Genomic DNA, 57,671 nt, shown 5'->3' with positions numbered 1-57,671 from the left:
TGATTTGAAAAGTAAGACAGATAGAGCAATTGAAATTTTCTCGCAAACAGACAATACAGATGTTGTGTTAAGTCCATCATATGATAAACTGCTTCAAAACTTTAAAGATGCTTTAGCAAAAGTCTTTGATATTGCACCTGTTCCTGAAGCAGTAGATTTATTAGAAAAAGAATCTGATAAAGAAGCATTTGTGCTTGCATTCCGTGACTTATCAATGATTTTAATACGATTAAAGTCATTTGAAGAATTCAAGTTTACACCTGATGAAGCAGGAATAGGAGAACAAATGTATGAAGATTATAAAGGGAAATATTTGTATCTCTACGAGAAAGTTATGGCAGAGAAACGTGCCGAAAGAGAAGCAAATGCTGGAGATAAAGTATCTATATTAGAAGACATTGATTTCAAGATTGAAATCATGCGCAATGATATTATCAATGTTGAATATATCATGAATCTTATCAGTGAGATTAACCTTCAAGATGAAAAAGCACAACGAAATGATAGAGAAGAAATTCATAAGTTGCTGGATAAAGCTGATGATGAGCAACTACGTCTAAAATCTGATTTAATTCGAGAGTTCTTGGATGAGGTTGTGCCTAATTTAGAACGCGACTCAGATATTCGTGAAATATATTATCGTTTTGAAGAAGAGAAAAAAGAAGAAGAAATTGAAGAGTTCGCTTCTAAAAAAGAATTTCCAGAAAGTAATTTGAAGAAATTTATAGACGAATATGAATACAGTGGTCAAATCAATAAAGATGCCATTGATAAGCAAGTAAAAGGCAAATTATTAATACGCGATAAGAAAGTAGAACAAGTCAAAAACTTTATTATTCGTACGGTAAATAAGTTTTCGAATGTCGGTTAGCTAAAATTATATAATGATGAATGTGTGATAGAGCTGGATAGATTATTGACCAGCTCTATATTTTTAATAAAAATAGTTGCGCATATATTCTTTAGCAACTATATACGTTATAAGAATAATAATTCACTCTATTTAACGTTGTAGTTTCTCTTTACTACTTAAAAGAAATGGTGTATGTTTATTGTAGTATTAATAAAATACATATAAGTGAGGTGGCGAACATTAATTTTATCAAGAATTATAAGAGTGGTTCATTATTAAATAGACTAGAAACCGTAGATAAGCAAGAAGGCCAGCGTTATGAAGTTTATGATCAAACTTTGATGAATGAAGATATGGGCATGTATAACTCTGGAACTCACCAACCGACGACTTTGATTTTGAAAGATGATAATAACGCTACTTATATTTATCAAGGACAAATCGTTGTTAACATGATGAATGGGGAGTGTGTACGTATTACAGGTAAACATTCCGGTATGATTCTACCATATAACTATACTCAAATTGATTTAGATAACGAACGTATTGACCCGAATTATTTTGTTTACTGGTTCAATGAATCACCTGAATCATTAAAACAACTGAAATTGTTTAGACAAGGTGGAAGTCTTGTGAAGAAAATTACTGCAAAGCAGTTACAAGAGATGAAAATAACCTTGCCGCCATATGAAGAACAGAAAATAATTGGTGACATTGCAGAAAAAAGACGCAAGTTGAAATATTTAAAACAAGAACGTGAAGTATTAATGGATATATATTTAAAAGAAACTTTGCTCAGGGGGACGATTTAATGTCTACAACGGAAAAACAAAGACAACAAACGGCTGAATTACAAAAGAAATTATGGGATATTGCGAATGATTTACGTGGCAACATGGATGCGAGTGAGTTCAGAAACTATATTTTAGGATTAATCTTCTATCGTTTCTTATCCGAAAAGACAGAAGAAAAAGTTGCTGAATTGTTACGTGAAGATGATTTATCTTACCAAGAAGCATGGACTGACGCCGATTATAGAGCTGCCATTGAAAAAGCATTAATTGATCGCATTGGTTTTGTAGTAGAACCTAAGTACTTATTCAGTCACTTAATTGAGAAGATAAAAAATCAAACTTTTGAAATTGAAGATTTACATGAAGCGATTAACAATGTGGAAGCTTCAACACGTGGTGAGGAAAGTGAAGATGACTTTATTCATCTATTTGATGATATGGATTTAAACTCATCACGTTTAGGTAATTCTAACAAAGCACGAACAGACCTCATCTCAAAAGTTATGAATAATATTAACGCATTGCCTTTCGTACAAGATGATATCGAAATTGATATGTTAGGTGATGCCTATGAATATTTAATCGGTCAGTTCGCCGCTACAGCAGGTAAAAAAGCGGGTGAATTCTATACACCGCAACAAGTTTCTAAAATCTTGGCTAAGATTGTGACTACAGGAAAAAAAGATTTACGCAGTGTATATGACCCTACTTGCGGATCAGGTTCATTATTATTAAGAGTTGGTAATGAAGCGAAGGTACGGAATTATTATGGACAAGAATATAATAGTACGACATTCAACTTAGCACGAATGAATATGTTATTACATGATGTGAATTATACACGTTTCCAAATTGAAAACGGTGATACATTAGAAGATCCGGCAGTGAATGAAGACAAGTTTGAAGCGGTTGTTGCTAACCCGCCATATAGTGCGAAGTGGAGTGCAGACAAACGATTCATGGATGATGAACGTTTTAGCAATTATGGTAAATTAGCACCTAAATCAAAAGCTGACTTTGCTTTCATTCAACATATGATTTATCACTTAGATGATAATGGAACAATGGCAGTAGTCTTGCCGCATGGTGTCTTATTCCGTGGTGCAGCTGAGGGGACAATTCGTCGGTACTTGATTGAGGAGAAAAACTACTTAGATGCGATTATCGGATTACCAGCGAACTTATTCTTTGGTACAAGTATTCCTACATCCATCTTAGTATTCAAAAAATGCAGAAAAGACGATGACGATGTCTTATTCATCGATGCTTCTCAATCATTTGAAAAAGGTAAAAATCAAAACCACCTTTCAGACGAAGACGTAAACAAGATTGTCGACACTTACCGAAACAGAGAAGAAATTGAAAAATATAGCCATAAAGCATCCCTTAAAGAAATCGAAGAAAACGACTACAACCTTAACATCCCACGTTACGTCGACACATTCGAAGAAGAAGAACCTGTAGACCTTGATCAAGTTCAAAAAGACATCGCAGACATCGACAAAGAAATAGAACAACTCGAACAAGAAATCAATGGCTACCTCAAAGAATTGGGTGTGTATAAGCATGACTAATAACCAACACAAACCTAATGTACCTGAACTTCGCTTTCCTGAGTTTACAGGAGAGTGGGAAGAGAAGAAGTTAGGGGATTTAGGGGATTATTTAAAATCGTATCCACTTTCTAGAGCTAAAGAAGGATTGGGGATATATAAGCACATTCATTATGGTGATATTCATACAAAATTACCGAGCATTTTAAACGATACGGATAAATTATCTACCATTACCGAACAAAAAGATTTTGTAATTGTTGAAAAAGGAGACGTATTATTTGCTGATGCATCAGAAGACTATGCTGATCTTGGAAAGGCAACGATGGTAAATTTCAATGATAATAATGTAATTGCTGGTTTGCATACACACCTTTTTCGACCCAAAGAGGAGCTAATATCTAGTTTTTTAATTAATGTTACTAAAACAGAAAATTATAAAAGACATATCAAAAAAGAAGGAAACGGAATATCAGTATTAGGTATTTCTAAGGTGAATTTAGGAAAATTTAAGGTTTTTTTACCCTCAAAAATTGAACAACAAAAAATTGGCGACTTCTTTAGCAAGTTAGATCGACAAATTGAACTTGAGGAAAAGAAATTAGTATTGCTAGAAGAACAGAAGAAGGGGTATATGCAAAAGATTTTTTCTCAAGAATTACGGTTTAAAGATGAGAATGGAAATGATTATCCAGAGTGGGAAGAGAAAAAACTGGGAGAAGTTTCACTTTTTCAAAACGGAAAAGCACATGAAGATATTGTTGATAGCAACGGTTCTTATAAATTGATAAATTCTAAATTTATTTCATCTGAAGGTAAAATAATAAAAAGGGTTAAAAAACGATTAAGTCCAATGTACGTAAATGATATAGCTATAGTCATGAGTGATGTTCCAAACGGGAAAGCTCTAGCTAAATGCTATTTTGTGAATGAGAAGGATACTTTTACTTTAAATCAACGTATTGGTAGAATATATAATTTTTTAGGTAACCCATATTTTTTATACTTAATATTAAATAGAAATAAACAACTTTTGAAATATGATAGTGGTGTTGGACAAACTAATTTAAAAAAATCAGAAATAGCAAATGTTAGTCTAAAAATACCCGAAATCAATGAACAAAATTCAATAAGTATTTTGTTGGAAAAAATTGATGGATATATAATTACTATGAGACTTAAGGTTGAAAAATTAAAAGAGAGAAAAGAAGGAATTCTAAATCAAATGTTATTGTGATTATGGTGTTTGGAGGAATAGTAAGTGACAAAAGTAAATATAATGTTCGGAAAAAATAAAAATATATCTTATGATAGCAAAAATGTATATTTAAATAATGCTCCGTTAATAGATAAAGAAGAAAGAAAAAAAGAATGCCAAGATATTGACTTTAAAGAATTTGCTGAAAATGTGATGAGAGAAAAGTATAAGGCAATTTTATCAAAACAGTATGAGAATGTTGTAGTGTTGACTGGAGCTGGAAGTTCGATAGGATTTGGCGGAAAAAGTATGTACAATCTATGGGATGAAGTTGTTGACAAAGTAGGTTGTAAAGAATTTAAAGATTTTTGCAGTAATGTTCAATTTAAAGGTATAGATAGTAAAAACTTAGAAGACTTATTGTCAAATGCTGAGAGATATACGTCAATATTTAATGATAAGCAAGAAGTTATTGATACAATGAACGAAATAAAAGACATTATAAAAAGTGAATGTACTATAGAAAATGTTGGTGGAGAAGTACATTTGAGTTTTTTAAGAAAGTTATCTGCAAGAAAATTAAAATATAATAGGCCCAAAATATTTACTTTAAACTATGATACACTTTTTGAGCAGGCTGCTTCCCTAGGAGGATTTATTGTTATTGATGGTTTTTCATTTTCATCTCCAAGACAGTTTAACGGAATTTATTTTGATTATGACATAATTTCTAGAAATACCCATGCTATTTTGACTGATGAAAATTACGTTTCTCAAGTTGTACATATATACAAACCACATGGCTCTATAGACTGGGAAGAGACAGAAGAAAGAATAATAAAAAATGATGGAACAAGTAACCCATTGATGATTTATCCAAGTACTAATAAGTATGAAAATTCATATAAACAACCCTTTTTTGAAATGGTTTCTCGGTTCCAAGGAGAACTAAGAAAAAAGAATACATTATTAATGGTTATAGGATTTAGTTTTGGGGACAATCATATTGAAGCAATGATAGAAGAAGCTATGAATGTAAACGGGAGTCTTACCGTATTGATAGTAAGCCCAGGTGTAAAAAGCGATGAAAAAGATGAGAACAATGACAACTACCATAAATATAGAGAAAAGTCTAAAGTACTTGATTCTATTTATTTAGTCAGTGAAAAATTTGAAAGTTTTGTAAATAATTATCCAGATTCACAAATTTATAGTTACTATTATCAAGGAGAAAATACTACAAATGAGAGCATTTGATAACAATCTTTTTTTAGGATATGTGAACCAAGTGAATCCAGAATATATAAAAATACACTTTCCAACATCTACCCTATTAGATAAGACAATAATAGGTGAGGAAGAATTAAATGGAGGATTAGTTGGTAGCTATGTGACAATTGAAGGGGAAAACGTTGGGTTTATAGGTAGAATTATTGAGGTAGTTTTGCCTGAAAAAGAAAGACTTACTTTCAGCGATAGTAAATTTAGAAATACAGACTTTCATCCAACAGCACGTGTTGAAATTCTTATGGCATTTGACTATTTTGATACTAATAAAATATTGGTTTCTGCTTTTGCATTTCCTAATATTGGTGCCAAAGTATACATTTGTAGAAATGAGTTTTTTGGTAAATTTATTAAAAGGTTTGGTGGAGCTAATAAAGATGATTTAATGGTAAAAATAGGAACATTGATTTCGGATGATTTATCTGAGATAAATGTAAGTCAACAGGCTTTATTTAGTAGGCATTGTGCAATTGTAGGTACTACAGGAGGAGGTAAGAGTTGGACACTTGCAAGGTTGTTAGAAGAAATGAAAAAGAATAAGACAAAAGCAATAATTATTGATCCGACTGGAGAATATACTTCTTTTGAGAGTGATGAGTGTATTTCTGTTGCTATGGGACAAAATGCTTATTTTTCTTATAAAAATTTAACGATGGAGGATTTATATTATTTAGTTAAACCTTCAGAGGGAGTACAATCCCCTAAACTAAAAGAAGCAGTAACATCTTTGAAATTGCTTAAATATTATAATGAAATTAAAAATGATGGTGAAAAACAAAACAACTATCCTGGAAGTGTAATAAATAATGTAAAACAATATTTTGAACAGGAAGAAGGAGAAGGTTTAAAAACAGTAAAAAAAAGTGGTAACTGTATTAAAAATTACGAGTTATTTCATACGTATAGTGCGAAATATATTGAAAATAACCTTGATTTTGAATTTAACTTGCTTTCAAAACAAATTAGAGAAGAATGTATTTGGATTAATCAAACTAAATTTGGGGACCCTGACGAAAGGGCTTTGGGATTTTGTACTACATTACAGTCAAGGGTCTCAAACTTGGGTATGGACCCTAGTATTAATAATGTGTTTAACTTCAAAAATAACGATAACGGTAATAAAAGTGAAATAACTAACATAATAGATAATTTTTTAAAAAATGAATCTGAACAAATGTTATTAAGAATTGGATTTGAAAACATAAGTTATGAATTTGAAGTGAGAGAAATTTTAGCTAATGCAATTGGTAAGTACTTACTTAATAAATCAAGAAAAAAAGCGTTGGAAGATAATCCTATTGTACTTTTTGTTGATGAAGCACACCAATTCCTTAATAATAAAGTTAAAGATGATTATTTTGAAACTCAGAATTTATCAGCTTTTGATCAGATTGCAAAAGAAAGTAGAAAAAATGGCCTTTTCCTCTGTTTAGCAACACAAATGCCTAGAGATATACCAGTAGGAACACTGAGTCAAGTAGGAACATTTGTTGTGCATAGATTGATCAACTATAGTGACAAAGAGGCTATAAAACAAGCTTGTTCATCAGCAAGTATGTCAATTTTATCTTACCTACCCATTTTAGGAGAGGGCGAAGCTATTCTTACAGGAGTAGAATTTCCGATGCCACTCATTTTGAAAATAAATGCACCGAATACCAAACCTATTTCTGATACACCTAGATTTAAAAATAGTTATAATAAAAGAAAATTAAAATAATTGGATTTAGATCAAGTTCAAAAAGAGGTTACAGAGATGGATAAAAAATCGTCTGGAAGATACTATTAATAGTTATCATAAAGAATTAGGTGTATATAAAGGTAAGTAAGATGATAGAGGTTAAAAAAGAATTTTTAAATTTTCTATTGTGTTGCTTGCATGTATCTTGTTATGTTTAGTGTTAAGTATTGAAAAATAAATTTGAGGAAGTGATTCTATTGTCAGATATAATCATTTCGATAAAACAACTTATAGAGACTTTAAGAAAAGTAGTGAGAATACCACTTACTTATTTTGTTTTCGTTATTATACTGATAGATATTAGTAATAGTTCGTCATTTTTATCATCATTAAAAAATATTCTTCACGTGAACAATGGATTAGGGAAGTTTATTTGTTATGTAATAACAATAATATATTCCCATCCTATTTTTATAGCATGTATATCTCTGATTGTTATAGGAATGTTGATATATTTTACTGAGAAAATGCCATTTTTTAATGCTTTAAAAGAAAGTGAATATACAGATGGTTTTACACGTACTTGGTCAGCATGGTCCGCTATCAATAGAATATTGAGGATATTATGGAATTTAATTAGTTATTGGTGGGTATGGTCTTATATTTTGTATTATTTAATTACTGAAGATGCTCATTTGAAATGGCCCAGTTTGTATCAAATAGCTGATAGTTCATCCAATCAGACATTTTATTTCATAATGTTTTTAGGTTTCTATTTTAACTTATTAATTTTACTGTACTACATTCTAGATGCACTATTTTTGTTAGAATTTAAAAAAACAGTAACACATATAAAAAAAGAACACCTATACAGGTATATAGAGTTAAACTCAAAAAAATGTAATAAAGAAGTCAAGTTACTGAAATATAAGTGGATGGATGATGATACTTACTATGTTGTAATACTTGATGATGGGTTGCAAAATGATTTTAAAAAGAATATAGCGATGCATTATAAGGTCATTAATAAAACAAATAACTTTGATGAAGCTGTTTATATGTTTGAAAATATAAAATAAATTCAAGGGTGCTTAAATAGCACTCTTTTTTTGCTATGCAATTTTTCGGATTCTCTCATGCAAGAGATTGCACATCTATACAGTTAAGAAATCGCTTACAATATACATATAGGGAGGCTACAAACTTGTTGAGTCAAAGACAGATACAGATCTTGAATCTTTTGGATGAGAAACAAGGCTTTATGACAATAGCTGAATTAGCTAAGCAGTTTGATGTGTCGCAACGTACGATTCAATATGATTTAGAAGGTATTGAGGATGAAGCAGATCGCTTTGATTATAAGGTGTATCGAAATAAGTCCGAGGGTGTGAAGGTAGAAAACTCTGGAGCTCAATTGAGTGAAGGAAATGCTTCGACAGTTATACCAACTGTTCATTATACGAAAGATGAACGTGTACTAAGTATCATGTTGAAGTTGTTTGAATCAGATTTACCCATTTCTTCTAAAACTTTAGCAGAATTGATGAATGTATCTAGAAGAACAATTGTTGATGATTTGAAAGTTGTTCAAGAGTGGTTAAACTCGTATGATTTGGAATTAAACTATATTAAAAACAAAGGTTTTAATATCCAAGGTGACGAAGATAATTATCGTAAAGCCTATGCTAATAGGATTAAAGTCTATTTTAAAAATGCAGTGCCATTCGCTGAAGCGAATTTGTTTTCTGAAGATGATTTAAAACGTGTTAGACAAACAGTGATTCAAACGTTGTCAGAAGCACAGTATCATCTAGTGCAGTCTGCTGTAGATGGTTTGATTTACCATGTGTTAATTGCGTTACAACGATTAAAGGAAGATTTTTCATTCGATATTCCTCAAACTGAAATTAATAAACTTTCACACACGTCACAATATCAAATTGCTTTGAAAATGAAAGTTAATTTGGAAAAGGTATTTGAAATAGAATTCCCGCAATCAGAAGCTATCTTTATAACCTTGCATTTATTAGGCTCTAAAGTATCTGATGAAGATAACCCGGGAAATAACTCAGAACTTGAGCGGCTGGTTAATCAATTAATCGAACAAGTAAGTATTGTACTTTGTATTGATTTAACGAATGATAGAAAGCTGTTAAATAGTCTATTGATCCATATTAAGCCGGCATTACATCGTCTCAAGTTTGAAATGACTCAAAAGAACCCATTAAAAGATGAGATATATGAACGCTATTACAATTTGGTTGAAGCGATTGAAAGTCATATTGAATTGTTAGAACAACCATATAATGTTCAATTCTCAAGTGATGAACTTGCATTCATTGCGATTCACTTTGCATCTAGTATTGAACGTGTTTCAACACAAGAGAATAACAAAATCAAAGTGGTCTTATTGTGTGGTTCTGGAATAGGGACTTCTCAATTACTCAAAAGCAAGTTAGCCAACACATACCCTGAGTTAGATATTGCAGATGCTTACTCTGTATATCAAATCAATGAAAATCAGCTGCTCAACGAAAAAGTAGATTATATTATTTCAACAGTGCCATTTGAAATTAATAGTATCCCTGTTATTCAGGTGGATCCATTCTTAAACAAGACATCTCGCGATAAACTCAATCAAATGATTAATCAGTATAGAGAAAAAAGAATCGCTATGATGAATGAAATGGGAGATGATTTACTTACATTACTGCCAGCACACAGAATTAAGGTGTATCACAGTGCAGCAAGCAGAGATGCAGCGATAGATATTGCGGTAAAACCGTTGATTGATGATGGTGTTGTTCAATCAAGTTACGCAAATGAAATTAAAATGCAGTTTGAGAAGTTTGGTTCTTATATGGTAATCAGCCCTCACATTGCTTTAGTACATGCCAGTACTGAAAATGTTATACAAGGTGCAGGTTTTTCAGCAGCTTACTTTGAACAAGGAATTGAATTTGGTCACGAACAAAATGATCCGGTTCATGTTGTGATTACGTTAGCTACGAAGTCACCTAAAATTCATTTAAAAGCATTAGGGCAACTGAGCGAATTGCTAATGAATAAAACGACACAAGCCGCATTCTTATCAGGAGAAGTGGATTTAATTAATCAATATATAAAGGAAGTCAGTAAGAAAGGGGAGTAAGAAGTGTCACTCGAAATTTTAACGAAAGATAAAGTTCAAGTGCAAGATCATGTTGAAGATTGGTCTCAGGCAATTACTGAAGCATCACAGCCGCTATTAGAACAAGATTATATTGAAACAGGCTACGTTGACGCAATGATTAATAGCGTTAAAGAACTTGGGCCGTATATTGTAATAGCGCCCGACATTGCAATTGCGCATGCAAGACCGGACGATAATGTAAATAAGGTGGGTTTAAGCCTTTTAAAGTTAAATCACGCAATTAATTTTGCGGAAGACAGCCATTATGCATCACTTATCTTTGTACTAAGTGCAACAGACAGCACTTCTCATTTAGGTGTTTTACAAAGTTTAGCAGGTGTACTCGGCAATCAAGCAGTTGTTAAGCAATTATTAGATTCAAAAGATAGCGATGAAATTATCGAAATTATAAAGGAGAATGATTAAGATGAAAATTTTAGTAGTATGCGGACACGGTTTAGGAAGTAGTTTTATGGTAGAAATGAACGCTCAAGAAGCATTGAAAAATATTAATGCACCTTCAGATATTGAAGTAGAACACAGTGACATTATGACAGCAAGTCCTGATATGGCAGATTTATTTATCTGCGGTCGTGATTTAGAAGAAAACGCAGAGCGTTTAGGCAATGTTTTAGTATTAGATAACATCCTTGATAAAGATGAACTTCAAGAAAAGTTAGAAGCGAAATTAAAAGAAGATAACCTTATCTAATTAAAGGGGAGGGATAAGCCATGCAAGCAATATTAGATTTTATTGTTGATATACTCAGTCAACCTGCAATTCTTGTGGCGCTTATTGCACTGGTAGGTTTAATTGTACAAAAGAAATCTGCTTCGCAAATCACAACAGGTACAATTAAAACAATTTTAGGTTTCTTAATCTTAAGTGCTGGTGCAGACGTAGTTGTAAAATCACTAGAACCATTTGGTAAGATCTTCCAACATGCCTTTGGCGTGCAAGGGGTTGTACCAAATAACGAAGCAATCATCTCATTAGCATTAAAAGATTATGGTACAACAGCCGCATTAATCATGGTATGCGGTATGTTAGTGAATATCTTAATTGCACGTTTCACTAACTTGAAATACATTTTCTTAACAGGTCACCATACCTTCTACATGGCAGCATTCTTAGCTATTTTACTCACAGTAGGCCATATTAAAGGCTCATTAACAGTAATCATCGGAGCTATCATTTTAGGGTTGATTATGGCAGTCTTCCCAGCATTGCTACAACCGACAATGCGTAAGATTACCGGTAATGATCAAGTCGCATTAGGACACTTTGGTTCTATTAGTTACTGGGCAGCAGGTGCTGTTGGTAAATTATTCAGCGGAAAATCAAAATCAACAGAAGATATTAAATTCCCTAAAGGTTTAAGTTTCTTACGTGAGAGTACGATCAGTATTTCATTAACAATGATTGCCTTATACTTAATCGCTTGTCTGTTTGCAGGACCTGGTTATGTACAAGACAAAATCAGTGACGGTCAAAGCTTTATCGTATTCTCATTGATTCAAGGTGTGACATTTGCAGCAGGTGTATTCATTATCTTAACAGGTGTACGTTTAATCTTGGCTGAAATTGTACCAGCATTCAAAGGGATTTCAGAGAAATTGGTACCAAACTCTAAACCAGCTTTAGACTGCCCGATTGTCTTCCCTTATGCACAAAATGCAGTGTTAATCGGATTCTTCGTAAGTTTTATCACTGGTGTAATCGGTATGTTCATCATGTTCTTAATCGGTGGTGTAGTGATCTTGCCAGGCGTAGTACCTCACTTCTTCTTAGGTGCTACAGCAGGCGTATTCGGTAACGCACGCGGCGGTATTAAAGGCGCAGTTGCAGGGGCAGTAATCAATGGTTTATTAATCACATTCTTGCCGCTACTCTTCTTACCATTCTTAGGAGACCTAGGTGTAGCTGCAACAACTTTCTCAGATACAGACTTCTTAGTTGTGGGTATTGTATTTGGTAATATCGTTAAATTCTTAGGATTAATCGGTGCAATTATTGCGATTGTAGTCATTGGTGCTGCAGCATTTATCCTACAAGGCAAAGCGAATAAAAAAGCAGAAAGTAAATAATATTATTTTGATAACCAGCTATTCAAACCAGAGTAGCTGGTTTTTTTGATGCATCATATTTAATTAATTGATAAAAATACTGAATTTACTGTTCTTTTTTGGATTTAAATCCAAGGAATATAATTATAGTAACGATTAAAGGAAGTAGTAAGCCGTCAACTAAGTTTAAATTTCTGCCGAAGAGTAACATAATTGAATTGTAGATAATCAGGCTTAATATATAGAATAAAACGAAGCGAACAATATCCTACATAGAAATACCCTCCTAAAACTCTTGTTATTTAATAATCATAACAAACAATAACAATTCGTTTTAGTGATGATTTTAATGATGTATAAAATCATCGGATAACTCACTGTTTTTTACATCCTTTATAGTAAAATAATAAAGAAAACTATCAAGAGATACATAAGGGTGTGGCGTGAAGATGGCTGATATTAAATTATTTGATGTGAATGGTGAAAATGTAAGAGAGCTAACAGGACAGTCAGTGACGATTGAAAAAGAACTTCAAACTATGATTGAAAATCATTTGGAGACTTTTTTAGGTGTTAAGTTTCTCGCAAGTGAGTATACGACAGGAAGAAGGCATGGCGGACGCATAGACACTTTAGGGATAGATGAAAATCATGTGCCGGTGATTATTGAATATAAGCGTACAACCAATGAAAATGTAATTAATCAAGGTTTGTTTTATTTAGATTGGCTGCTAGATCATAAAGGCGAATTTCAAATGAATGTGTTGAAGCAATTAGGTAAAGATGTTGCTGATGAAATCGATTGGTCTAATCCACGATTAGTTTGTATTGCCGGGAACTTTACTAAATATGATGAGCATGCGGTACAGTTGATTGATCGAAACATTGAGCTATATCGCTATAGCTATTATGATAATCGCTATTTATTGTTAGAACTTGTTAATGTAAATACACCGCAAGTTAAGCAGCAAACAGCACTAATTTCCAGACAACACCAGAACGAAGAATCTAATAGCTTCTTTTTAAATAGCATAGAACTTGCTTCAGATGATTTAAAAGTACTATATGAAGAACTATATAATTACATCATGTCATTAGGTGACGATGTTCAGTATAAAGCGCAAAAGTTTTATGGTGCTTTTAAACGTATCAAAAATTTTGTGTGTGTAGAAATGCTTCCTAAGAAGAATCAGATTTTAATATACGTAAGAATAGATATTTCAGATGTTGAATGGGAAGATGGATTTAATAGAAATATGACAGGTACAGGGCACTATGGAACAGGTAATATGGCAGTCTATATTAAAACTAAAAAAGATTTAGAAAAAGCAAAGCAATATATAGATGCTAGCTATGAAAATAATTGAGCATTTTTAATTAATAATTACAAACAGAGGATGTTCTCATATTTTCATTCCAGTAATTCACATAATATTTACAAAATACCTAGTGACAAGCGCTTACATGTCAATTATAATAAAAGTGGTTATAACCAGAGGTGATGTAGATGAATAACTCTAAAGCGCCGTTATATTTTCAAGTTTATGAAGATATTAAAAATAAAATCAGTAACGGTGAATATGGAGAAGGAACGAAGTTGCCATCTGAAAGAAAACTATGTGATTTGTATGATGTGAGTCGAATTACGATTCGTGAATCATTGGATCGTTTAGAACAAGAACAAATGATTCGGCGTGAACATGGCAAAGGATCAATTGTATTAGGCAATCATTATACACAAGTGTTGAATAGTCTTTATAGTTTTAAAGATGAAATTGAGAAGAACGGCAATATTGCACGTACAAAAGTAATCAGTATGGACAGTATTGAAGCAACACCTTTTTTACAAGAAAAGATGAACTTAAAACCGTTTCATTCTGTTTATCGCTTAATACGTTTGCGATTAGCGAATGAACAACCTATGATTTATGAAATCACATATTTGCCTGTAAGGTTATGCGAGGGATTGGATAAATTTGATTTCAATCAGCATTCGCTTTATGAGACATTGAATAACTATTATGATATTCAAATTGATAGTGCTTATGAAAGTTTAAGTGCTATCAAACTAAAGAAGCAGATTGCGGATTTATTAAATGAAAGTGTAAATGCAAGTTGTATGTTCATTGAACGTGTCAGCTATGTTGATGGCGACATTATTGAATATACACAATCTTACGCAGGTGGGAACAATTACAAATACACAGTAAAACTTTTATAAGTACTGTGTGTTTAATACAACTGGTTATGACAACATAACAACATATTGGGAGGAAGAATCATTTTGAAAACAACAGATACTTACAGAGAAATACAACAACAGCCTTCTGTGTGGAAGAAAACGTTCGATATTGTGAAAGCTGTATCAGAAGACTTCAAGCAATTCGTCGCTGATATTGAACAAAATGAATCAACTCAAAAGTATAAAGTCATCTTTACAGGTGCAGGATCTAGTGCATATGTAGGCGACATTGCTCGTATGGCAGTGGATAACAAGAAATTCCCTAAATGGAGTTTTGAATCTGTACCGACAACGCATTTTGTGACAAATCCAGCCACTTATGTTGATGCGGATACAACATACTTAGTTGTTTCATTTGCACGTTCAGGCAACAGTCCTGAGACACAAGGTACAGTTGAATTGTTCAATCAACTCTCTCAACATGTGTATCACTTGTTCATTACGAATAACAAAGAAGGCTTCTTAGGACGCTATGCGGATGAAGATAATGCATTTAAAGTTATCCTTCCAGATGAAACGAATGATAAATCACTTGCGATGACTTCAAGCTTCTCAACAATGCTGTTGTCTGCTGCATTGCTGTTTGGTTCAGAAAAAGCAGATGAATCTTATTTCAAAAATGTAGAACAAAACTTTGACTGGATTGATGCGAAAGCAAGCGAAGTTGCTAAACAACAATTCAAAAAAATCTTTTATGCCGGAACAGGTATGCAAGGTGAGTTAACAAAAGAAGTAAGTTTGAAATTGAATGAATTAACTTCAGGTGCTATTGAGATTGCGAAAGAAACAACACTTGGATTCAGACATGGTCCTAAAGCAGGTTTGAATGACAATGCATTGTTCATCATGCTGCGCGGAGCAAATGACTACCAACGTCGTTATGAACAAGATGTCATTAATGAAATCAATATTCCAGATCGCAACTATCAAATTTTAATTCTTGATGGCAAAGATGAAGGGTCAGAGTTTACTATCACATTCCCAGATTCAGAAGGATACAGTGATTTAGAATTAACACTTGAATACTTGATTTTCGGTCAGTTATTAGCCTTTTACAAATCCGTGCAATTAGGATTAAATCCAGATAACCCTAGTCCGAACGGTTTTATCAACCGTGTCGTAAAAGGAGTAACGATTTATCCGTTTGAAGGATAAGCAAGGCAATATTAAGGAGGCGAAATCATTTGGGTCAATTCACAGTCGAGCAAGAATTTATGTTAGATGGTAAGCCTTTGAAAATTTTATCAGGTGCAATTCATTACTTCAGACTTTTACCAAAGGATTATGAACATTCTTTATATAACTTAAAAGCTTTAGGCTTTAATGCGGTAGAAACCTATATACCATGGAATTTTCATGAAACAGTTGAAGGTGTATTCGACTTTTCAGGTACGAAGGATTTGAAGCGTTTTATTCAAACTGCTGCAGATATAGGACTATATGTTATCGTTCGCCCCTCTCCATATATTTGTGCAGAGTGGGAGTTCGGAGGTTTGCCTGCATGGTTATTAAACAAGAATGTACGTGTCCGCTCAAGAGACCAGAACTTCTTAGATTATGTAGCACGTTACTATGACCGCTTATTTGAAATATTAGTTCCTCTTCAAATTGACCATCATGGCCCTATACTCATGATGCAAGTTGAAAATGAATACGGATCTTATGGCGAAGATAAAGCATACCTGCATGCTTTAGCACAGTTGATGCGCAACAGAGGTGTTACTGTACCGCTCTTCACTTCTGACGGCTCTTGGCAGCAATGTTTAGAAGCAGGCAGTCTTGCTGAAGAAGGCATATTGCCGACAGGTAATTTCGGTTCTAAATCAGTGAAACGCTTAAATAACCTGAAACAATTCCATAAACAGTTTCATCAGCAATGGCCGTTGATGAGTATGGAGTTTTGGGATGGTTGGTTTAATCGGTGGGGAGACCGCATGATCACACGCCAAAGCGATGAATTGATTAACGAAATAAAAGAGGCAATCCAACTAGGTTCAATCAATTTGTATATGTTTCATGGCGGTACAAACTTTGGATTTTGGAATGGATGTTCTGCACGTGGTCGTATCGATTTACCGCAAGTGACTTCGTATGATTATGATGCACCGCTGAATGAAGCGGGCAATCCTACTGAAAAGTACTTTAAAATCCAACGTTTGATTAAATCTCGTTTTCCAGAACTAGAACAATCTGAACCTAGGGTGAAACCATTGATGAAGATTGATGAGATTAAACTGAAAAGCAAAGTGAGTCTATTCAGTATCTTAAATGACATCAGTCATTATAGTCAGTCATTCTATCCAGAGGCGATGGAAAAAGCAGGAAGCGGTTATGGCTATATGGTATATCGTACAACCTTGAAAACAGCGACAAGACAAGAATATTTAAGAATTGTCGATGCAAGGGATCGTGTACAGCTTTTCTTGGATAACGAAAAAGTTTATACAGCATATCAAGAAGCCATCGGCGAAAAGTTTGAAGTCGCATTAAAACAACCAACAGTTCAAGCGGATATTCTTGTAGAGAATATGGGACGAGTGAACTATGGTTATAAATTAACAGCACCAACACAACGAAAAGGCATAGGACAAGGTTTGATGCAGGATTTGCACTTTGTCCAAAACTGGGAACAATTTGATATTGATTTTGACTTATTGACAAGTGAACACTTTGAACAAGAATGGCAAGCAGAACAACCGGGCTTTTACCGTTATGAATTTATTGTCGATATCCCGCAAAGTACATATATAGATGTTAGCGATTTTGGTAAAGGCATTGTTCTAGTGAACGGATTCAATATAGGACGATATTGGGATATTGGACCGACACTTTCGCTTTACATTCCTGGTGCATTGCTGAAACAGGGCATGAATACAATTGTTGTATTTGAAACTGAAGGAAAGTATGCAGATAAAATAAGCTTGTTACAAGCACCTAAATATATATCCTCATAAGAGTAAGGAGAGAACATCATGACAATTATAGCAAACAGAATCGACGGTCGATTAATTCATGGACAAGTCGCAAACTTATGGGCAACGAAATTAAACATCTCACGCTTTATGGTAATTGATGACGAAGTCGCACAAAGCACCATTGATAAGCAAGGTTTGAAACTCGCAACACCTGCAGGTGTTCGCTTAAGTGTATTACCTGTAGCTAAAGCAGCTGAGAATATCAAAGCAGGTAAATATGATTCACAAAGATTGATGGTTATCGCTAAAAAGCCAGACCGCTTCTTAGCATTAATCAACCACGGCGTGGACTTAGATGTACTGAACGTAGGTAATATGTCTCAATCAGACGAAACAAAATCTATTACACGTTCAATCAATGTAACAGACAAAGATATCAGCGACTTTAAAGAGATACAAGCAAAAGGCGTTAAGATAACTGCTCAAATGGTTCCTAATGACAAAGCAGAAGATTTTATGACATTAATTAAAGGATAGTCAGGAGTGAAGACAACATGGAAATACTTTGGTGGCAGATCTTATTATTAACCTTGTATGCAGGGTATCAGATTCTTGATGAATTACAGATCTATTCATCTTTAAGCCAACCTGTATTTGCAGGATTAATCGCCGGTTTGATTATGGGCGATGTAACAACAGGGTTGATTATCGGCGGCAGCATGCAATTAACGATTTTAGGTGTAGGTACATTCGGGGGTGCATCAAGAATTGATGCAAACTCAGGTACATTATTAGCGGTTGCGTTCTCAGTAGCACTTGGAATGAACCCGCAACAAGCCTTAGCAACATTAGCAGTACCCGTTGCGAGCTTAATGATTCAAACAGATATCTTAGCTCGTTTCGCAAACACATTCTTTGCGCACAGAATTGACAGCAAAATCGAAACTTTTGATTACAAAGCAATTGAAAGAAACTATTTATACGGTATGATTCCTTGGTCATTCTCAAGAATGATTCCTGTATTCTTAGCCTTAGCTTTTGGCGGCGGTGTAGTTAAAGCAGTAGTAAATTATTTGAACACAGATTTGAAATGGTTAGGCGACGGCTTAACTGTAGCCGGTGCAGTATTGCCAGCAGTTGGTTTCGCAATCTTATTACGTTACTTGCCTGTTAAAAAACATTTCCCATATTTTATCTTAGGTTTTGTATTAACAGCATTATTCGTAACAGTCTTTGATGGTATGACAGGTCTTGGTACATCTGTAGCTGGATTAGACAAACACTTCGGTATTAAATTTACAGGTTTGCCAATGTTAGCTATCGCATTGATCGGATTTGCGTTTGCGGCAATGGAATACAAACGTACTTCAGAAAATCGTGTAGCACCTCAATATGGCGGTTCAGCTAAGAATAATAACAGCGAAGGAGAGATTGAGGATGACGAACTCTAATAATCAAAACGGCACATCTTACAAATTAACTAAAAAAGATTTTAATCAAATCAATCGCCGTAGTTTATTCGCATATCAATTAGGGTGGAACTATGAACGTATGCAAGCCTCTGGATATTTGTATACAATCCTTCCGCAATTGAGAAAAATTTATGGCGACGGCACACCAGAACTTAAAGAAATGATGAAAACTCATACACAATTCTTTAACACAAGCAACTTCTTCAATACCATCATCATGGGTATTGATATTGCAATGGAAGAAAAAGAAAAAACAAAAGCAAAAGATTCAGTACAAGGTTTGAAAGTCGGTTTAATGGGACCGTTTGCGGCAATCGGTGACTCTATCTTTGCCTCTTTAATCCCTACAATCTTCGGTGCCTTAGCAGCGAACATGGCGATTAACGGCAACCCGATCGGTGCATTTATCTGGTTAGTAGCTCAAATCGCAGTAATGGTATTCAGATGGAAACAATTAGAATTTGCGTATAAAGAAGGGGTATCCCTTGTTACAACAATGCAGCACAAACTTGAAACTTTAACTAACGCAGCTACATTGCTCGGGGTCTTCATGGTCGGAGCACTTGTCGCCACAATGATTAAAGTTCAGTTCGCATGGATGCCTAAAATCGGTAAATTAACAATTGATGTACAAAACAACTTCAATATGATCTTGCCTAAATTATTACCGCTTGGTATCGTTTTAGCAATTTATTGGTTACTTGGACGCAATAAAATGAGCTCAACTAAAGCTATCTTTATCGTATTAGTTGTGTCTATTATCTTGTCAGCTTTAGGTATTATCGGCAAAGCATAATTAAAAGGTGGATAACTATAGATGAAAAAGTTAATTTTAATTAGTCACGGCGCATTTTGCGAAGGATTAAAAGAAAGTACAGAAATGATTTTAGGCGATCAGCCTGATATCGTTCCAGTTCCATTATTACCGCATGAAAGTGCTGAAGATTTTCAAAACAAGCTTTCAGCAGAACTTGCAGAATCAGAAGATGTAACAGTCTTTGCGGATTTGCTTGGCGGCACACCTGCGAACGCAGCAGCAAAATTATTGCTTCAAGGTCAGCAGTTTGATTTGTATGCAGGTATGAGCCTTCCAATGGTAATTACTTATGTAAATGGCCAACAGCTTGGCGAAGACACAGACATCATCAGCAAAACGAAAGAGTATATTGTAAAAGTGAATGATTTATTACTAGATAATGAATAAGAAGGTAATCAAATGTCAGAATATGTAATTGGCAATGCTAAGATTTATAGTGAAGATAGAGTGATTGAATCAGGTTATGTGCATATTAAAGACGGCAAAATCGCAGAAATCAGCGATGGCACATATACAGGTCCATTGACACAACATGATGCCGAAGGCAAAATCTTACTCCCAGGCTTTATCGATATTCATATCCACGGCGGATATGGCAATGATGCAATGGATGCATCAGTCGAAGGATTAGAACATTTAGCACAGAACTTATTATCTGAAGGCACAACATCGTTCCTAGCGACCACTATGACACAGTCAGAGGAAAATATCACTAAAGCATTAGAATCTATCGTAGAATATGCAGATCAGCAAAACGGCCATGATGCAGCGGAAATTGTAGGGATCCATTTAGAAGGACCATTTATTTCAGAACATAAAATCGGTGCACAAAATCCAGCCTACGTGCAACGACCTAGTGTTGAAAAACTTAAACATTTCCAAGATACTGCACATGGTAAAATCAAAGTCATCACTTTTGCTCCAGAAGTTGAAGGCGCTGATGTCATGTTAGAGGCATTTAAAGATGACATTATTTTCTCAATCGGCCATACTACTGCGGACTTCGATCAAGTGAATGATGCTGTATCAAAAGGCGCTAAACACATTACACATCTTTATAATGCGGGAACACCATTCTTGCACCGTGCCCCTGGTGATTTTGGTGCCGCATGGACGAATGATGATTTGAACACTGAACTTATTGTAGATGGCGTCCACTCTCATCCGGCATCTATTAAAATTGCCTACAAAATGAAAGGCAATGAACGCTTTTATGTCATCACTGATGCAATGCGTGCTAAAGGTATGCCTGAAGGAGAATACGATCTTGGCGGACAAACAGTTGTTGTAAAAGGAAAAGAAGCTAGATTGAAAACCGGTTCCCTTGCCGGAAGTATATTGAAAATGAACCTAGGGCTTAAAAACTTGTTGGCGTTCACAGGAGACAGCCTGGAAAACGCATGGAGAACAACAAGTTTGAACCAAGCGAAAGCCCTTAAAATTGATGATCAAAAAGGCAGTATTAAAGCAGGCAAAGATGCAGATATTATCATCGTAGACGAAGACATCAATGTCTTAACTGCCATTAAAAGAGGGAAAATCCATTCCTTCAGCTGATATATAACATATTATCCCAACCCCCTGTAATTATATATTAAGCAATAGCACCTGATTCCTAAGTAGTCATAGGAGTCGGGTGCTTTATTTTAGGTTCTCCACCATTTGTGGTGGGTAAATAATTTAAAGAAATAATTTGTAAATTGAATTCTTCGAATTCTATTTAATAAATCTGATTGATAGTGGTACTTCATAGTCTTCGCCTTGATTCGTTTTAACAATAGCGATGATGGAATAAACTGTTGAAGCAATAACAAGAATTGGAAGGATAAGGAATCCAATCAATATGAAACAAAGTAATGTGGCTACGATTCCGTAAATAAAATAACTGATAACGTAATTCCAATAGTTTTTACCTTGTTGATTGATGAAAGGAGATTCATCCTTTTTGATAAGCCAGATGATGAGCGGGCCGATTAATCCAGTGAAAATGTTTAAAAGCCATAGTAACATAGCCATCGTTCTTTGTTCTTGAGGAACAGGTTGAAATGCATTTTTTTGTGTTGAACTGTTAATTAGATCCATATTCTTCACCTACATTTTTGTATTTGAGATGTTGAAGTCAGGTTTCTATCTCAAAATAATAATCTCACAGTAAAAATAGGTTGTACAGTTAAAATTAGATGGATTTAATGAAGTTTTCGTAAGTTTCGATTGGAAATCAAATTGGATAGATATAGATGAGCATGGTATAGAGATACAAAAACATCGACCTTTTTACAGGCCGATGTTTTATTATGCCGCTTTCTTCTTGCGTTTCATGAACTTAAGTATCAATGGATAAGTGAGTGAAAGTATGGTCATGATTGTCAGTACGATACTAATCGGTGAACCAAAGAAGATATCGAATATGTTGTTGTTGCTGGTGATTAAACTTTTACGGAAGTTTTGTTCCATATCTGATCCGACAATGGCTGCGAGTATTAATGGTGCCATCGGGAAGTCTAACAGTTTTAAGCCTAAGCCGAGTAAACCGAAAACTAATAAGATATAGAAATCTACGACACTGTAGCCTAATGTATAAGTTCCTAAGTATGCGAGTACTAAAATAATCGGATACAAGACTTTAGGCGGTGTACGCAAGATTTTAAGTAATAAACCGATTAAAGCAATGTTGATGATGACTAAGAAGATGTTGCCGATGAACATACTGTTGATTAATGTCCAAATGGTTTCTGGTTCGTTCTCAAAGAGAAGCGGTCCTGGCTGGAGTCCTAACATAATGACTGCGCCTAAAATAACAGCGGTTGTACCTGAACCCGGCACGCCCATTGTCAGTAAGGGAATCAAAGCACCGACAGAAGCGGCGTTGTTGGATGCTTCTGGTGCGGCAACACCCTCAATAGCACCTTTACCGAAGTCTTTGCCGTTCTTGTTGACTTGGCGTTCTGTAGAATAACTTAGCATAGATGCTATAGAACCTCCGGCACCAGGTAAGACGCCGATCACAAAGCCTAAAGGACTTTGTCTTAACATAGTCCACCATGTACGCTTCCAATCTGTTTTAGTCAGTTTCATAGCGCCTAGTTTGGCATCAGGCGGCTTTAAAGCTTCTAGATGCATATAATTGTATAGAACTTCTGCGACTGCATAGACACCGATGATAACAACTAAGAAGTTGATACCTTCGCTCAGGTGAGGGATATCGAAAGTGAAGCGGTAAACACTTGTCTGTAAATCGACACCTACCGTACTGACCATTAAGCCGATGGCAGTCGCAATAAAACCTTTTACCATCTTACCAATTGAAAGTGACACAATGGTTGATAGTGTAAATAAGAATAAGACGAAGTATTCTCTTGGCCCGAATTGAAGCGAGAAGTCGGATAAGGGTTTGGCGAGAAAGATAAAGCCGATAACTGCGACAATCCCGCCAATTAATGATGCCACTGCAGAAATCGTTAATGCTTTACCCGCTTCTCCATTCTTCGTCATCGGATACCCATCAAATGTTGATGCGATTGCGGAACCATCACCTGGTGTATTTAACAAGATGGAACTGCGCGATCCCCCATACATCGCCCCATAATAAATCGCAATCATTAAAATCAAGGCACTTACCGGTTCCATGCCGAACGTGACAGGAATCAAGACCGCAACTGCAGTTGCAGGTCCTAACCCCGGCAGCATGCCTACTATTGTCCCTAAGAAACCGCCAATCAATACCCAAAGCAAATTCATGGGGTGAAAGGCAGTTGTGAGACCCTCTAAGAAAGTGTTGATATCTCCCATATTGCTCCCCCTTGTCTTATGGTAAACTCACATCTAATAATTGCGAGAAGGTATACCATGTAATTCCTGAAAATACGAGCGCAACAATAATATTTTGAAGCCAGTGTTTCACCCCATTAATTAAAAACAACACGCCTCCTAAGAAGAGGATAGTCGAAATTAAGAAACCTAAGCGTTCGAATATTAAAGCATAAATAATAATCATCACAATCGTTGCGCCTAAACGAATCAGTGTTTTCTTTTGAAGTAATAAATCGAGAATCTCAAAGTGCTCATGGCGACGTTTATATTCTTGGAAGAAATAAATCACACTCATCACAATGAGCAGCGTCGCAACGAGTAACGGAAAGTACATCGGACTGTTCGGGTCGCCGATACGAGACCGTTGTACATTAAGTGTCAGTACCAGATAAATAATCCCTAACAATGTAAGGAGAATCGGTGGTAAGAGCCGTGCCATACAATGTCCTCCTTAAAATCCAGCATCTTTAATGAGCTGATCATATTTTTTGCGTTGTTCTTTTAAGAACTTTTCAGATTCATAGCTGTCTTTATAGAAATTGTCCCAATCATTGTTTTTGCGTAAATCTTGCCATCCTTTAGAACGGACAACTTTGCGCATAGTCTTATCCCAATAAGCACGTTCTTCTTTGGTCATATCTTTTGTGCCCATGACACCGCGCCAGTGCGGGAAGACCATATCGACGCCTTGTTCTTGCCATGTAGGTACGTCTTTAATCCCTTTAATACGTTTCTTTGATGAAACTGCCAACATTTTGAGTTTATGTACTTGATGCTGCTCCTTTACTTCTGAAACTGCAGTAGAAGCTACATCGACATGTCCTCCTAGCAATGCTGTCTGTAAATCGCCACCGCTTTTATAGACGAGGAAGTCTAATTGATCGACATCCACACCGTATTGTTTAGCGGCTTGTACAAAAGCAAGATGGTCATTGTTGCCAAGGCCTGGTGCGACACCGATGGTTAAGGATTTCGGATCCTTCTTCAGCTTGTCCATGACTTCTTTACCAGAATTCAAATTGGACTTATTAGAAGCTGTTAAGCTGATCCATTCTGTTGCCAATATAGCAATCGGTGTGAAATCATCTTCACTTAAATCGCTGAGTCCTAGTTCTTTGTTTGAAAGCAATAAACTAGAGTTGATTGCGACAGTATTCGGCGAGCGAGATTTTAAATATTGCCAACCGACTTCACCGCCCCCGCCAGGTTTATTAATCACGGTGATGTTTTGCTTTGTCAGATTTTCATCTAACATGACTTTTTGAATCGCACGAGCTGTTGTATCCCAACCGCCGCCAGGCGATGCTGGCGCAACAATCTCTACTGTTTGATTCGGAAAGTCTTTAGAAGCAGACTGCTTTTCATCATCTTGCTTGCCGCAGCTTGCTAAAAGTACTGTCAAAATTAACACGAAGCACCCCAATCTTCGCATAAAAATCCCCCTTTGTTTAAAAATATTCAATTTTCTAATAATTTATCACAATTTTCAAAAATCAACAATAAATCATAGATATTTTAAATATATAAATCTTAAAGAGGATAATTATAAAAATAGATATAAACTGAGATGGGGAATAATAAGCGTTGCTACAATACTGATTAGTGTTAATAAGCAATGTGCTAATAACTCCTTTTAAACATTCATGTAATCAATTAAATAATAGTCAAAATATTTTTAATGACGAATTGTGATTATCTTCTGTTTGTGTTTTAATTAAACAAACGCTTGTTTGAGCAAGCGGGAAGGGGATTTATAATTCAACATGAAAACCAGGAAAGAAAAACATAGAAATATAGTTTATTTCACTTCGGTAGGTATTATCCTGCTAGCAACATTGGTTGCGGGAATTTTCCCAAAACTCTTCGGTAAATATGCACAAAGTACGTATGACGTGATTGCAGGGACATTCGGCTGGCTCTTCTTAGTCATTATCGTTGTACTGGATATCTTCTTAATTTCGTTAGCCGTATCACGTTTCGGACGTTTCAAACTTGGCGCAGATGATTCTGAACCGGAATTCTCATTTATGTCTTGGATCGGGATGTTATTCTCAGCAGGACTAGGTGTCGGTATTGTCTTCTGGGGTGTCGCAGAGCCTTTAACACACTTCTTGCATTCGCCATTCCCAGGAACAGTGAAAGATCAGTCAGAAGAATCGGCACGTTTAGCCATGGGCTATACATTCTTCCACTGGGGTATCTCTCAATGGTCGATTTTCGCTATGGCAGGTTTAGTAGTAGCTTATTTCCAATTCCGTAAAAAGCGTAACGGATTAATTTCAACAGCGATGGAACCGGTATTCGGTGAAGCGTATCCTAGACCTGTTCGTAATCTGATTGATATTTTAGCGATTATCGCAACAGTAATGGGGATTGCGACATCAATCGGTTTAGGTATTATGCAAATCAGCGGTGGTTTACATCATGTATTTAATGTACCGAATACAAACGTAACCAAAGTTGCGATTACAGTATTAATGGTATGTATCTTCCTAGGTTCAGCTTTAACCGGTCTAAACCGCGGTGTGAAATGGTTAAGTAATATTAATATCGGCCTTGGTGCTATTTTATTAATCTTTATCTTAATCTTCGGAGACTTAAAATTCGTATTAGAGTCTTATACATTAGCTATCGGTGATTACTTACGTCACTTTATTGAATACAGTTTACGTGTGAATCCATATTCAGGAGAGAACGGATGGGTTCAAAAATGGACAGTCTTCTATTGGGCATGGGTAATTGCGTGGTCGCCGTTTATCGGTGGTTTCGTTGCACGTGTATCAAGAGGACGTACTATTCGTGAATTCGTTATCGGCGTATTAATCATTCCGCCATTAATTTCATTTACATGGATTGCAGGTTTCGGCGGTACTGCACTTAAGATTGCATTAACGCAAAATACTGGAATTGAAAAGATTGTAGACAAAGATTACTCAGTCGCATTGTTCGAGTTGTTAAAACAATTCCCAATCTCAGATATTACAAGTATTTTAGCAATCGCACTTATCTTCATCTTTATCGTCACAAGTGCCGACTCTACGACACATATTGTCGCAAGTATGGCTACGGGCGGTGTAGATAATCCGAATATAAAAGACAAAGTTATTTGGGGTCTGCTTATCGGTGCTATCTCAGTCACAATGACCATTGCGGGCGGACTGACAAGTCTGCAGACTGCATCACTTGTGACAGGCTTGCCATTCTCGATTATTCTGATACTCATGATTGTGTCTATCATGCGTGCATTGCGCAGAGAACACACCAAACACTTCCAAATGTCTTATATCGATGACGATACAGACTACTCTATTCCATTAGAGAAACGTGAAAAAGAAATCGAGAAAGAAGAAGCAGCCAACGACACAAAAACTAATGATAAAGAACAATAAATTGTGAAATCATATAAATAGACTGAATGCCTCGTATCTCAAACGGTACGAGGCATTTTTATCATGTGTTTTAAGATTCATTTCGATAGCAATATACAATATAGCCAGTGATAATCAAGAGCAATGTAAAAGTAGAAGGTAATAGATGTATGGTTGCTTGTCCAAGACTTTCGTGCTCAATGAATATGCGATCCATTAACATAATTATGATAAATATAATGATTCCGATGACTACATAGTAAACGGGTTTCTGTTTAACAATACAATAGATTGTATATGCGAGAATCAGAACAATAAAGAAGATAGTTAATAAGGAAAAATACATGATGTCTTCAGCCTTTCTTAAAAAATGATAAATAGTAGTATATAATGATTTCTTTCATTATTTAAGTTAACATAAAAACGAAAGGAAAAGCATTAGATATAAAATAGATTAAACCTACTATGAATAGAGAGAAGGGGAATCATAATGAAAGTTTTGAGAATTATCCTTTTGATTCTTAGTACATATTTGATTATAGGCAGTGTGGTTCAATTTATAAATTCTGATTTTAAAATAGCATATATCAGCATAGGCAATATCAATGGCGTAGTTACTACGGTAGTCGTTGTACTGTTGGTAGTGATGAATGTCGTCCGAATATTAATATCTAAGGATGATAAAAATAACAAGTAAGATAAAGGGTGTTTTGTTAATTAAAAAGGCAATAATTAAGAGTGATCTTTATAAGCTGTATCACTCTTATAACTGTTACCTATTTCACAATCTTGTGACAATTTGAAAAATGTGGTTCAATTAAGAAAACGCTTTCACAAAGTTGACACATCTAGAATCGCATCTGAAAGAGAAATAAAAGGGGGATTGTGGAATGGTTACTTTTATTGTTTCAATCATTTTACTGATTGTAGGTTATTTCACTTATGGGAAGTATATTGATAAGATGTTCGGTCCTAAAGAGGCAAGACCGACACCTGCACATCATCAGCGTGATAATGTGGACTATTTACCGATGAAGACATCATCCAACTCCTTGATTCAATTACTGAATATTGCAGGGGTGGGACCTATTTTCGGTCCGATTATGGGGGCATTATACGGACCAGTCGCATTCTTATGGATTGTCTTAGGATGTATCTTTGCAGGAGCGGTACATGACTATTTAACGGGTATGATTTCTATTCGAAATAAAGGGGCACATTTACCGGAACTTGCGAGTAAATTCTTAGGCAAGGTGATGAAACACTTCGTCAATGTCTTCTCAATTTTATTATTACTACTTACAGGGACAGTTTTCGTTACAAGTCCAGCCTTATTATTACATAATTTAATGGATGGACGTATTGCGTTAGGCATCATTATCTTCGTGATCTTCGTATACTATATTCTATCTACGATTTTGCCGATTGATAAAATTATTGGTCGTATTTATCCGATTTTCGGCGCCTTATTATTAATCAGTGCCATCGGCATGGGCTTTCGTTTAATCCAAACAGGCGCGCATATTCCTGAATTAAGCTTGCAAAATATGCATCCGGATGGTGCACCGATATTCCCATTATTGTTCTTCACAATTACGTGCGGTGCGTTATCAGGCTTCCACGCGACACAAACACCGATTATTTCACGTACGACAAACAATGAAAAGAACGGTCGTTTTATCTTCTACGGCATGATGGTCGCAGAAGGTGTCATTGCGATGATTTGGGCAGCTGCGGGTATGAGTTTGTTCAATGGTTACGAAGGATTACAAAGTGTATTAGCACAAGGTGAAGCAGCATTAGTAGTAAGTAAAGCTTCTCACTTATTACTAGGATCAGTACTAGGTACAATTGCGGTATTAGGTGTGATTGTATTACCTATTACTAGTGGTGATACATCATTTAGAAGTGCACGTATGATTATCGCAGACTACTTGAAGGTTAATCAGCGTTCATTATGGAAACGTATTATGGTTGCGGCGCCGTTATTCGTAGTTAGTTTCGCATTGACACGTATTGATTTCACTATCTTATGGCGCTACTTCTCATGGGCTAACCAAACAACTGCGGTTGTAGCTTTATGGGTAGGAGCAATGTATCTATTGCTTGCGAAGAAGAACTTCTGGGTTGCGGCAGTACCTGCTACATTCATGACTTGGAATATCTTTGTATATATTTTAAGTCAGAAAATCGGATTCGGTTTAGATTTAACATTAAGTTATTATCTCGGAGCGGTACTGACTCTATTATGGGTCGCATACTTTATTTATCAATATAAGAAAGTGACATCCGAAGTAAAATTTGAACTTGATCATCATATTTCAAATCAGCATACACAAGTCGTATAAATAATCACCCCGCTTCTTAAAGAAAGAGGCGGGGTGACACTATATGACCAAGTAGTTTTAATTTTTGTAAAAAATGTTTTTATCTATAAAATTTTAAAGTTTTTGAATTCTATCTCTGACAAAATAGCGAGGTGAAGTACTAAACCTTATAATCTGTGATTCAATTTGTTAAGCTCACCATAGAAATAAGCACGTTCCCCATGTTGTATATAATCCAGACCTACTTCTTCTTCATCTTCTGTTGTGCCTAATTCACTAAAGCGTCCAATAATCTTGGCAATAAGGAAGGTCATGATACCACTGAAGAGCAGTGTCACAGCGACTGCGATGAACTGTACAACAACTGCATACCAATTGCCTCCTAATAGCAGACCATCCGCAATTTTAGAATTGATTTGATGGGATTGAAAGACACCTGTCAATAAAGCACCGATAATTCCGCCGATACCATGTAAACCAAAAGCATCTAAAGCGTCGTTGTAGTTGAGTTTGACCTTAATATAATTAATGGTGAAGAAACAACCTATACCACCGATACCAGATAAGATTAATGCACTGATTAAATGCACATATCCCGCAGCAGGAGTAATGGTGACAAGTCCTGCCAACACACCAGATAACATACCCACTAAGCTGGTTGTACGTTTAGTAAGATATTCCATTGCCATCCAAGAAAGCGCACCTGCACTTGCGCCGAGTACTGTGTTGACAAACGCAGTCATCGCAATTGCATTGAATGTGTATGCGCTGCCTGCATTAAATCCATACCAGCCCAGCCAAACCATGATGGCGCCGATTAAACTAATAACCAGATTGTGCGGCGGTCTTTTATCGAAGGTGCGTCCTGCGCCAATCATCATAGCTAATACAAGTCCGGAAACACCAGATGAAATATGTACAACTGTACCGCCTGCATAATCAATTGCGCCAAGACGATCAATCCAACCGCCGCCCCATACCCAATGTGCGACAGGACTATATACCAAGATGACCCAAACAAAGACAAAAATGAGATAAGGGAAAAACTTCATCTTCTCAGAAATCGAACCAGATAAGATTGAAACAGCAATCGTACAAAACATAAGTTGGAAAATCATAAATAAAGCAAACGGAATATGCGGTGAAAGTTCTGTTTGTGTTGAAAAGCCGACATGCTGCGCAAAGAAATATTGAAGTCCGCCGATCCATGATGTTCCTGGCGCAAAACTAAGTGTAAAACCTAATACAATCCAAGCAACAGTCACAACCACAATGGCAGCCATACTTTGCATAATCGTATCTAAAACATTTTTAGACTGCACTAACCCTCCATAAAACAAACTCAACCCAGGTGTCATTAACCACACTAAAAGCGTACATAAGAAAATAAATAAAGTATCGTTGATATTCATGATGTCTTCACTCCTTAAAAAGATCATAGCGTGTCACACTTTAAAGTGCAAAAATAGGTAAGAAAAACTAACACAATAGGTGAGAAAATATGACGTGGAAGTCTAGCGGGGTGACTATAGAGACTTCTTTATACTATATGTAAACTTATATAATATAAAAGTTTACAATTGTGGTTGTTCCCCTTATTCTATTAGTAGCGACTATAAAATTACTTACAAAAGAGGGTATTTATGGACTTTCATCAAAAATTAAAAAGTATTCAGCAACAAGGAAATTTAAGATCTTTAAAAACAGTGGATCAGTTAAAAGGAAAATACATAACCATGGAAGGTCGCACTTTTATTAATTTCACTTCGAATGATTATTTGGGACTGGGTCAGTTACCACTCGCTTATACTGAAGATTTTGAACGCTGTAATTTATCTAGTTCGAGATTAGTAAGCGGTAACGATAATTTGTATCAGCAAACTGAAGAGGCCATAGCTGATACATTACCATTTGAAGCATGCTTAATAACAAATAGTGGCTATGATGCTAACCTTGCAGTGTTTAATATATTTAAGGGAGAAAATGTAATAGTTTTATCTGATGCGGCGAACCATGCGAGCTTGATTGATGGTATTAAATTAAGTGGTTTAAATAAAATGATTTACTCTCATTTGGATTACAAGGCTTTAGATCATTTTATAGATGACTTGCCTAATGATATGACGAAAGTGATCGTGACGGACTCGGTATTTTCAACTGATGGTGACAAAGCAGATTTGAAGGAATTATTTCAAATCAAAGAGCGCCATTCCAATACATTGTTGCTTGTAGATGATTCTCATGGCTTCGGCTTAGAGCTAGATTTAGATTATAGTAAGGTTGATATTTTAACTGCAAGCTTGTCTAAAGGAATGGGAGCGTATGGCGGTGTTATTTTATGTCCTTCGATTGTTAGAGAACTCGTAATCAATACAGGACGTGCAGTGATTTACTCTAGCGGTTTGCCGGGAGCAGTATTGGTGCAACTTAAACAGAAATATCAGGCGTTATTAGATGCTGATAAAAGCAGAGGAAAGTTGAAGCGTCTTAGTGCCTGTTTTAATGATTATTTCCAACCGTTATGGGCGGACTCGATATTTACAGATACACCTATCAAAGCAATTGAATTTAAAACCCATGAACAAGCAGAAAATATTTATCAAACATTGTTGGATCAAGGCATACTGGTTAGTTATTTTCGTTATCCTACAGTTTCGCTTCCGACCTTACGTATTTCATTGAATACATACATTGATGAAGCAGATATCAAGCTATTATTTAATATAGTTAAAGGGGTGGTGACACATGTATAGTGTGAAAATGCGTGCAAACCAACACGATGTCCATATCAGCGGAGCAGAAACACTATGTGAAGCTTCAGAACTTCCAGTTGTATTACAAACTTTTTATCGCAAAGGTTTCTTTCATCAGAATGGGCAGCCTGACTTTATGAACTTAAAGATTGAGAAGGTGACATCACCTGTTTTAAGACTGCCGGCACTCTCAATTATTGAAGATAGTAACGCTGATTTAACACAACTATGTCGTCAAAACGGTATTACAGAGAAAGCCTTAAACCAAGGGTGGTCTTATATCAAAAATACCACATGTTACAGAGGTGCAGTCATTTTATGTGCTGAAACAGGTAAGCGTCTTGATAAAACAAATGAACGTGGGGTACGTGCAACGCGATTTGCGTTCAAACAAAATAGTGAAGAGGCAGCACTTAATGATAGAGTTCAAGATGCCTTAGCGATTGCGACGATATTGTCGCATAATTCTAATGTAAAGGGAGAACTTTGTGTATCTGATGATTTACATTATACGACTGGTTATTTTGCGACGAGTCAAACAGGTTATCATCGTTTGCGTCATTTGAAAGAAGATAATACCAGAGAAGGAGGAAGAGTGATATTTGCAGATGAAAATATAGATATTCAAGACTACATTCATTTCATAGAAGAGACACCTAAACTGATTACTTATTCAGAAATACTTAACACGTAAAAGCCACAAACAGTTAGGCATACGTTTGGGTCAAGTAGGCACACACATCTGAATAACTACAAAAATATGCTAGGGTGAAACTGAGGAAGGTGATGATGTTGAAAAAGCCACAAGTACCTTATAAAAAGGAACGTGCGATGAATGGGTATGTCTTAATTCTATTGATAATGTTGATTATTATGGGGCGTTTGTTAGACTATGCGCTGCAAGGCAGTCTAAAACAAACATTTTTCTCAACTTCATTTATGGTTCAAATGTTTGCTTTAGTGTCTTATACGACGATTTTAATTGCCTTGAAGGTTAAAGGTGAAATCAGAGGTTTATGGTAAAAAAGAGGCAAGGACTTTTGAATTTGTCCTTGCCTCATCTTTAATTTCTTATTGTGTGACTAATGCATCAAAGTTTTTAAGACGTCTTTCTTTTTCCTCATCGCTGATGTTGTGTTTTGCGACATAGCGATTACGTTCGTGCTGTGCACATTCTTTACAGCAAGCACCTAAATAACGGTGTTCGTTTTCTTCTGAAACTAAGATTTGTTTATTGCAGTCAGGGTCGCTGCAATTGATATAGCGTTCACATGGTGTACCGTCGAACCATTCTTTGCCGATGACTGTTTTTTCTACTTGGTTGACATCTACACTGATACGTTCATCAAAGACGTACATTTTACCGTCCCATAATTCGCCTTGTGTTTCTGGATCTTTACCGTAAGTTGCGATACCGCCTTCTAATTGTGCTACATCTTCAAAGCCTTCTTTAAGCAAGAAGCCTGAGAATTTTTCACAGCGGATACCGCCGGTACAATAAGTGACAATTTTTTTGTCCATGAACATGTCTTTGTTTTCTTTGATCCAATCTGGCAAGTCACGAAAACGTGTAATGTTCGGACGTACTGCACCGCGGAAATGGCCTAAGTCGAATTCATAATCATTACGTGCATCAATAACGATTGTATCATCGTCTTGTAATGCTTCTCTGAATTCAACCGGAGATAAATATTTACCTGTTGTTTCGCGCGGGTCAATATCATTTTCTAAGTCCAGTGCAACAATTTCTTTTCTTGGGCGTACATGCATTTTCTTGAATGCATGGCCTTCTGCCTCATCAATCTTGAATGTAATATCTTTGAAGCGTTCATCTGCACGCATATGTGCAATATAAGCATCCGTATCTTCTTTTGTGCCTGAAAGTGTACCGTTGATACCTTCAGTAGACACTAAAATACGGCCTTTTAAATTATGCGCTTTGCAGAAGTCTAAATGTTCTGCCGCATAAGTTTTTGGGTCATCAATAGTGACATATTTATAATATAATAATACTCTATAATCCATAATATGATACTCCTCAATCTTTCTATCTATTTCTCATTATAAAGGAAAAAGCCAAGACATAAATGATGCATAAGACCTATTTTTCTCTCACGAGTTTCATTTTTCCACTATGATAGCTTAACAAATAATTGTAAATATGCAATAAGTTCGTTTCGAAAATTAAAATATGTATACCTAATTCAGCCTTTAAGCATAATCCGATTGGTTTCACACTTAACCGGGTATAATAAATATATGAACAACTTTAAATGAGGTGAATAAGATGGCTGAAATTAAACACAATAATAATAGATTCTATGTAGGTGATGAATCTAAACCAACTGCAGAAATGGATTATACTCCAAATGGTGATGTAATGGTTATTGCACATACAGGGGTAGATCCAAGTTTAAGAGGTCAAGGCGTAGGCAACCAGTTAGTTCAAGCAGGTGTAAAATACGCAAGAGAAAACAATATGAAAATCGACGCAAAATGCTGGTTTGCGAAGAAACTCATTGAAGATAATCCAAATGATAAAGACTTATTAGTCGAAGAATAAATTTGATAGTTAGTATGATAGGCAAACATTTTCAACAAGTGTTTGCCTATTTTTAATGGGTTATATCAAGGAATTAAAGAGTGCCGGGGTTGTCTAGAATATTTGAGGAAATCTTGTATAACAAGTGCTCGTAGTATTACCTGGGAAATAACATGGCAGTCTAAAATGAAGTGTCGTTAAGGTAGAGTGTGTACTGTCGAGGAAGCTTCAGGCAATAGAAAACGCACACCTTGAAGATGTGCGTTAACTGTTATTTATGGTTGTTATCTTGATTTTGATTTGAGCTTTGTGCAGGCGGTGCCTGTTGTGGTTTTTCTTGTTCAGGTTTAGCCGGCTCAGGTTTTGGTTCTGGTTTAGGCTGTGGTTTCTCTTCAGCTTTTTCTTCTTGTTTCGGCTCTGAATTTGAGTCAGGTTGTGCTTTAGGCTGAGGTGCAGGTGCTTGGTAAACAGGTTGTTGCTGAGACTGTTCATAGTGCACCTGTTCTTGTGCTGCTGAATCTTGTTGATTGTTGTTTTGCTCTTCTTTTTTCTTATGTTCTTTTTCCGGCTGCTTTTTATGTTCTTTCTTATCTTTATTTTCAAAGTATTTAGCCGCATCGATATTACTGCTGTGTTTATATTTATCATAAGCGATCATACCGCATATGATGATTGCGGTGATTAATAGCGCTGTTATTACTACTGCTGCGATTCTCTTGAAAGCTTGTAACATAACTGATTGTCTCCCTATATCTATAGTTTACTCTTGATGCATGGTGTAGAGCTACATGTTAATTTTATAGAATTGTTCAAGGTATTTCCACCTTTTTATATGTTCTTTAGAGTGAGGTGTCAGATATAAAAGGTTTGAAAAAATTATCTACGTGTAAAATGAACTAAGAATGAAAAGGTATAATGTTTGGAAATAGTGCTAAGTGGTATAGTTTTTATATCTAATAAATCATAAAGTGAGGTTGATACAATGGCAGAAGTAAAACATGGCAATAACAAGTTCTATGTAGGAGATTCTGAAGCACAACCCGATGCAGAAATGACGTACGTACCGACAGGTAAAGACAAAATTATTATTGACCATACAGGTGTAGGAGAAAGCTTGCAAGGTCAAGGTGTAGGTAAACAATTAGTAGAAGCAGGTGTTAATTGGGCACGTGAAAATAACGTGAAGATTTTGGCGACTTGCCCATTCGCTAAGAAAGTCTTAGAAGAAACACCTGAGTATCATGATGTATTGATTAAACACTAGACTGCAGGGTGTCTTGAAAGCTTATCATAACCACCTTTTTGTTTATAATTATAATAAAGCAGCGTCCAAGTTTTTGAAGCTTAGGACGCTGCTTTTTAACGGTCTAAATGTCTGTATAAAGTTGCTCGGCTGATATTGGTTTTAGCTTTGATTTCATCAAGTGTATATTTTTTCGACATGTACATTTCAATCGCATCTTTCAAGTTTTGATCATTACGTTTTGGACGTCCAGGAGACTTGCCTTCTCTAACATATTTTTCGATACCGAGACGTGTTCTGAACTTAACAACATCACTTTGAAATTGGGTTAAATATTTTAAATGTGTATGGAAACTTTGATGAGCATTACCTGTAAGTGCTTGATTGAGATTAATGACATATAAAGAGATGTGCTGCTTTTCAAGCAAGTCTAATATGTCTAACAGCTGACGTGTTGAATCTGCCAGGATACACAAGTCAGTGATATACAACGTATCGTTTGGTTTGAGTGTAGTATGCAGCAGTTCATCTAATACAATGCGTTTTTTAGCTTCAGCATGCTTTTCTTCAAAGAATTTATCGGTATAATTTTGGATTTTTTGGCGTTGTATGGTACATGTATCATTGATTTCTACAGGACGGAGATAGCCGTATTTCATTATATTCACCTAACTTATAGTCAATTAGTTTCAAAAAGGGATAGAAATATGAAACTTTTCTGTTATACTTGCTTAGTAGTATTTCACGTAAAGGAGATTCATTATGTTTGAGACGTTTAAAACAGAATGGCTGCAGCAGCCTGGCAAGAACTTTATGGCCGGCTTAGTTGTTGCTTTGGCATTGATCCCTGAAGCAATTGCCTTTTCAATTATCGCAGGTGTCGATCCTATGGTCGGCTTGTACGCTGCGTTTATTATTGCGACTGTTACGGCAATTGCAGGCGGACGTCCAGCCATGATTTCCGGCGCTACAGGTGCTGTTGCTTTAGTTGTTACACCTTTAGTACGCGACCATGGTTTAGAGTACTTGTTAGCAGCCACTATCTTAATGGGGCTGATTCAATTTATCTTAGGTGTACTTAAAATCGGACGCTTGATGAAGTTTATTCCGCGTTCTGTCATGATAGGATTCGTAAATGCTTTAGGTATCATGATCTTCATGTCTCAACTTGAACATATCTTTGGTATTTCGATTCATACTTATATCTACGTTATTGTAACACTTCTCATGGTATATATCATTCCGTTGTTTAAGCGTATCCGCATACCCGCACCGCTGATTGCGATTGTCGTATTGACTGCGATTTATATGGTATTTGGTTCTGATGTAAGAACGGTAGGAGATTTAGGCAATATTCAACAGAAATTACCGCATTTCTTAATTCCTGATGTGCCTTATAACTTAGAAACGTTACGTATTATTTTCCCTTATGCGCTCTCAATGGCGATTGTTGGGTTAGTAGAAAGTTTATTAACAGCTAAAATTGTAGATGACTATACAGATACGTATTCGAACAAGAATAAAGAGTCCAGAGGCCAAGGGATTGCGAACATCATCACAGGATTATTTGGCGGTATGGGCGGTTGCGCAATGATTGGACAATCTGGTATCAACGTACGTTCTGGTGCCAACAGTCGTCTTTCGACATTGACTGCAGGAGTCATGCTGATGTTCATGATTATGGTCTTAGGGGATATTGTAGTTAAAATTCCAATGCCCATTTTAGCAGGTATTATGGTGATGGTTTCTGTAGGTACAGTTGATTGGGGATCTTTCAAATATATTAAGAATGCTCCGAAAACAGACGCTGTTGTAATGCTGCTGACAGTTATCATCGTCTTATTCACGCACAATCTAGCAATTGGTGTAGTTGTCGGGGTTGTCTTCAGTGCTTTATTCTTTGCTGCAAAGATATCCCAAGTGGACGTGCAGCAACATCAACAAGGCGATCATGTACAGCTGGCAATTAATGGACAAATCTTCTTTGTTTCGATTGATAGTCTGATGGGACAAATTGATTTGAATCAGCATCATAAGACAATCACTATAGATTTAAGCCGAGCACACTTATGGGACGATTCTGCAGTAGATGCGATTGACAATCTCGTAAATAAACTTAAGCACAAACAGAATCACGTAACAGTGGTAGGGTTAAATGCACAAAGTCATAAAATCATTAAAGAACTCAGCCAATTAAATCACAATCATTTTAAAGTCTGAAGCGCTTTGCTTCAGGCTTTTTCTGTGCGCATAAAAAAACACAAAGCACCATAGTAAAACCTCTGTGCTTTGTGCAGTAAAATTATTAAATTTCTTTTAATTGGCGTTCGATTTCATCACGTTTATGTTCAAGGAAGTCAGGTAATGTCAGTTTGCTTCCTAAGTTTTTAACATCAGTATCTACAGTGAAGCCAGGTGCTTCTGTCGCAAATTCATAAAGAATTTTGTTGTTGCGGTAGTAGATGGATTTAAAGAAGTAACGGTCGATAATACCAGAGTTGTTGCCCGGCAATTGATCTAATTTTTCAAGTACCGTCTGCAAAGCTTCATCAGTCGGGATACTGACAGCGATATGATGGACATAACCGCGGCCTGGTTTAACACTTTCGCCTTGTTCTTCCACTAAGACAAAGTCGCTGTAACGTCCGCTTTGATCAAGTGTATATACATTTTCATCACTTGGGTGTGCTTGATAACCTAACACATTTGTTAAGAAATCGATGGTAGGCGCTAAATTACGCAAATGCAATTCTACTGGCCCCATACCTAAGATTTGATGTTCGCTCGGTACATCTGTATACGGATTATAATGCCATACTTTAGGAATCGTATGGTCGCCGTTAACCATTAATACTAACTTCAAACCATCTGGATCTTCAAAAGACAAAGACGGTTGGTTTAAGTACGTTGTTGTTTCAGCATCTACATCATGCTGGCTTAAACGCGCTTTAAAATAAGTGATGGCAGCTTCATCTGGTACTAATAAAACTAAACGTTCAATACTGTTTGTACCTGAATGATGTTTGCCCAGCATACTCATTTCAAAGAAAGTTAATAATGTGCCCGGTGCACCTGTTTCATCCCCGTAGAAGATATGATACATCGATGGATTATCTTGGTTTACAGATTTTTCGATTAAGCGCAAACCTAATACTTCTGTGTAAAATTGTTTATTTTCACGTGCATCTTTTGTGTACATTGAGATATGGTGATGTCCTGTAATCAGTGTCATACTATCCCTCCTGTTTATCTAGTATAATTATTATACCTATATAATACAGTGTTTCTACAAATAAAGAAAGCTTTATGTTCTTCTACCCGAATTGTTAATGATGTATGACAAAACACATACTTGAAGGGATATACTTTGTCGCACCTCACTGTATCCGTCATAATGGAATTAAGACCAAAGAGAGATAGATGGGGTGAAAGTATGAACTTTGTGAAGATATCACTCATAGTCGCGTTGATGTGTTTATTAGCACTGATTGAGATGATAGCAGCCGCAACAGTTGGCTTAAGTTATATAGTCGCAATAGCTATTTCTATTGTGATGATTATATGTATCATTATTATCATCATGGAGATATTAAAAGGCAGGAAGAAATCCTAGCATATACATAACCTGATTGCTGACAGTCCGTCACTGCGAGCAATCAGGTTATTTTTCTGTCGAAAATGAAAGAAAGTACTCGTATACGCAACAGTGTTATGTTACATTATTCCTAGGAGGATAATTATGACAGAACAATTAATCAGCAAAAAGGACTTGCTCGTTGAATGCGATATTACGTATGGCCAGCTGTATCGCTGGAAAAGAAAAAAATTGATCCCAGATGAATGGTTTATTCGAAAGTCCACATTTACCGGCCAAGAAACGTTCTTGCCTAAAACAAAAGTACTTCAAAGAATCAAAGCGATTCAACAATATAAAAATGACTATGCTTTAGACGAAATGGCCAAGTTATTCGAAGCAACATCTAATGAGCCTAAAGCAGAATATTTGGATAATGAAGCACTCATCCAAACATGGGCTGGTTTCTTTAAACAAGAAATCGGTGAAAAATTGTTAGCGCAATATCCGGAAGATACGGCGGTTTATGTCGGTACAATATTAAATGAGGTCATTACACGCAGTATTTTATCAATGGATGAAGCACAAGCGCTGCAAGCATTCCTATTGGAATCTGCGCATAACAATAAAACAACAGAGTTGTATATTTGCCGCAAGTTCGCAGTCACATTTTACTTGCTTGTGGAACAGAATACTCCTATTCAATTAGATAACAGTGTGAGAGTAATAGAAACAATCAGCGCAGAAAACTTATTTAAGAAAGAAGGCTAAACATCATGAGTCAGTCTATCAGAGGTATGGGAAAAAGAATCCTGGAAGCACACACCTATGACACTATTTTATTGCTTGGAGAAGTAAAAATATTAAACGAAGCCATCATCAACGACATCAAACTTACTGGGGACATTACCGCAGCGGATAATGTGGAAATCCGCAACTTGAAGCTGCTTGGAGAAATGAAATGCGATAAGAATGTGCGTATTACGCAAGCATCTATTATCGGTAAAGTCCAGATCGCAGAGGATTTGGACTTCACTGATTTCAAAGTGAAAGGCGAAGTGAATGTTTCAGGGCGTGTGCGCGGAGATAATATCGATATTATTGGTATGATTCAAAGTACGCGCGATTGCGAAGTCGATACTTTTAATGTGAACGGCAAAGTGCAGATTGAAGGTATGTTAAATGCGGATTCAATAGAATTTAAAGTACAAGAAGACTCGTATGTCCAAGAAATCGGCGGGGACCAAATTAAAATTCTTGAACAAAATAAAGAAAACAGTAAGAAGTCTTTCATCACTGTTGTTTCCAACCAAAAGACACCCGCTTATCTGACAGCAGAAATCATTGAAGGAGATACAATAGAGGTGAATGCGGTCAAAGCGAAAGTAATCAGAGGCGACCATGTGGTCATTGGAGATAACGTCGAAGTAGATAAAGTAGAATATACTAATTCGCTGGAATGTGCGCCGCATGCACAAGTCAGAGAGGTCGTAAAATTATAAAATCATAGGTGGATTATCAAAATTTCTCAAAAAATATCAGAATAATTAGATTGTTGTTACTATTATTTTGATTATGTGCTAAAATAAATTTTTATTATCAAACTAATCGTTGGTTGACGGTTAGTTTTTTATAGTTAAGGGGGGAATTATGATGGGATTTTCTACTGAACCGATATTAATATGGTTTGTGTTAGGCTACGGTTTATTAATGATCGTATTAGGCTTTATTTATTCTAAGAAAGTTGAAAGCAACGAAGACTTTATCCTTGCGGGTAAATCATTAGGACCTGTGGTATTAATGGGGACATTGCTTGCGACATGGGTCGGCAGCGGTTCTGTAACCGGCGGTCAAAACTCATTAGCCTACAGTTTCGGCTTATGGCCGGCAATCGGCTATATGATTCCGAGTATTATCGGTATTGGGACGATTTACATAATCAGCTCTAAGATTAGAAACTACGGGAAGTACACAGTAGCGGAAATTCTTGAGATGAAATATGGTAAAGTCGCAAGTTATATTGCTGCAGTGATTATTATTTTAGCTTTCGTAGGGATTGTTTCTTATCAATATCAAGGTTTAGCGTATGTCTTGCATGTCTCAACAGGAATCTCTGTTGAACTTGGGACAATTATTGCGGCCGTGATTATTATCTTGCTTGCGACAATGGGCGGTTTAATGTCAGTCGCACCGACCGATGCCTTAAGTGCATTCTTGATTACTATCGCATTGATTATTGCTGTACCTGTCAGTATCGCAGTTGCGGGCGGCTGGGACAGCATTGTCAGCCATGTACCAGATACACATTTAGAACCGATGGGGACGTTAAGCTTTATACAGATTCTCGGCTTCTATATTCCAATGCTATTCTTATTATTAGGCGACCAGAACATATACCAGCGTCTTGCTTCATCAAAGGACAATAAAGTAACACGCGTCGGTACTATCGGCTGGGTTGTCGGCTTATTGATTGTAACACCATTGATTTCGCTTCTTGCGTTTATTGCACGTTCGATTTTCCCGAAAATCGAACCAGGGATGGCTTTAATCGCACTGACAAGTCAATTGCCGATTGTGATTGGAGGCGTCTTGATTGCGGCGCTTACTGCGTTCATTACGACTACAGGGAACTCTTATTTATTATCCGCTGCGACAAGTGTGCTGTATGACTTGTTCGGCGATAACTTTAAACATAAGCACGAAAATAAAATGCTGATGATGACGAGAATATTAGTGCCGGTTTTAGGTGTCATCGCATTCATGCTGACAATGTACTTCCCGTCAGTTTTATCTGTTCAAATGTATGCTTATACTGTTTACGGTGCAGGTATTACTCCGGCATTGCTTGCAGTGTTCATTTATCCGAAAGTCACAAAACCTGCTGGTTTAGCTTCAATGGCTGTAGGATTAGTCGCAACACTGTTTTGGGAGTTTGTCTTTGTTCAAAGTACAGGTATCAACTCAGCATTGATTTCTGTACCGCTTGCGATTATCGTCTTAGTAGTTGTGACACTATTTACTTCTAAAGGAGGCAGTCAAAGTGAACTTGAAACAACGCATTGATGCGTTTAGAAAGACTATGAAACAAGACAATATTGATTTAAGTATTGTGATGAATTTTGAGAATCAGATGTATTTCACAGGATTTAAAGCAGTTATTTATTCTAGACCAATCATCTTATTTATTTCCCAGGAAAAGATTGAAGTGATTGCGCCGAAGTTAGAAGAAAATCACTTTAAGGATAAGACAGGTATTCAATCAATTCATACGTATACTGAAATTCCGACAGATGATGACACACCGACACGTTATCAAGATGTCTTTAATGACTTGTTGAAAGACTATCAAGAGGCAAAAACGATTGGTATCGAAACAGCTTTCTTGCCGACGCAATTCTATACTGCTGTCAAAGCACATGATTTCGAAGTAAAAGATATCAGTGAAGCGTTGGTTAAACAAAGAACGTATAAGTACGAAGATGAACAAGCAGCGATTCGCGACAGTGGTAAGATTGTCAGTGAAGCGGTAGCAAAAACAATTGAAAATACAAAAGAAGGTTTGACTGAAATGGATATCGATAACTTTGGGAACAGTTATTTATTCGATACCATTTCTCAAAATTATCCTGATGCTGAATTCGGATTCTTCGTCATGTCGCCTTCAGGTATTAAACGTTCTACAATGCCGCATACTTTCTCTAATACGAAAGCCATTCACTCTGGAGATGTCATTGTACACAGCCGCCAGTTAGAACTGAATGGGTATCGTGCAGAATGTGAGCGCACCTTCTTTGCTGGTCAGCCTAATCCTGATCAAAAGAAAGCTTTTGAGACTATGGTGAAAGCACATAAAGCCGCATTAGATTTCATCAAAGTGGGTGTAACCGCAAAAGAAGTCGACCAAGCAGCACGAGATGTGATTGAGAAGGCAGGTTATGGAGATTATATCAGTCACCGTACAGGACATGGCATCGGTATCGGACAACATGAAGAACCATCGCTTAGATTTGATAATGACCTTGTTTTAGAAGAAGGCATGGTCTTTTGCGTAGAACCTGGTATTTATATTCCAGGTGTAGGCGGATTCAGGCATTCAGATACTGTCATTTTAAAAGCTTCAGGTACTGAAGTTGTGACAGATTATCCGCATGACTTAGAAGATTTGATACGATAAAACTCAATACGTGAAACAAAAACAACACCTGCATCTTGTTATGCGGGTGTTGTGTAATTTTGTTTTCAATTCAATTTTATTTCGTTCTTTCTCTGATTAATAAACCGAGAATTGTGAACGTCGTAACCGCAAAGACGATGTTCATAATAGATAAAATCTCAATAATCACAACATCTTTACCCAGACGTTCAAATGCATTGTTTTGAAGTTCTTGATCAGTAGTAAATGTTTCTTCGCTGATACGAGGATCGTCTGTTAAATCTTCTTTCATTCTCTTTTTAACAAAAGGCATAATCAGTTCCTCCTTTATTGCTAGTAACATTCCCTAATCACAAAAAGCAAAACTTTTTAAACGGTTTTTTCATTGCGCAAAGCACGATAACTGATGACGCTGCTGATAAGTCCGATGATTAAAATGACTGTCGCAAACAAGAGTGCCGCATTGTAATTTTCTGATTCCCCGATTAAGAAGCCGGAAACAAACGGCGCAATCATTTGACCGATACTATAAATAACAGTCAATGTGGCAATAAAGTTAGACTTGCCTCCAGTCTCAAGCATCAACATTTGTCCCTTAGACATGAAGAGTGTTGTTAAGCCTAGGAACGTACTTCCGAAAATCAGCGAACTGATAATCAAGCTGACAATGTGATGTGAGAATATCGGTAAAGCCACACTGATAATCTGCAGGCCGAATGCCATATATGTAGCTTTGCTGTAATCGATTTTCTCCGCAATCATAGACCAAACTACTGTAGAAGGTATGGCACCTAAACCGACAAACATCCAGCTTAAAGCCGCATATTCTGAGAAAGCAGGGATTGTTTTAACAATCGCAACTAAGAAAGTACCTGTAATAATATAGCCCGCACCTTCACAGAAATAGGCGATAGAATACCAGCGCATGAAGGTCGGATTAAGACGGACGGCAGTCTTCTTTTTTGTTTTGGCAGTGTCATTGACTTTGATTTCTGGGTTCTCTCTCATAAAAAGAATAACTAAAAGACTTAGCACTAAAGATACAAGCCCTAAGATAATCCAAGTCATTTGCCACGTGTCGACGTTTGTGTAGAAGAATACGTAGATACTGCTGGTAAAGAGTCCAATCCCTACAGCACTATACAATAGTCCAGAAATCCCTTCTTTATGTGCTTGTCTTAACGCTTCTAAGACAACATTAGAGGCTAAAACAAAAACTGTACCGCTGGTAATTCCTGCGATTAAACGAAGTACTGACCATAGGAAGAAGTCAGATGTAAAGCCCATGAAGATAGTAGAGAGCACGTTCAGTATCAAGTAGATTTTGACATCAACTACTTTGCTTTTGAAGATAAACCACATTGGAATAATGGCACCGATCAAATAACCTAAGTAGTTAATTGTCGCAAGTAATCCGGCACCTTTGCCATCCATATGTACCGCTTGCTGCATAAAAGGCAGGATAGGCGTATAGGCAAAACGGCCGATTGCCATCACCACAAATAAAGATGCCATCCCAAGTAATAATTGACGATGTGCGTGCTGAGACATAATCGTCACCTCTCATTCTAGATAGTTGCCCTCATTATACGCCGAGTTTAATATTAATAATAATTATGAAACGTGATAGCTATGATAACCAAAAGTTATCAATAGAAAGATGATGGTGAAATTTAAAACGCGCTGCTTTCAATTTTTGAAAACAACGCGTTCTATAAGTGAAAGGGCTGAAAAACAACCGCTTATTTTTTATCATCTTTTTTTTCGTCTTTTTTGTCTCCGCCTAATTGGTCTTTAGCGAACTCTTTACCTTTTTCAATGTACTCGTCTTTATGTTCGTTTAAGTGGTCTTCGCCTTTTTTCTTGATATCATCAAAATTCATAATCAAATTCCTCCTTAAAATTTAAGTACAGTAATATGTTACCCCGCCTCAAGATTGTGAAACATGTCGTTTTCGATTGATTACTTGTTTTTCTTATTAAGGTGCAGTAAATCTAATTGTACTAAGAGAGGGTCATGGTCGCTTGCACGTCCAGACATGTCTGTGAAATCAGAGTTTACATGAACCATATCTAATTTTGCATGCGGTGCGAGATGATTAGACACGAAAATATGATCTAATGTTTGTGAATTACCTTGATAGACGTATGAATAACGCTGGTTCATCGGCACAAAATTAACAAGGTTGGTCATTTGGCTGCTTTCTAATGTTTTTAAAGGTTTTGACCATTGGAAATCATTAAAGTCGCCAAGCGCTACTACATTTGCTTTAGGATTGTCTTGTTTTACTTGAGTAATAAAGTTGGAAACTGTTTTGGCAATAGCTGTGCGTTGTGCTTCGCTGCCAAGATTGACTGGCTGGCGTTTGCCGAATAATGCATCATCACCATTTTTAGAGTTCCAATGGTTCACAATCGCAATGACTTGTTTGCCTCTGAATTTAAACTGAGCTGCTAATGGTTTGCGTGAATCTTGAAAAGCTTGATTAGCAGGATCGATACGGCCAGGGTTATGTGTTAAGTTGCCTTTTTGATATGAAACAGCAGTGTGCGCATCGCCTGCAGGTACTTTTGTATCGAATTTCACTCGGTTTGGATTATATAAGAAGCCGACACGGATGTTCGCACCTGGCTGACCGCCGTCTTGATTCATCTCTGGATCAATATTGGCGTATTTGTATTCTGGACCGCCTGCAGCTTTAATGGCTGCGATAAGACGTTCATAAGATTGGTCGCCTTGAGGGCCGCCTTTGCCAGGACCGTCATTATCTTGAACTTCAGTGACACCGATAATATCAGGTTGTTTCATATTTTTGACAATACCGTTCGCAAGTTTTTGGGCTTTATCATCAGAAGATGATTTTACGTTATTTGAGAAATTCTCTAAATTGTAAGAGGCCATCGTCAGCTTTTGATGATCAGGTTGAATTGATGTCGGTTGCGGTGCTGTAGTCCCTTTTTGATGTGCATTCTGCATAGTGCTTAAGTCGACATTGATTTTATAGTTTTGGTAGCCGTAGTTCATGTAGCCGATGATAGGGCCTTTGAAGCGGTCGCCTGTCTTGACGTCAAAGTCACGTGCTTGATAATTATCGTACATTTTGAATGGAATACGCTGACCGTTGGCACTATTGTGTTTCAGCAAAATTCCGCCGTTTTGAGTTTCCTTTGGTTCGCTGTCTAATACTGTGAAGATGTCTCCATGTTCTTGCGGTCCGACAGCACGGACATCACCTGTCTGCACGCGCATACCTTCTAATGACTCAAAATAGTCCATTGCATAACGGTTGCGGTCGTATGTTTTCAGCTGATCATTTGCGGAGATGGCTTTAGGAACTTGTTTGATTGTGTAGGCCTTCGGCAAAGGCTGATTGCTTTGTGCCACAGTGATTTTGCCGCCGCGATCATCACGGGCCACAATTTCAGTGACCGGCAAATCTGTATTCGCTTTATCGTTATAACCATCAATGGCATATTCATTGACTGTTCCGGTTACTTTAATTAAATCGCCGACTTTTACATCAGCTTTATGTTTGCCTGTATAAACGATAATACCTTCTGATGTGTTGGCATTGTTGTCTGCTTCGTTATCAGGTGTCTGCATATGAAAATAATGTTGTCCGTGCAATTCATATTGATAAGTAACAATTCCTTTAACGTCTTGGACTTTCTTATTGTTATAAGGGGAGTAGTGACGTTCTCCTTGAATGTCGTGAATTGCGACAGAATGCGAGGTAGTTTCTGCACTTGTATCATTTGGCATCAATAATAATGCTGCAAGTGCAGATGTAGATAGAAGGGTTATTAATTTTTTCTTGTGCATAGTGTGCCTCCAAAATATATGTATTTAATTGTAATTATATCAACGGTTCAATTAATTTATTGTTAAATTTGGGTAAATGTTTTTTGGAGTACACATATATTTAAAATTGTGATGAACAGGGAAAATATTCCATATATAGATTATGTTGGAGGATGATAGTATGGATTATAATTTACTAGGTTATTCGGGACTGAATGTCTCTAAATATGCTTTAGGCTCTGTACCGTTTTCTGCCACAAATGGATTTGAGAATGCGGGCGGTCTGACAGAGAAGGAAGTCGAATATTTTGTAGATTATGCATTAGATCAAGGGATTAATCAATTCGATACCGCAAACCTTTATGCCAAAGGGGACGCTGAATTAGCCTTAGGCAAAGGAATCCGAAATCATCGTGATGAAATGGTCATCAGTACAAAAACAGGCTTCCCATTCAACGATAATCCGAATAATGTCGGAGCTAGCCGTTTGAATATTGAACGTTCTATCGATCATTCCTTGAAGCGTTTAGGTACGGATTATGTAGATTTATATTATGTGCATACATGGGATGGACAAGTACCGGTCGAAGAAACGATTCAAACAATGAATGACTTAATCAGAAAAGGTAAAATCCGCTACTGGGGTGTATCGAACTACAGCGGCTGGAACTTAGCCAAAACATATACGACAGCAGTAGAAAATAATATGGCACCGCCGATTGCGCAGCAAATTTATTACACACCTGAAGCGAGAGAAGCGGAATATGAATTACTGCCTGCAGGCAAAGAACTGGGTGTAGGTAATAGTATTTGGTCTCCTTTAGGAGAAGGATTATTAACAGGTAAAATCACACGTGATAAAAAAGGCGAGCCGAATACACGTCAAGGCGACGGCTGGGCTGAACCGTATATAAAAGATCATGAATTATTCTATCGTTTGATTGAATTAGTTCAAGAAATTGCGCATAATCATCAAGCAACAGTACCGCAAGTTGTACTTGCTTGGTTAAGAGAACGTCCGAATGTAGATTCGCTCGTATTGGCTGCGCGTAATAAAGAACAGCTGCAAGAAAATATTGCATCTTATCAGTTACAGCTGACAAAAGAAGAAATTCAAATGATTACAGACTTAACGACACCAGAACCGATTTATCCTTTATGGCACCGTGCAATGAATTCTGCACCGAGAGGTTCTGAAGCTGAAAAAGTCTATTTAGAAGAATATCAAAGATTGATGGAACGAAAAGACAACTTGGTAGACTAGGAAATTTCTTCTTAATTGGATAGACGAAAAGTTAAAAAAGTATATTAATTATTATTAAAAAAGCAGTAAGGATTTTAAGCGGAGTATGGACGTATAACTTGAGAATTAGTATACTGATGTTAATAATTATATTGATTTTATAATTTTACAATTTGCTATTACAATTAAGGAGGAACACAATGATTAAACGTACAGGTGAACACGTTTTAACATGGATTGGTGTTGGGCTTACAGCCTTAGCAGTTTTAATGACAGGTTTAATGCTTCCGTTAATGCATAGCGAGGACTTTATCACAGGTATGCAAGAAGGCAGCACAGGGGATATAACTTATGAAGAAATGATGCAATCAGCAACAGTTCTTCAAGGTTTTATAACATTTGCTTTAATCATCAACCTTATTGCCCTTGTTTTAGCAGTCATCGGTGGTATCTTTATCAGTAAGAAAGCAAAAACAGCCGCAATTTTATTATTGATTGCTGGTATTATTTCATTATTAGGCAACTGGATTTCAGCAATCTTATGGATTATCGCAGCAATTATGTTATTCAGCAGAAAACCGAAAAATAATTCATTGACTGAAGATGGTTATTATAACTACGATAAAGCCAATGCCATTGCACAAGAACGTACAAACGAACAAACAAAAGAAGAAGATCCATACAAATATTAATACACATGAGCCGTCTCATAAGAGGCGGCTTTTAATTTTTGCTAAAAATAATAAAATGATATCAAACTGATTTTAAATATTAGTTTCCACTCCTTTAAATTGAGAAAAATTATAAATATGTTAAAATTTGATAGATTGATTAACTTGATTTAAAGAAAGGGGATTACTTTATGTTTAATAGAGTAAACAAGGCATCCTATGCAATAGCCCTAGCTTATTTAAGCTTTATTGTCGGTGCTGGATTTACTACTGGACAAGAACTTTTGCAATTTTTTGTTAATCATGGAAATGTAGCATATATCGCAGTTATTGTAACGGGTATTATAGTTGCATTTGGGACACGGCAAGTTGCTAAGATGGGGTATCGTTTAGACGCTGACAGCTATGATATTTCACTACATAGCTTGTTTGGAAAGGTATTAGGAGCGATTATAGATTATCTCATTATTTTCTTCTTGTTCGGAATGACTGTCATTATGATTGCTGGGGGAGGCTCTGCATTAAAACAAGGATTCGGACTTCCAAGCTGGATCGGCGCACTCGCAATCGTTGTTTTATTATTTATTGTATTGCAGCTTAACTTCAGCAAAATTTTAACTGTATTAGGTGCAGTGACACCATTCTTGGTTATTGCTGTTTTGATTATTGCAGGGACGAACATATTTAACCCGTCAGTACATTTTTCTGAAGTACACAAATATACAGTACCGTCTAAAACAACGAGTACATATTGGTGGTGGGATGCGATTACGTATGGTGGATTGATTGTCGGCAACAGTTTTAGTTTCTTAACAATTGTCGGTAATGATGCAATGAATCATAAGGTGGCACGCAGAGGTGCTTATTTTGGCGGTATTACATTTAGTGTATTATTGTTAATCATGGTTGGCGGTTTGCTGGCAAATTTAGAAAAAGCAAACACAGTAGATATTCCGACATTAGTGCTTGCGAATGATATTCACCCATTAGTCGCATATTTAATGTCAGCGGTGATGTTTGGTGTTATTTTCAATAGTTGTATTGGAATGCTGTATCCATTTTTAACACGCTTTACAGATCCGAAATCCAAGAAGTATGTAGTATTGCTTACAATTTCGCTCATACTCGCATTTGTATTGAGTTTTGTAGGGTTTGCAGATTTAGTTAATCTTGTTTTCCCATTGTTTGGATATATCGGTTTATTCATTACAATTTCATTGTTTGTCAGATGGATTATGAATAAGTATTCTAAGAAACCATTATTATAGTTAGTGACATATAAAGAGGCAGAGCATCCACCAAGATATGCTCTGCCTTTATTCTGTCATTATGAGATTAAATCATTTCTCCGCCGCCGCTGACTGGAAGATAGCTGCCGGTAATATAAGCACTGTCTTCGCTTGCATAAAAAGCTACTGCTTTAGCGACGTCTTCAGGTTGTGCCAATCGATGGATAGGAATACTGTTGGCATAAGCTGTTTTAGCTTCTTCTGGTGTATGTGCCGTCGCGTCTGTATCGACCATACCAGGTGCTACAATATTTGAAGTAATACCTGTATCTGCGAACTCTTGAGCGATATATTTCGCAAAAGCGTTTAATGCACTTTTAGACGTCCCGTGGGCTAAGAAGTCGTCCATCGGCTGATGGCTGAGGCCGCTTGAGATATAAACAAGTTTGCCGTAGCCTTGTTCTTTCATAATCGGTACAACTGCTTTCGTTGAAGTGAATGCGGCTTTTAATTCATCATCAGTTTTAGCAATAAATTCGTCCCACTCCATGTCTTCAAATGATTTGAAAGGGAATTGCATTCCAGCGTTATGTACTAGAATGTCCACACTGCCGAAAGTCGCTAATGCTTGTTTGACAATGTTTGCGACATCTTCTGAGTTGCGTGCATCACCTTTGACTGCGATGGCTTTACCGCCGTTATCTTCAATGTCTTTAACAACATTTTCAGCTGCTTGCGCGTTGTTGAAGTAATTAACTACGACATTTGCACCGCGTGATGCGAGCAAACGTGCTGTTTGAGCACCGATACCGCGGCTTGATCCTGTAATAATTGCTGTTCTGCCTTTCATATCTATCTCTCCTTTTAATAAAAGTTCAATATATTAATTGTATGGCTGCCTATCTATTTTCTCAAATTATCAGGCAATAACCTTAAGTATTAACGCTTTTGATACCAAAAGTGTTTCTCGAAACGTAAAATAAATGCGACTAAGAAAATAAAGATAGTATGACCGAGCATCCAAACAAAATAGTCGCTCCAATAAAATTGATACTCTGGATTTACAGACCAATTAATCAATGATAGATAAATAACCGCAAACAGTACAATAATAATTAAAATTCCAGCAGGATAGACATAAGAATCGCGTATACCTTGAAAGACAACATAAATCAATGTGGTGAAAATAATATGAAAGATAAATTTAAAATAGAAATTCGCATATTCAAATACAGGGATAAAATCAACATTCAGCAGTAAATCTGCGAGTGAATGGGTATAAAATAAGTCAGTAAGGCTAAAGAATGCATATAAAGATACGGATAAGATGAGTATCGCAACAATATGATACAGTGTTTTCATAAGAGGTCACACCCTTTTGTATGTGTCAGGTGACATTGAGCGTACCATACTTTAGTGAATTTTGGAAAAATATTGTAGAAAGCAGTTGTTTAAAATGAAAGAAATTATATATCTTGCAGGCGGATGCCTTTGGGGTGTTCAAGCCTATGTTAAAACCTTACCAGGTGTGTTGGATACGGAAGCGGGCCGTGCTAACGGAACTTCAAATCATTTGGAAAGCGACTATGACGGTTATGCAGAGTGTGTCAAAACCACTTTTGATACAACACAAACCAGCGCTAAACAGTTAACAGCACAGCTTTTTAAAGCGATAGATCCTTATAGTATAAATGCACAAGGAGAAGATACAGGACCTAAATACCGTACAGGTGTTTACAGTGAAAATCCTGAACATTTAACACAAGCTAAAGCGTATATCAATCAAAGAGATGACACTACCCGCATAGTAGTGGAAGTCTTACCTTTAACCAACTATATCCCGAGTGCTGATGTGCATCAAGACTATCTGGAACGTCATCCAGAGGCTTATTGCCATATTCCGAAAACATTGTTTCAACAACACAAAGACTAGGAAAAGTATTCATAGTCAGAATGCTTTTCCTAGTCTCCGAAACAAAATACATAATTGTTTAAGTTGTGATATAGTAGCGTTAATTTAGTTTCACTGTTTAGAAAAAGAAATGGAGTAATCTATAAAGTCCTAAACCGAGAACGACAATAAGTACGATTAATCTTGGTTTGGTGAAGATGATGCTTTTTTTCTTCTTTTCATCTTCTTTAGGGTCATAGTTTCTCAACTCTTCTTCAATTTCTTGGTTGATTTGATCTAGACTTTTATCATTATCTGTTGCCATTATCAAAAGCCTCCAGTTTTTTTGAAGTTATTAACTATACATTAAACCATAGGGCTTTGAGAATGCAAAATTATCATTTACCGGGGGTCATCATGTATACATTAGAAACGATTGCACAAATCTTAGAGACAGAACTGCTGGATGCACAAGGAAAAGCGCATCAAGTGATAGATGATTTTGAATATCAAATGCTGCATGTAAAGTCGCCTTCTACAGCATTTATTTCTATTAGCGAAGCGTCGTGGCAAAAGTACTTGAAGAAATCAAAAGTCATGCGAGAAGGCAATGCGCAAATTCCTAAGGGTGTTTCAAATATCGGTTTAATCATCACTGAACAGTATGTGGAAGGCTTAACACATAAAATCCCGCAAATTGTAGTGAAAAACAGTATTAAAGCGATGAAAACTTTAGCTTTGCACATTAGAAGCCGCTACCGTAATCCATTAATTGCCTTAACAGGTTCTATGGGGAAAAGTTCGACACGTTTAATGCTAGGGGCAGCGTTAAGTCCTTTAAACGTTCAACAAAATAGAGGCAACAGTAATACGAGAAGTGCCATCTATTTACATATGTGCAAATTAGCTTCTAACCCTGATGTTGCGATATTTGAAACCTCTTTAAATGCGTTAAATAATCGCGGGAATATGGCAAAAGTGCTAAAACCGCACATTGCAATTGTGACAGGCATCGGCTCTGCTCATTTATCGACAATCGGTTCGACGCAAGAGATTGTAAAATTCAAATCACGTATTTTTGAAGGGCTGAACGCAGAAGGTATTGCAATCTATAATGGTGACACGCTGCATCATGATGTATTAAGAGAGACAGCCGCAACTTATACAAAGCACGTCTATCGCTACAGTACAAAAGATGCGACAGCGGATACTTATGCTGAAGAGATAACACCTGTTAAAAAGGCTGTAAAAGTGACGACTAATGACGGTTATACATTTGAAGTGCCTTCTGTCAGTAAAGGGATGGTTGAGAATGCTTTGGCAGTGCTATTGACGCTCAAACATTTGAATGTGTATGTGAAAGAAAAGCTCAATCATTTAGCCCAAACACAACTCTTTAAGAAAGTCTTGGAATTCAGAACCGTGAAGAGCGACCATGAACATGCAACAGTCTTAGATGACACACATAATGCTTCTTTACCGGCGATGCTGAATGCGATTGAGGCCTTTAATTCGCAGAGCCCATTCTTTAAGGGACATAAAATTATAGCATTGGGTCAAATTAGTGATTTAGGGGATCAAACAGATCGTGTTCACGCTGAATTGGTACCGGCTTTGGAACAATCAGAAGCGGATTATATTTTATGTATGGATGCCCCTTTGCGTAAAGTGGTCAATAAGGTCAAAGGCAAACATATTACATGGTACCAAAATCAAAATTTGATGTTGAAAGACTTATGTTATTTGTTAAATCAGGATGCATTGGTGCTGATGAAATCTTCTGTTACACAAACAGAGTTTCCTAAAGTTGCTGCGCGTCTGCAAGGTGCGTTTTTACATTATGAGAGAAGCGGCGCAGAAGATGCCCATTTTACAGAAGCAGCACGAAAAGGGCGTGCTTATGCCATTTATGATTTAGAAACAGGCGAAATAACAGCGCAAGATAACATGAATCAATCTGCGACAATCGAAGGACTTGCGCCTATTCTTTATTACTTAGATGCAAAACAGCGCGGTATCAATAATTATCATCTCAACCTCAAACAATGGCCGACGAATAACCGTCAATTCTATGAAGGACTTGAAATGACATGGGAGGCTTTAGTTGACGCTGTGACAGATACACCGCATGCATCGTTAGTCTATCAATTAACAGATGAACTATATCCAAGCCATAAAGCAAGAAAAACTTATGTGCAATCTGTCATTCAGCAATTACATTTAACAGATTCTGTTGCGATTAATTTAACAGGGCGTTTCAGAATAAAAGAGCGTCAAAATTTCACTGTTCGTGATTTGTCAGCTCTACTGAAACAATATGGCGCGCTGTTATATGATAATTCAAAAGGCGGTATAGTGATAGGCGAATATGGTAAACACGGTATCTTGAAAGAAGGGAATAAAGCGATAGTATTTACGGGTCTGGAAAATGAAGATGAAGCACGTCATCTTCTTCAAAAAGTCTGAAGTAAAATTCAGGCTTTTTGTTTTATATAAAATTCGAAAGTGGCCTAGTAATCAAAGGGTTGAAGTTGATTTTAATCTATTACATATAAATGATAAAAAATCTAAATTTCTAAAACATTAATCAAATCCGATTAGTTGCATAGGACTAGTCTTATAAAAATATATTGTGAATACTTTGAAACAATTGTACTGAATTAATAAAATTGTGTTTATTAGTTGTACCCTTGTGTAATTGTATAAGGTAAGACTTTTTAAATTTTTTAGGAGGGATTTTTTGAATAATCAGGACTTTTTCAAGAAACGTAATCGCTATTCCATTCGTAAAATCACAGCAGGGGCAGCCTCAGTTATTGTAGGGGTAACTTTATTTGCGAATGCGAATGACGCGGACGCAGCTGAAACAACGACAAACACCAACGAATCAACAAATCCTACAACTCAAACAAGTACATCAGCTGACACAGCACCAACGACAGATACAAACCAAACACAAGATGCACAAGCGCCAACAGCTGACACAGCAGCACAACAAGACACTGCCGCTCAAAAGCCAGCTGAAACAGGTACAGCGCCAGCACCTACTGAACAGTCGACAGACGCAACTGCAGATCAAACTGCATCAACAGATGCGCAAAAACCAACAGCTGATACAGCAGCTTCAGAACAACCAGCACCAGCTGAAAATACTGCAACATCAACAGAGCAGCCAAAAGCTGATACAACTCAAACAACAGAACAACCGACAGAAAAGTCAGCAGAACAACCAGCAACAGAGCAGCAATCAAGCACAGCATCAAACACTGATAGTGCTCAACCAGCAGCTGATTCAAAAACAAATACATCAACACCATCAGAACAACCAACACAAAATACATCTACTACAAGTGCAAAAGAAACAGCAGCACCTGTAGCTCCGACTGAAGCACCAACAACAGAACCTTCAGTTGCGCCAACTGCAGATAATCAAACAACACAAACACTAATGCGGAACAAGCACCGGCAGAACAACAAACAGCAGAACAATTTACTGCACAAGCAGCACCGACAGATGGTGTAAACCAACAACCTGCTTATGATCCGAATGCAGCACAAGTTTCAGATGCGAACACTGCAGAAAATGCGACTTTAGGTGATACTTCTGGTCAAACAAATTTAGCCGACGCATCTAAATCAGCTCAAGACTATTCAAATCAAAAAGATAGTTCTGAAGCACTTGCGACATCACCTAATACATTCGCAAGATTCGCAGCACCAGCATCTCAAGAAGGTACAGCTGCACAAACATATGCATTAGCAGCCGCAACACCAACAGGTACTAATGTAAATGATCAAGTACAAGCTTCAAACATTCAATTAAGTCCGAACACTATCCAAGCTAACGACAGCGAATCAACTGCAATGTCTGCGAATTTACAAGTTGATGATAGTGTTAAAGCAGGTGACTACTTCGATGTACAATTCCCGCAGTACTTAAACTATTACGGTAATACAACACCGAACACTGCAATTATTCCTGACTTAATGAATGGCGAGGAAGTAGTCGCTTCAGGTCAATTCAACGAAGCTGACAATTCATTACGTTATACATTTACAGATTATGTAGATACACATGATAACGTAACAGGTAAATTCAATATTCCGTTATACGCTGACCGTCAACAAGCACCAACTTCAGGTACTTACCCAGTCACAACAACAGTTGCTGGCGAGCCATACAGCACAAATGTTGATATCAATTACAGAGTTTCTGATTCTCAATATCCATCTAACGTAGACTCATTCATCGTATCAGCGGATAACCAAACAGGTGATTATCAACAAGTTGTATATGTGAACCCTCAAGGTAAACAATCATACAATGCTAAAGTGAACTTATACAACTACTGGCCGAATACTGCAGACGGTACACCAGCTGATAGTTCTGCACAATTAGATCCAAGCGTAACTAACTACAAAATCTATGAAGTAAGAAACGGTGAAACACTTAACCCAAGTTTCTACTTTGACGAAACAAATCCAAACTTCGTAGATGTAACAGACAGAACAGATGGACCATATAACTTCAATCCGCAATACTCAACAACAGCTGACGGCGGACAAATGTTAACATTAGATTTCCAAGACTTGCCATCAAACGGCAGCCGTTATGTCATTGTGTTAAACAGTAAAGCACAAGAAGGTTCATATCAAGAAATCAAAACAAGAGCAGAAATGGTTTCTGATGCGACAGACGATGGTCAAGGCCACACTTACTACACATGGGACAACTACAACGTATACAATAGCGGTTCAGGCGACTTAATCGGTGACGATACTGACGCCGATGCGGATGCTGACGCGGATGCCGATGCTGACGCGGATGCCGATGCGGATGCTGACGCAGATGCTGATGCTGACGCCGATGCAGATGCCGACGCAGATGCGGATGCCGACGCAGATGCTGACGCTGATGCCGATGCCGATGCTGACGCAGATGCCGACGCAGATGCTGATGCCGATGCGGACGCGGATGCCGATGCTGACGCCGATGCCGATGCCGATGCTGACG

Annotated in this window: 56 protein-coding genes (1 of these 56 running past the window's edge); 40 read left to right on the top strand and 16 right to left on the bottom strand. The window is 36.7% G+C overall.

Going from position 1 to position 57,671, the window contains the following annotated elements; translation table 11 throughout:
• The 20 genes from C7N65_RS08015 to nagA form a co-directional block, all read left to right on the top strand.
• Positions 1-871, top strand: the 3' portion of a protein-coding gene (locus tag C7N65_RS08015) for a type I restriction endonuclease subunit R (protein ID WP_105993959.1). It extends 1,934 nt beyond the left edge of the window; only the last 871 of its 2,805 coding nucleotides appear in the window; the start codon falls outside the window, past its left edge; its stop codon occupies positions 869-871.
• Positions 872-1,083: 212 nt separating this feature from the next.
• The gene (locus C7N65_RS08010) at positions 1,084-1,665 is read left to right on the top strand and encodes a restriction endonuclease subunit S (RefSeq protein WP_105993958.1); all 582 of its coding nucleotides are present in this window, start codon (positions 1,084-1,086) and stop codon (positions 1,663-1,665) included.
• Positions 1,665-3,221, top strand: coding sequence for a type I restriction-modification system subunit M (locus tag C7N65_RS08005; protein WP_105993957.1), 1,557 nt, complete (start codon positions 1,665-1,667; stop codon positions 3,219-3,221). Before C7N65_RS08010 ends, C7N65_RS08005 begins: the two co-directional genes overlap by 1 nt.
• On the top strand, positions 3,214-4,437 hold the full coding sequence (locus tag C7N65_RS08000) for a restriction endonuclease subunit S (protein ID WP_105993956.1): 1,224 nt from the start codon (positions 3,214-3,216) through the stop codon (positions 4,435-4,437). The genes C7N65_RS08005 and C7N65_RS08000 overlap by 8 nt, the downstream gene beginning before the upstream one ends.
• A 24-nt stretch (positions 4,438-4,461) precedes the next feature.
• Positions 4,462-5,655, top strand: coding sequence for an SIR2 family protein (locus C7N65_RS07995; RefSeq protein WP_105993955.1), 1,194 nt, complete (start codon positions 4,462-4,464; stop codon positions 5,653-5,655).
• Positions 5,642-7,405, top strand: a complete 1,764-nt coding sequence (locus C7N65_RS07990; RefSeq protein ID WP_234019063.1) for an ATP-binding protein — start codon at positions 5,642-5,644, stop codon at positions 7,403-7,405. The genes C7N65_RS07995 and C7N65_RS07990 overlap by 14 nt, the downstream gene beginning before the upstream one ends.
• Positions 7,406-7,623: 218 nt before the next feature.
• Positions 7,624-8,445 (top strand): hypothetical protein, encoded by an 822-nt coding sequence (locus C7N65_RS07985; RefSeq protein ID WP_105993953.1) that lies wholly within the window; start codon positions 7,624-7,626, stop codon positions 8,443-8,445.
• A gap of 125 nt (positions 8,446-8,570) precedes the next feature.
• Positions 8,571-10,517 carry a BglG family transcription antiterminator gene (locus tag C7N65_RS07980; RefSeq protein WP_105993952.1) on the top strand — a complete coding sequence of 649 codons (1,947 nt, stop codon included), beginning with the start codon at positions 8,571-8,573 and terminating at the stop codon, positions 10,515-10,517.
• 3 nt (positions 10,518-10,520) lie between these two features.
• Positions 10,521-10,964: a PTS sugar transporter subunit IIA gene (locus C7N65_RS07975; RefSeq protein WP_105993951.1), complete on the top strand. Its 444-nt coding sequence runs from the start codon at positions 10,521-10,523 to the stop codon at positions 10,962-10,964.
• Between the two features lies 1 nt (position 10,965).
• On the top strand, positions 10,966-11,250 hold the full coding sequence (locus C7N65_RS07970; protein WP_105993950.1) for a PTS sugar transporter subunit IIB: 285 nt from the start codon (positions 10,966-10,968) through the stop codon (positions 11,248-11,250).
• Positions 11,251-11,270: 20 nt separating this feature from the next.
• Positions 11,271-12,626, top strand: a complete 1,356-nt coding sequence (locus C7N65_RS07965) for a PTS ascorbate transporter subunit IIC (protein ID WP_105993949.1) — start codon at positions 11,271-11,273, stop codon at positions 12,624-12,626.
• A gap of 428 nt (positions 12,627-13,054) precedes the next feature.
• Complete coding sequence (locus tag C7N65_RS07960) at positions 13,055-13,972, top strand: DUF5655 domain-containing protein (protein ID WP_105993948.1); 918 nt, start codon at positions 13,055-13,057, stop codon at positions 13,970-13,972.
• 140 nt (positions 13,973-14,112) lie between these two features.
• Positions 14,113-14,826 (top strand): GntR family transcriptional regulator, encoded by a 714-nt coding sequence (locus tag C7N65_RS07955; RefSeq protein ID WP_105993947.1) that lies wholly within the window; start codon positions 14,113-14,115, stop codon positions 14,824-14,826.
• 60 nt (positions 14,827-14,886) lie between these two features.
• Entirely contained in the window at positions 14,887-16,002 is a 1,116-nt protein-coding gene (locus tag C7N65_RS07950; RefSeq protein ID WP_105994090.1) for an SIS domain-containing protein, read from the top strand.
• A gap of 29 nt (positions 16,003-16,031) precedes the next feature.
• Positions 16,032-17,801: a glycoside hydrolase family 35 protein gene (locus tag C7N65_RS07945; RefSeq protein ID WP_234019062.1), complete on the top strand. Its 1,770-nt coding sequence runs from the start codon at positions 16,032-16,034 to the stop codon at positions 17,799-17,801.
• A gap of 18 nt (positions 17,802-17,819) precedes the next feature.
• Positions 17,820-18,299: a PTS system mannose/fructose/N-acetylgalactosamine-transporter subunit IIB gene (locus C7N65_RS07940; protein WP_105993946.1), complete on the top strand. Its 480-nt coding sequence runs from the start codon at positions 17,820-17,822 to the stop codon at positions 18,297-18,299.
• A gap of 17 nt (positions 18,300-18,316) precedes the next feature.
• Positions 18,317-19,213: a PTS mannose/fructose/sorbose/N-acetylgalactosamine transporter subunit IIC gene (locus C7N65_RS07935; protein WP_105993945.1), complete on the top strand. Its 897-nt coding sequence runs from the start codon at positions 18,317-18,319 to the stop codon at positions 19,211-19,213.
• The gene (locus C7N65_RS07930; protein WP_105993944.1) at positions 19,200-20,030 is read left to right on the top strand and encodes a PTS system mannose/fructose/sorbose family transporter subunit IID; all 831 of its coding nucleotides are present in this window, start codon (positions 19,200-19,202) and stop codon (positions 20,028-20,030) included. The genes C7N65_RS07935 and C7N65_RS07930 overlap by 14 nt, the downstream gene beginning before the upstream one ends.
• A 21-nt stretch (positions 20,031-20,051) precedes the next feature.
• Positions 20,052-20,438 carry a PTS sugar transporter subunit IIA gene (locus C7N65_RS07925; protein WP_105993943.1) on the top strand — a complete coding sequence of 129 codons (387 nt, stop codon included), beginning with the start codon at positions 20,052-20,054 and terminating at the stop codon, positions 20,436-20,438.
• A gap of 12 nt (positions 20,439-20,450) precedes the next feature.
• A complete protein-coding gene (gene nagA, locus C7N65_RS07920; RefSeq protein WP_105993942.1) occupies positions 20,451-21,608 on the top strand; it encodes an N-acetylglucosamine-6-phosphate deacetylase in 1,158 nt (385 codons plus the stop codon).
• 159 nt (positions 21,609-21,767) lie between these two features.
• On the opposite strand, the gene C7N65_RS07915 is transcribed toward nagA, so the two are convergent.
• From C7N65_RS07915 to C7N65_RS07900, 4 genes are all read right to left on the bottom strand, one after another.
• Positions 21,768-22,133, bottom strand: a complete 366-nt coding sequence (locus tag C7N65_RS07915; RefSeq protein ID WP_105993941.1) for a DUF4870 domain-containing protein — start codon at positions 22,131-22,133, stop codon at positions 21,768-21,770.
• A 210-nt stretch (positions 22,134-22,343) separates the two neighbouring features.
• Positions 22,344-23,840, bottom strand: a complete 1,497-nt coding sequence (locus C7N65_RS07910; RefSeq protein WP_105993940.1) for a tripartite tricarboxylate transporter permease — start codon at positions 23,838-23,840, stop codon at positions 22,344-22,346.
• A gap of 16 nt (positions 23,841-23,856) precedes the next feature.
• Positions 23,857-24,300: a tripartite tricarboxylate transporter TctB family protein gene (locus C7N65_RS07905; protein WP_105993939.1), complete on the bottom strand. Its 444-nt coding sequence runs from the start codon at positions 24,298-24,300 to the stop codon at positions 23,857-23,859.
• A 12-nt stretch (positions 24,301-24,312) separates the two neighbouring features.
• Positions 24,313-25,293: a tripartite tricarboxylate transporter substrate binding protein gene (locus tag C7N65_RS07900; protein ID WP_105993938.1), complete on the bottom strand. Its 981-nt coding sequence runs from the start codon at positions 25,291-25,293 to the stop codon at positions 24,313-24,315.
• A 331-nt stretch (positions 25,294-25,624) separates the two neighbouring features.
• On the opposite strand from C7N65_RS07900, the gene C7N65_RS07895 reads away from it, so the two are divergent.
• Positions 25,625-27,250, top strand: coding sequence for a BCCT family transporter (locus tag C7N65_RS07895; protein WP_105993937.1), 1,626 nt, complete (start codon positions 25,625-25,627; stop codon positions 27,248-27,250).
• Positions 27,251-28,119: 869 nt separating this feature from the next.
• The gene (locus C7N65_RS07885; RefSeq protein ID WP_105993935.1) at positions 28,120-29,577 is read left to right on the top strand and encodes a carbon starvation protein A; all 1,458 of its coding nucleotides are present in this window, start codon (positions 28,120-28,122) and stop codon (positions 29,575-29,577) included.
• Between the two features lie 146 nt (positions 29,578-29,723).
• Here C7N65_RS07885 and C7N65_RS07880 read toward each other — a convergent pair whose 3' ends face one another.
• On the bottom strand, positions 29,724-30,968 hold the full coding sequence (locus C7N65_RS07880; RefSeq protein WP_105993934.1) for an ammonium transporter: 1,245 nt from the start codon (positions 30,966-30,968) through the stop codon (positions 29,724-29,726).
• A gap of 231 nt (positions 30,969-31,199) precedes the next feature.
• Between C7N65_RS07880 and C7N65_RS07875 the strand changes: the two genes are divergently transcribed.
• From C7N65_RS07875 to C7N65_RS07865, 3 genes are all read left to right on the top strand, one after another.
• A complete protein-coding gene (locus C7N65_RS07875; RefSeq protein ID WP_105993933.1) occupies positions 31,200-32,309 on the top strand; it encodes an aminotransferase class I/II-fold pyridoxal phosphate-dependent enzyme in 1,110 nt (369 codons plus the stop codon).
• A complete protein-coding gene (locus C7N65_RS07870) occupies positions 32,302-33,003 on the top strand; it encodes a 6-carboxyhexanoate--CoA ligase (protein WP_105993932.1) in 702 nt (233 codons plus the stop codon). Before C7N65_RS07875 ends, C7N65_RS07870 begins: the two co-directional genes overlap by 8 nt.
• 98 nt (positions 33,004-33,101) lie before the next feature.
• The gene (locus C7N65_RS07865) at positions 33,102-33,332 is read left to right on the top strand and encodes a hypothetical protein (RefSeq protein WP_158698111.1); all 231 of its coding nucleotides are present in this window, start codon (positions 33,102-33,104) and stop codon (positions 33,330-33,332) included.
• A gap of 48 nt (positions 33,333-33,380) precedes the next feature.
• Here the strand turns inward: C7N65_RS07865 and C7N65_RS07860 are convergent, their stop codons facing one another.
• On the bottom strand, positions 33,381-34,334 hold the full coding sequence (locus C7N65_RS07860) for a rhodanese-related sulfurtransferase (RefSeq protein WP_105993930.1): 954 nt from the start codon (positions 34,332-34,334) through the stop codon (positions 33,381-33,383).
• Positions 34,335-34,596: 262 nt separating this feature from the next.
• Between C7N65_RS07860 and C7N65_RS07855 the strand changes: the two genes are divergently transcribed.
• Positions 34,597-34,872 (top strand): GNAT family N-acetyltransferase, encoded by a 276-nt coding sequence (locus tag C7N65_RS07855; protein WP_105993929.1) that lies wholly within the window; start codon positions 34,597-34,599, stop codon positions 34,870-34,872.
• A 250-nt stretch (positions 34,873-35,122) separates the two neighbouring features.
• Here the strand turns inward: C7N65_RS07855 and C7N65_RS07850 are convergent, their stop codons facing one another.
• The gene (locus C7N65_RS07850) at positions 35,123-35,584 is read right to left on the bottom strand and encodes a hypothetical protein (RefSeq protein WP_105993928.1); all 462 of its coding nucleotides are present in this window, start codon (positions 35,582-35,584) and stop codon (positions 35,123-35,125) included.
• Between the two features lie 249 nt (positions 35,585-35,833).
• Here C7N65_RS07850 and C7N65_RS07845 point away from each other — a divergent pair, with 249 nt between their 5' ends.
• Positions 35,834-36,115 (top strand): GNAT family N-acetyltransferase, encoded by a 282-nt coding sequence (locus tag C7N65_RS07845; protein ID WP_105993927.1) that lies wholly within the window; start codon positions 35,834-35,836, stop codon positions 36,113-36,115.
• A 95-nt stretch (positions 36,116-36,210) separates the two neighbouring features.
• On the opposite strand, the gene C7N65_RS07840 is transcribed toward C7N65_RS07845, so the two are convergent.
• Positions 36,211-36,753: a recombinase family protein gene (locus C7N65_RS07840; RefSeq protein ID WP_105993926.1), complete on the bottom strand. Its 543-nt coding sequence runs from the start codon at positions 36,751-36,753 to the stop codon at positions 36,211-36,213.
• A 103-nt stretch (positions 36,754-36,856) separates the two neighbouring features.
• Here C7N65_RS07840 and C7N65_RS07835 point away from each other — a divergent pair, with 103 nt between their 5' ends.
• A complete protein-coding gene (locus tag C7N65_RS07835) occupies positions 36,857-38,314 on the top strand; it encodes a SulP family inorganic anion transporter (RefSeq protein ID WP_105993925.1) in 1,458 nt (485 codons plus the stop codon).
• An 85-nt stretch (positions 38,315-38,399) separates the two neighbouring features.
• Here C7N65_RS07835 and C7N65_RS07830 read toward each other — a convergent pair whose 3' ends face one another.
• Positions 38,400-39,326: a VOC family protein gene (locus tag C7N65_RS07830; RefSeq protein ID WP_105993924.1), complete on the bottom strand. Its 927-nt coding sequence runs from the start codon at positions 39,324-39,326 to the stop codon at positions 38,400-38,402.
• Positions 39,327-39,527: 201 nt separating this feature from the next.
• Between C7N65_RS07830 and C7N65_RS07825 the strand changes: the two genes are divergently transcribed.
• From C7N65_RS07825 to C7N65_RS07805, 5 genes are all read left to right on the top strand, one after another.
• Positions 39,528-39,707 carry a hypothetical protein gene (locus C7N65_RS07825; protein ID WP_105993923.1) on the top strand — a complete coding sequence of 60 codons (180 nt, stop codon included), beginning with the start codon at positions 39,528-39,530 and terminating at the stop codon, positions 39,705-39,707.
• Between the two features lie 126 nt (positions 39,708-39,833).
• Positions 39,834-40,439 carry a DUF4004 family protein gene (locus tag C7N65_RS07820; RefSeq protein ID WP_105993922.1) on the top strand — a complete coding sequence of 202 codons (606 nt, stop codon included), beginning with the start codon at positions 39,834-39,836 and terminating at the stop codon, positions 40,437-40,439.
• Positions 40,440-40,444: 5 nt separating this feature from the next.
• The gene (locus tag C7N65_RS07815) at positions 40,445-41,170 is read left to right on the top strand and encodes a hypothetical protein (RefSeq protein WP_105993921.1); all 726 of its coding nucleotides are present in this window, start codon (positions 40,445-40,447) and stop codon (positions 41,168-41,170) included.
• Between the two features lie 151 nt (positions 41,171-41,321).
• The gene (locus tag C7N65_RS07810) at positions 41,322-42,731 is read left to right on the top strand and encodes a sodium:solute symporter family protein (protein ID WP_105993920.1); all 1,410 of its coding nucleotides are present in this window, start codon (positions 41,322-41,324) and stop codon (positions 42,729-42,731) included.
• Positions 42,709-43,842, top strand: coding sequence for a M24 family metallopeptidase (locus C7N65_RS07805; RefSeq protein WP_105993919.1), 1,134 nt, complete (start codon positions 42,709-42,711; stop codon positions 43,840-43,842). Before C7N65_RS07810 ends, C7N65_RS07805 begins: the two co-directional genes overlap by 23 nt.
• 76 nt (positions 43,843-43,918) lie before the next feature.
• On the opposite strand, the gene C7N65_RS07800 is transcribed toward C7N65_RS07805, so the two are convergent.
• The 4 genes from C7N65_RS07800 to C7N65_RS07790 form a co-directional block, all read right to left on the bottom strand.
• The gene (locus C7N65_RS07800; protein WP_105993918.1) at positions 43,919-44,134 is read right to left on the bottom strand and encodes a hypothetical protein; all 216 of its coding nucleotides are present in this window, start codon (positions 44,132-44,134) and stop codon (positions 43,919-43,921) included.
• Between the two features lie 56 nt (positions 44,135-44,190).
• On the bottom strand, positions 44,191-45,372 hold the full coding sequence (locus tag C7N65_RS07795) for a YbfB/YjiJ family MFS transporter (RefSeq protein ID WP_105993917.1): 1,182 nt from the start codon (positions 45,370-45,372) through the stop codon (positions 44,191-44,193).
• A gap of 191 nt (positions 45,373-45,563) precedes the next feature.
• A complete protein-coding gene (locus C7N65_RS12610) occupies positions 45,564-45,704 on the bottom strand; it encodes a hypothetical protein (protein WP_162912193.1) in 141 nt (46 codons plus the stop codon).
• An 80-nt stretch (positions 45,705-45,784) separates the two neighbouring features.
• Positions 45,785-47,644, bottom strand: a complete 1,860-nt coding sequence (locus C7N65_RS07790) for an endonuclease/exonuclease/phosphatase family protein (RefSeq protein WP_105993916.1) — start codon at positions 47,642-47,644, stop codon at positions 45,785-45,787.
• A 160-nt stretch (positions 47,645-47,804) separates the two neighbouring features.
• Between C7N65_RS07790 and C7N65_RS07785 the strand changes: the two genes are divergently transcribed.
• From C7N65_RS07785 to C7N65_RS07775, 3 genes are all read left to right on the top strand, one after another.
• Positions 47,805-48,887, top strand: coding sequence for an aldo/keto reductase (locus C7N65_RS07785; RefSeq protein ID WP_105993915.1), 1,083 nt, complete (start codon positions 47,805-47,807; stop codon positions 48,885-48,887).
• Positions 48,888-49,066: 179 nt separating this feature from the next.
• Positions 49,067-49,558: a DUF4064 domain-containing protein gene (locus C7N65_RS07780; RefSeq protein WP_105993914.1), complete on the top strand. Its 492-nt coding sequence runs from the start codon at positions 49,067-49,069 to the stop codon at positions 49,556-49,558.
• 170 nt (positions 49,559-49,728) lie between these two features.
• Entirely contained in the window at positions 49,729-50,805 is a 1,077-nt protein-coding gene (locus C7N65_RS07775; RefSeq protein WP_105993913.1) for a hypothetical protein, read from the top strand.
• A 67-nt stretch (positions 50,806-50,872) separates the two neighbouring features.
• On the opposite strand, the gene C7N65_RS07770 is transcribed toward C7N65_RS07775, so the two are convergent.
• Together C7N65_RS07770 and C7N65_RS07765 are read right to left on the bottom strand one after the other, a co-directional pair.
• Positions 50,873-51,616 (bottom strand): SDR family NAD(P)-dependent oxidoreductase, encoded by a 744-nt coding sequence (locus C7N65_RS07770; protein WP_105993912.1) that lies wholly within the window; start codon positions 51,614-51,616, stop codon positions 50,873-50,875.
• A gap of 89 nt (positions 51,617-51,705) precedes the next feature.
• Positions 51,706-52,128 carry a hypothetical protein gene (locus tag C7N65_RS07765; RefSeq protein ID WP_105993911.1) on the bottom strand — a complete coding sequence of 141 codons (423 nt, stop codon included), beginning with the start codon at positions 52,126-52,128 and terminating at the stop codon, positions 51,706-51,708.
• Between the two features lie 94 nt (positions 52,129-52,222).
• Between C7N65_RS07765 and C7N65_RS07760 the strand changes: the two genes are divergently transcribed.
• Positions 52,223-52,699, top strand: a complete 477-nt coding sequence (locus C7N65_RS07760; protein ID WP_105993910.1) for a peptide-methionine (S)-S-oxide reductase — start codon at positions 52,223-52,225, stop codon at positions 52,697-52,699.
• 97 nt (positions 52,700-52,796) lie between these two features.
• Here the strand turns inward: C7N65_RS07760 and C7N65_RS07755 are convergent, their stop codons facing one another.
• A complete protein-coding gene (locus C7N65_RS07755) occupies positions 52,797-52,982 on the bottom strand; it encodes a hypothetical protein (protein ID WP_105993909.1) in 186 nt (61 codons plus the stop codon).
• A gap of 92 nt (positions 52,983-53,074) precedes the next feature.
• On the opposite strand from C7N65_RS07755, the gene C7N65_RS07750 reads away from it, so the two are divergent.
• The 3 genes from C7N65_RS07750 to C7N65_RS07740 form a co-directional block, all read left to right on the top strand.
• A complete protein-coding gene (locus tag C7N65_RS07750; RefSeq protein ID WP_105993908.1) occupies positions 53,075-55,123 on the top strand; it encodes a Mur ligase family protein in 2,049 nt (682 codons plus the stop codon).
• 274 nt (positions 55,124-55,397) lie between these two features.
• The gene (locus C7N65_RS07745) at positions 55,398-56,180 is read left to right on the top strand and encodes a YSIRK-type signal peptide-containing protein (protein ID WP_158698110.1); all 783 of its coding nucleotides are present in this window, start codon (positions 55,398-55,400) and stop codon (positions 56,178-56,180) included.
• Positions 56,181-56,521: 341 nt separating this feature from the next.
• Positions 56,522-57,671 (top strand): Ig-like domain-containing protein (locus C7N65_RS07740; protein WP_199790668.1); only part of this gene is annotated, 1,150 nt, incomplete at its 3' end.

Origin of the sequence: Staphylococcus simulans, from assembly GCF_002994445.1 — a bacterium.
Lineage (GTDB): Bacteria > Bacillota > Bacilli > Staphylococcales > Staphylococcaceae > Staphylococcus > Staphylococcus simulans_B.
This window is presented reverse-complemented; position numbering and strand designations above follow the sequence as displayed.

What these genes read in the sequence shown, in the direction of transcription:
- C7N65_RS08000 (WP_105993956.1), top strand. Translation starts at nt 3,214, where the DNA reads ATGACTAATAACCAACACAAACCTAATGTACCTGAACTTCGCTTTCCT.
- C7N65_RS07970 (WP_105993950.1), top strand. Translation starts at nt 10,966, where the DNA reads ATGAAAATTTTAGTAGTATGCGGACACGGTTTAGGAAGTAGTTTTATG.
- C7N65_RS12610 (WP_162912193.1), bottom strand. Translation starts at nt 45,704, where the DNA reads ATGAATTTTGATGATATCAAGAAAAAAGGCGAAGACCACTTAAACGAA.
- C7N65_RS07905 (WP_105993939.1), bottom strand. Translation starts at nt 24,300, where the DNA reads ATGGCACGGCTCTTACCACCGATTCTCCTTACATTGTTAGGGATTATT.
- C7N65_RS07795 (WP_105993917.1), bottom strand. Translation starts at nt 45,372, where the DNA reads ATGTCTCAGCACGCACATCGTCAATTATTACTTGGGATGGCATCTTTA.
- C7N65_RS07875 (WP_105993933.1), top strand. Translation starts at nt 31,200, where the DNA reads ATGGACTTTCATCAAAAATTAAAAAGTATTCAGCAACAAGGAAATTTA.
- C7N65_RS07850 (WP_105993928.1), bottom strand. Translation starts at nt 35,584, where the DNA reads ATGTTACAAGCTTTCAAGAGAATCGCAGCAGTAGTAATAACAGCGCTA.
- C7N65_RS07810 (WP_105993920.1), top strand. Translation starts at nt 41,322, where the DNA reads ATGGGATTTTCTACTGAACCGATATTAATATGGTTTGTGTTAGGCTAC.
- C7N65_RS07800 (WP_105993918.1), bottom strand. Translation starts at nt 44,134, where the DNA reads ATGCCTTTTGTTAAAAAGAGAATGAAAGAAGATTTAACAGACGATCCT.
- C7N65_RS07855 (WP_105993929.1), top strand. Translation starts at nt 34,597, where the DNA reads ATGGCTGAAATTAAACACAATAATAATAGATTCTATGTAGGTGATGAA.
- C7N65_RS07955 (WP_105993947.1), top strand. Translation starts at nt 14,113, where the DNA reads ATGAATAACTCTAAAGCGCCGTTATATTTTCAAGTTTATGAAGATATT.
- C7N65_RS07750 (WP_105993908.1), top strand. Translation starts at nt 53,075, where the DNA reads ATGTATACATTAGAAACGATTGCACAAATCTTAGAGACAGAACTGCTG.
- C7N65_RS07840 (WP_105993926.1), bottom strand. Translation starts at nt 36,753, where the DNA reads ATGAAATACGGCTATCTCCGTCCTGTAGAAATCAATGATACATGTACC.
- C7N65_RS07915 (WP_105993941.1), bottom strand. Translation starts at nt 22,133, where the DNA reads ATGGATCTAATTAACAGTTCAACACAAAAAAATGCATTTCAACCTGTT.
- C7N65_RS07775 (WP_105993913.1), top strand. Translation starts at nt 49,729, where the DNA reads ATGTTTAATAGAGTAAACAAGGCATCCTATGCAATAGCCCTAGCTTAT.
- C7N65_RS07900 (WP_105993938.1), bottom strand. Translation starts at nt 25,293, where the DNA reads ATGCGAAGATTGGGGTGCTTCGTGTTAATTTTGACAGTACTTTTAGCA.
- C7N65_RS07765 (WP_105993911.1), bottom strand. Translation starts at nt 52,128, where the DNA reads ATGAAAACACTGTATCATATTGTTGCGATACTCATCTTATCCGTATCT.
- C7N65_RS07830 (WP_105993924.1), bottom strand. Translation starts at nt 39,326, where the DNA reads ATGACACTGATTACAGGACATCACCATATCTCAATGTACACAAAAGAT.
- C7N65_RS07940 (WP_105993946.1), top strand. Translation starts at nt 17,820, where the DNA reads ATGACAATTATAGCAAACAGAATCGACGGTCGATTAATTCATGGACAA.
- C7N65_RS08005 (WP_105993957.1), top strand. Translation starts at nt 1,665, where the DNA reads ATGTCTACAACGGAAAAACAAAGACAACAAACGGCTGAATTACAAAAG.
- C7N65_RS07785 (WP_105993915.1), top strand. Translation starts at nt 47,805, where the DNA reads ATGGATTATAATTTACTAGGTTATTCGGGACTGAATGTCTCTAAATAT.
- C7N65_RS07815 (WP_105993921.1), top strand. Translation starts at nt 40,445, where the DNA reads ATGAGTCAGTCTATCAGAGGTATGGGAAAAAGAATCCTGGAAGCACAC.
- C7N65_RS07825 (WP_105993923.1), top strand. Translation starts at nt 39,528, where the DNA reads ATGAACTTTGTGAAGATATCACTCATAGTCGCGTTGATGTGTTTATTA.
- C7N65_RS07860 (WP_105993930.1), bottom strand. Translation starts at nt 34,334, where the DNA reads ATGGATTATAGAGTATTATTATATTATAAATATGTCACTATTGATGAC.
- C7N65_RS07930 (WP_105993944.1), top strand. Translation starts at nt 19,200, where the DNA reads ATGACGAACTCTAATAATCAAAACGGCACATCTTACAAATTAACTAAA.
- C7N65_RS07835 (WP_105993925.1), top strand. Translation starts at nt 36,857, where the DNA reads ATGTTTGAGACGTTTAAAACAGAATGGCTGCAGCAGCCTGGCAAGAAC.
- C7N65_RS07960 (WP_105993948.1), top strand. Translation starts at nt 13,055, where the DNA reads ATGGCTGATATTAAATTATTTGATGTGAATGGTGAAAATGTAAGAGAG.
- C7N65_RS07845 (WP_105993927.1), top strand. Translation starts at nt 35,834, where the DNA reads ATGGCAGAAGTAAAACATGGCAATAACAAGTTCTATGTAGGAGATTCT.
- C7N65_RS07760 (WP_105993910.1), top strand. Translation starts at nt 52,223, where the DNA reads ATGAAAGAAATTATATATCTTGCAGGCGGATGCCTTTGGGGTGTTCAA.
- C7N65_RS07790 (WP_105993916.1), bottom strand. Translation starts at nt 47,644, where the DNA reads ATGCACAAGAAAAAATTAATAACCCTTCTATCTACATCTGCACTTGCA.
- nagA (WP_105993942.1), top strand. Translation starts at nt 20,451, where the DNA reads ATGTCAGAATATGTAATTGGCAATGCTAAGATTTATAGTGAAGATAGA.
- C7N65_RS07755 (WP_105993909.1), bottom strand. Translation starts at nt 52,982, where the DNA reads ATGGCAACAGATAATGATAAAAGTCTAGATCAAATCAACCAAGAAATT.
- C7N65_RS07910 (WP_105993940.1), bottom strand. Translation starts at nt 23,840, where the DNA reads ATGGGAGATATCAACACTTTCTTAGAGGGTCTCACAACTGCCTTTCAC.
- C7N65_RS07895 (WP_105993937.1), top strand. Translation starts at nt 25,625, where the DNA reads ATGAAAACCAGGAAAGAAAAACATAGAAATATAGTTTATTTCACTTCG.
- C7N65_RS07925 (WP_105993943.1), top strand. Translation starts at nt 20,052, where the DNA reads ATGAAAAAGTTAATTTTAATTAGTCACGGCGCATTTTGCGAAGGATTA.
- C7N65_RS07880 (WP_105993934.1), bottom strand. Translation starts at nt 30,968, where the DNA reads ATGAATATCAACGATACTTTATTTATTTTCTTATGTACGCTTTTAGTG.
- C7N65_RS07965 (WP_105993949.1), top strand. Translation starts at nt 11,271, where the DNA reads ATGCAAGCAATATTAGATTTTATTGTTGATATACTCAGTCAACCTGCA.
- C7N65_RS07990 (WP_234019063.1), top strand. Translation starts at nt 5,642, where the DNA reads ATGAGAGCATTTGATAACAATCTTTTTTTAGGATATGTGAACCAAGTG.
- C7N65_RS07870 (WP_105993932.1), top strand. Translation starts at nt 32,302, where the DNA reads ATGTATAGTGTGAAAATGCGTGCAAACCAACACGATGTCCATATCAGC.
- C7N65_RS07935 (WP_105993945.1), top strand. Translation starts at nt 18,317, where the DNA reads ATGGAAATACTTTGGTGGCAGATCTTATTATTAACCTTGTATGCAGGG.
- C7N65_RS07780 (WP_105993914.1), top strand. Translation starts at nt 49,067, where the DNA reads ATGATTAAACGTACAGGTGAACACGTTTTAACATGGATTGGTGTTGGG.
- C7N65_RS07885 (WP_105993935.1), top strand. Translation starts at nt 28,120, where the DNA reads ATGGTTACTTTTATTGTTTCAATCATTTTACTGATTGTAGGTTATTTC.
- C7N65_RS07820 (WP_105993922.1), top strand. Translation starts at nt 39,834, where the DNA reads ATGACAGAACAATTAATCAGCAAAAAGGACTTGCTCGTTGAATGCGAT.
- C7N65_RS07770 (WP_105993912.1), bottom strand. Translation starts at nt 51,616, where the DNA reads ATGAAAGGCAGAACAGCAATTATTACAGGATCAAGCCGCGGTATCGGT.